This window comes from Chelativorans salis (assembly GCF_025336525.1).
GTDB lineage: Bacteria > Pseudomonadota > Alphaproteobacteria > Rhizobiales > Rhizobiaceae > Chelativorans > Chelativorans salis.
In genome coordinates this window covers 55,174-112,459 of the sequence record NZ_JAOCZP010000002.1, presented here as the reverse complement: position 1 = coordinate 112,459, position 57,286 = coordinate 55,174, and the positions used below count along the sequence as shown (strand labels likewise).

Here is a 57,286-nt window from a genome sequence, read left to right as displayed (position 1 = left end):
GCTTCTCGATCCGCTTCACGAACTTCGATCGCGCATTCACCTCCACCGGCAGCACACCACGATTGGCGGCCTCTGAGAGCGTGCTCCAGTCGTCCTCGATCAGGAAGGTCGCAGTCTGCTTGAAGACGCGCTTGGTATCCTTCTTGCCGATGCCGAAGCTGAAGAGGCGCCTGCGGTGCTTGTTGACGATGATCTGGATCGGCGGATCGTCATTCCTCAGTTCCCGGATTCTAGCATAAAGGTCCTTCGCCTGGCGCAGCGCCGGAATGGTCAGCTCCGTCACCAGCGAAATCGAGTTGACGGCGCGCAGGAGGTCGCTCTTCCAACTTGTCTCGTAATACGGCACGTCAAGCACGGTGTGGTTGTTCTGGAAGGAAACGACGTCGAGCATCCGAAGCACCAGTTCGCTGCCCGTCGACGACAGGATGACGCCCGGCTGCCTAAAGGAAAGCAGCGAGAAGCCGCTCTCGTGCTTCTTCTTTATGATATCGATGAATTCGAGGTCCACGCGCGACGGATTGGCGATGACTGGTTTTAGGTCGTAGTCGTTGAGCGTGTTGAGATAGTGCCCGCAGGCGCCGGTGGAGAAATCGAGGTCGAACAGCGCCACGGTCCGCTCCTGCCGGCGCTTGGCGCGCGTCAGGCCGTCGGCAAGGCTGATGGCGATCGAGGTCGCGCCCGCTCCACCGACCGCCGCGACCACCGCATGCACGCGGTTGTCGCCGGAAAACGCGAGCTGTATGTGGCTGGAGATGGATTCCAAGAAAGCTTTCCGCTCGAGCGGCTTCTTCAGCCAATCGTTGCCGTTGAGGCGGAAGAGCAGCCGCATGCGCTGGTCGGAGAGCAGTTCCGAGACCAGGATCAGCGGCGTTTCTGCAAAGCGCCGGCGCAGTTCGGTGACTGCCCCGCCTTCCAGCACTGCCCCGTCGCCCACATCGACGACCAGGAGGTCGTAGTTCTCAGGCTTGATCCCGCTACGCGCCCCGGACGCCGCCTCCAGCGGGACAAGCTCGGTGTCGTAGTGGGACAGCGCGGAGAGCGAGTTCTGCATGAACTCCGAGACCGCCCCGTCGTTCGAGACGATCAGGATACGGACCCTTCGCGTGAAATTCATGTGTGTGGTCATCGGCTGTGGGTCCTTGGGAACATCCTCATGCTCCCGAGTTGGTGTTGAGATCCTCGCTCGTCACGGTGACGGGCATGGCGGGGATGGTGATCGTATTGAGGCCGAGCAGCGCGCCGAGGATCGGCAGGTCGAAGGTGACGCCCTGGACTTCCATTCGGATGGTGACCACCGCGCCGTTCGGGCGGGCGTAGTAGCCCAGGCCGGAAAGTTCGTAAGTAGCGACGATGTTCTCTGCCTCGATGCGCGGGTTGAGCTGGCACAGGGCTGGCCTTGTCCCGCCGGCTCCGACGGGCTGGCAGGAAGTGGTGCCACTGCCTCCGTAGACGATGCGGTTGAGCGCGGCATTGTCGCAGCCCGTGCGGTTTGGCCCGCATGTCCATGGTCCGAGCACTCCGACCGGAACCGACTCGCCTACGAGGGTGGTGTCGGCCGTGCTGATAGCGGCACTCGGGTCGAAGTCCGTTGCAAGTGAATTGGAAACCGCCGCAAGCCGCACCCCGTATTGCAGCGCCTTCACTGTCTGGTTCCACTGGAACATGGCGTAGCCGAACTCGACGAACGCCGCGAAGACAAGGACGACGAGCGGGAGCACGATCATCCCTTCGGCCAGGCTGATGCCGGACTGCTCCTTCAGAAATGATCTGAACCCCGCTCTCACCATCCGATGTACCTCTGGTCGTGATAGGCCTCGATGGTGATCGCGCTGATTCCGAGCCAACCGAACAGCGGCGAGGATTCGTAATCATGGCCGGTCGCCAGACGGATGACGCCCGCAACAGGCTCGCTGATCGTGATCTCGCTTGCATCGGGTCCCCAGCCGGGGACCCGCAGTGGCGTGCCGTCGCCCGGCAAAGCGGTGCCGTAATAGGCGATGTTCAGCGCGACTGTTTGGTTGCAGTTCGCGGCAAAGGACGGGTTCGTCTGGCATCGTGCCAGATAGCGCGCCGCATCGCGCAGCCCCGTCTCGATCTGTTCCTTCTGCCAGAACATGTTGCCGAATTCGAGGATGCCTGCGGTAAATATCGTCACGAACGGTATGACGATGATCGCCTCGGCAAGCACCGCACCTCGCTCCTCCCGGCGAAACTGTGCGAATATCTGCATGAGCCGCGGCATGATCATCACCTCACGAGAAACGATTCTTCGCGCAGGGACAGATCCAGCGTGTTGTTGCCGTCGTAGCCGGAGAAGTCGACCACCTCCATCGAGAGCTTCTTGACCGAGCCTCCGGTGACCGGCTTCGTCAGGAACATCGTCAGGAAGCCCTCGATATGGGCCGGCGCGATGGTTGACTGGCCGGACAGGTCGGCGGCACCGCAGTTCACGACGGCGGCGAAGATCACGCGGCGGTCGAGCTCGCCGTTGTCGGGCGTACCTGTGTAGCATTGCGGACTGCCGCGCTCGCCGTTGGGCGCCCGATGCCCTGTCGGATTGGCATAGTTCGGGTGGCCAAGCAGGTTCTCCCCGCTCACCTCGTCCAACGTCTGCTCGATCTCATAGTTGTAGATGTCGTATCGCGAAGGCGTGGAAGGTGTTCCCTCACCCGGATAGCTTGTTTTCGGGATATCCGGGACCTGAACGGTGCCGCTAGGCACATGCGCCGGATGATTGATGCGCCAATAGTCTTGGAGTTCGGGAAACCAGTCGGCCGAGTACAGCGTGCCATTGCCTTGGAATTCAAGTTCGGGATTGCCGTCGGGAAGGGCCCGGGCCTTTTCCAGATCCGTCTCCGCCGTGTAGCCGTTGCAGGCTTGGTTACTGTCAGGGTTGCGCGCGCCCTTTCGGATGTTCTTTGCAGGCCGATAGTTGTAGTCGTTCTTCTTGGTGCCGAAGTTGCCTTGGTAGACGTCGAACCGAGTGTTGAGGCCGTCGACCTGGCCCCAGTTGCCGCCCGGCTCCGTCTGAATGTTGTCCGTCGAGTAGCAGGCGTTGGGCTGGTTGGTGGCAAGCGCCTCGCCAAGGACACTTGCACCCTGGCCGCCAACGCGCAGGAAGCCGAAGTTGCCCGGGCCAGCGGAGGTGCTCCCATCGCCGGTCATCGTGATCTGGCGCGCGTAAAGGTCACCCTCGACGAAACGCTCACGCAAAGTCGGAACCTCGTCTTCCCACGGATTGCAGATGAAGAGCGGTGTGACTTCGCAAGCTGCGGCGTCGTAGGTCGCCACCGCCTCGGCTTGCATCGTGATCGTGTCGTTGGTCAGCCCCACCGGTAGCGGGAAGAGCGAGGTCATCTGCCGCGGATTGGATCGGACGAGGACATATTCGGCCTCCGTTCCGTCGGTCGTCTGATTGGCCGCGATCCAGTCCGCGTCGATCGGATCATCGTCGCTTGCGGGGATGGCCCTCAGGTAGACGACTGTTACTTCAGTCTCGTCGATGATGACTCCACCTCCGTCAGAGAAGCGCGCCTGATTGTTGAGAAGGTCCGCAATCGCCGTGTCGGCTCGAGAGATCGATTCTTCTCCGCCATCCAGCTCCCGCGCCCCGGCAAGCGCCAGCGCGTCCACGGCGTTCTGCAGGTCCGTGTGCAGGTTGTTCCCCCTCCCCATGTCGATGACAAGCAGGGAAAAACCGAGCAGCAGCGGCATAGCGATCAGCGAGAGTGCTGCAACGTAGCCGCGTGCCTCCGCGGCGAATGATAGGGCAATGCGTTTCATCCCAGCCCCCGGCGCGCCTTGCGCCGTACCCAAAACACTGGCCTTGAGGGCCGCCGCAGCCCTTGTGCCCCTATTTCCCCCGTTCAGTTGCCTTCCGTCTGCGCTCCCTGCGCGGTTTGCGCCGGTACCTGACTGCGCCGGTAGATGCGCTGTGCGCGCGCCACGGCCGGCCCATCGCCGGGGATGTAGACCCGGTCCGCATGCGGCGGGAACGGGTCGATCGTGTGGATGCCGACATTGGCCTCCATCGCGTTGCCGGCGCCGAGCGTCACGGTATCGCGATTGTTGAGATAGTCGGCGCAGCCTGCGAGCGGCAGCGCGCTCACCAGCGCCAGCGCGGCCTTACTTCTTGCCGACCGCATGGGCGCCTCCGAATTCCAGATCGATGATGTGCCCGTAGGGCCCGATCACGCCTTCGCCGTTGCGGAAGCGGCGGATCATGTCCTTGTCCACCTCCAGCATGCCGAGCAGGAACATCTCCACGTCGTTGCCCGGCCGCGTCTGGTCGAGTGGCGAATAGAGCTTTTTGTCAGGCGAGGCCGGCTGCACGAGGCGCGGGGTCACCACGATCACGAGGTCGGATTCGCGCTTCTGGAAGCTCGTCGAGCGGAACAGGGCGCCGAGCACCGGCACCTGCCCCAGCCACGGGAGTTGCTGCACGTCGCTGGCGTTGACCGATTCCAGCAGGCCTGCCATGGCGAAGCTCTGCCCGTCGCGCAATTCGATCGTCGCCTCAGCCCGGCGCGAGCGGAAGCCCGGATTGCCGTTGACGGAGATCGAGCGGTCGATATCGGAAACCTCCGGCACGATGTGCAGGTTGATCAGCCCGTTGTCGAGCACGATGGGCGTAAACTCCAGCCGTACGCCGAAGGGCCGGTAGTCGGTCTCCGTCGCCGTGGCTCCGGTCGTGCCCTGCACCACGCGCGAGATCGGCACCTCGCCGCCGGCGTGGAAGCTCGCCGTCTCGCCGCTCATGGACATCAGGTTCGGCTGCGCCAGCCGCCGCACCAGCCCCTTGGCCTCCAGCGCGTTGATGACGATGTCGATGCGCCAGCCGGAGATCTCCAGAACCTTGGCGATGAGCTGGCCGAAGGGTGTGCCGTTGGCGGTCGATACGCCGCTGATCTCGCGCTGAAGCACGCCATCGTCATCGACGCCGAGGCCAAGCCGTGGGTGAAGGGTGAACAGCCCGTTGGCGGCATGCGCACCGGTGAAGCCGATGCCGAGGTCGCGCCCGGCCTGCCGCGAGGCCTCGATGACGCGCACCTCCAGCATCACCTGCTGAGCGTCGAGGACGCGAAGCTGGTTGATGACGGGCTCGGGCGAATATTGCTGGGCGATCTCGAGCACCCGCGCCAGGTCCCGCCCGTCCTTCACCGTGCCGGAAAGCCGGATGCGGTCGTTTACGTTGGAGACACTGATCTCAGCACTCGGCACCGCACTTTGGATCTGCGCAGCAAGCTCGATGTAGTCGAGCCGCACGCGCACGTCGATCACGCCGAGCAGATTCTTGCCCTCGCTGTAGAGCGAGATGTTGGTGGCGCCGGAACGCCGGCCCTGCACATAAAGCGAGCGGTCCGTCAGCGGCACCACGTCGGCGACGTCGGAGTCGCCCACCACGATATCGGCAAAGCTCTGGCTGGTCCTCAGCGTCCTGGTGGAGCCCGGCGCAACGGTGACCTGCGTTACCGTCCCGCCGCCGAGGTTGACCCGCATTTCCTGTGCGTGAAGCGGGCCCGCCGGCAGCGCCACGGCAAACGCGGCAAGACCCGTCATGAGAAGGGCGGCTGCCGCCCTTATTCTCGATTTGCGGAAAGAAGTGCTGCCTCTTCCCAGTTTATCTCGACACAAAGACACTTGAACCGCCCCTCGAAAGCTTCATGGTCGCGCAAAGAAGTTGCTGATTTATTGCGTTTCGAATCTGTATTCTTTCCGTCCATCGTTCCTTGTCACCCCCACAACCACGAAATCGGGGGCCGGCGGCAGAACGGGGACCTGTTTTTCCACAACAACTTCCTTTTCCACGACCACCTGCTCGGGTTTCCTGTTGAGCATCTCGGTCACCATGCGCTCTAGCGTGCCGAGGCGGTCCTTTTCTTCTTGCGACATCTCATTCTTCAGTGTCTGCGACATCGGGCCGCCGCCGAGATCGGCAAGCGTAATGGGCCGCGTCTGCTCGACGCCGGCGGACGCCACGTTGCGCAGCGTCAGCGACAGCGTGCCGACATTGGCGGCGAGCGTTAGCATCTGCGCCTCGCCCGTCGTCACCTCGAAGGTGACGGTCTTGGAGACGGAGGGCTGGTCCTTGCGGTCGTCGGCCACCTGGTCGATAGCGAGCACCTTCACGCCCTGCAGGAGCACGTCCACATAGGTCTGCTCGCTGTCGTTCTGGCGCATATTCCGCGTGAGAAGCACGTCGACGCGGTCGCCCGGCAGCACGAAGCCGGCCACGCCCAAGACGTCGTTGACGCGGATGGAGACGGCCTTCATGCCCTCCGAAAGCGCGGCCGAAAGCGTGGCGCGCCCGCCGGCACCGGTGATCTTGCCGGCCAGGACAGGCTCGTCCCTCTCGATCGCCGACATGACGTAGCGCGTTTCTGCGTCCTTGCCGGTGCCCAAAAGGTCTTCCTTGGTGGCAAAGCCACCCTCGGGGAGATTCTTGCTGGGCCAAGGGAGCAGCTTCAGGTCTTCATCACGGACTGGATGGCCAAAGCGCAGTTCCCTGGCCGCGACGATAATCGTGTGCTGCGGTGCGGCCTCTGCCGCGCCCTGGCCCAGGAGCGCATTGCGCTGATCCGCGAGATAGGTACGCACGCCGAAAACGGCGACCGCGGCAAAAAGTGCGGACACGACGAGACTGATTAAGGTTGAACCACGCATCGGATCACCCCCAAGGCGCCCCACGCCACGCAGAAGCGTGTCGAGATTTTTTGTTATTGGAGGCGCGCCAGAAAGCGCGCCTCCTCTATATCCACTACGATGCCAGAATCAGGTGCCAGCCGGCGCGCTGAGTTCAGTGCCGAACCAAGTGCCCCAGCTAGTCCAGGCAGACGAAAGATTACCACCGACCGCGGTCACTGCTGCAATTACGCCACCTACTAGAAGGCCGAGCAGCACCAGATATTCAGAAAGCGCGATGCCGTCTTCTTCGCGGGCGAATGCGCCGATGATGTTGGTGATTTTGGTCATGACTCTTACCCCTACATGACATGTGTTTTTTACAATCCGCCTGCGAGAGACCCCTCCGCCGACAGGCTTCATTAATACCCCTTTAACTGTAAACCGGTCAATCAAATCGACTGTTCAAAATAGTATATGGTAAATAAACAAAAAGACTTATCTTGACTAAAACTGACAGCTTTATGACAGTTCTATGACAGAATCCCCTGAATAATCAAGCGCATAGCCAGCGGCGAAAGGCGCCTTTTTCGGGGAATTCCGCTGCTCCCAGCATCTGGAGGGGTAGCTTCGGCATCTTTCACGCCGGCTCGCGCCGCATAACATGCTATACTGGCCCGCATGTAAAAATCTGTTTCATTTTCTTCGGAAGACGAATTATTGTCCGTCTGATAGTGAAATGGTGTTCGAGTTTTATTGTGATTAATTTATGAGGTGGAAGATGAGATTGAGGGCATTGCGTGAGACGAATCGGGCGGCGGTCCGTGCCGTCGTTTCAGGTTTCTCAGGTGCACTGCAGGGGGTCCGTTTATGAGCGCCGAGCTTCCCATCGCCATCATCGCCGCCGGGCTGATGATCTATGCGGCCTATGAGGATTTCACGCGCTGGAAGATCCCCAACGCCGTCGTTCTGGCGCTTGTCGCGGCCTATGCGGCGCTGGCGCTCGTGCGCTGGATGACGCCGCAGGAGGGGGATGTGCTGGCAGAGCTCGACGGCATGCGCCCCAGCCTTTACGGCGACCTCGCCGCCGGGCTGCTCCTCTTCCTGATCGGCTTTGCACTGTGGATGATCGGGATGATGGGGGCGGGCGACGCCAAGCTGCTCTTTCCCGTCGGCCTCTTCGTCGGCTGGACCCTGCTTCTGCCCTTCGCCGTGCTTTTGACCGTCTTCGGCGTGCTGGCCTACCTCCTCCTGAAGCTGCCCATCCCGCTGCGCCTCCAGTTCGTCCCCGGCGTCCTGCGCCTCGACGAGATCCGTAAGACGGGAAAGGTGCCCTACGGTGTGGTCATCGTGGGGGCCGCGCTGGTGGTGATGTACGGGACGTATGTCGGGGGGTGAGCTCGACGCGGGCACCTGAAATCGCAGGCCAGCAGCCTATCCCTTCACCTGCCGCAGCGCCTCCGCCACCCGTGCCCGCGTATCGCGTGCGACGGCACGGGCGCGCGCCATGTCGTGCAACATGGCCGCGTGCCACGCGAGGCACAGCGCTGCCGTCAGTCCGAACAGCACCACACCGTAGGCGGGGAACCTGGAAAGGTCGAGCGACCAGTCGAGAAGCGAGGCCTCGCCATAAGCCACAGCCTCCGAACCCGCCTGGAAGACCCTGGCCTGCCCCATGGCGTAGAGAAGCGCCAGAAAAGCTCCGTGGGAATAGAAGAAGCGAAGATGCGTCAGCCTCGCCGCGGACATCAGGAGCAGGCATCCGGCGAGTGCCACCGCGGCAAAGAGCAGGAGCGCGCCGCCATGGCTCGCGCCGGCAAGCCCGGTGATGAGATAGACCGGTTCGCGCATGACGGGCAGCAGCGTCATGAAGGCTTGCCAGGCGGCAGGCTCCGCCGGCCGGAGGGCGAGCGCCATGCTGCTCGCCACAAACGCCGCCGCCAGCGCAAACACAGCCACCGGCGCCACCTCAAGAAACTTCACCACCCGCCCGATCATGATTCGATCCCCGTTCGCAGAAGGATCATCCGCCGTGAGGGGTAAAGAATGGGTAAGAGTGCGCGGGAGCTGGCCCCTGCCCCTCTCATGCGATTTCCAAAGGAGAGTTTGCAAGAAAGTGGTCGGCGCCGAGCCAGGAGGTTCCCTACAGCCCTACCGCACCCTCGAATACGTAACCTTGCCGTCAGGTGTTTCGATGCGCTCGAAGCGCCAAGAGCCGCCCGGTCGGGAGGAGGCGGCTGAGCGGTCCTCGGCGCGTGGAGGCGGCGGGGCGGAGATAGTCGTACTGCGCGAGGGCTCGTCCTCTGCCTCGGGCAGCACGACAGACGAGAAGGCCGCACCGTTTTCGAGCTCCTCGGTCAGGGCCTGCAGCTTGCGCCGCACCTCCTGTACCTCCACCTGCAGCCGGCCGACCTCCCCCGAAAGCCCCGACACATTGGAAGCAAGGCGGTCGATCTGTGCCTGCACGCCTTCATTGACCTTGTCGATCTTCCCCGACAGCCGTCTCTCGAACTGGTTGAGCTCGGAGAGCCGGGATTCAAGCGCCGAAAGCTCGCGCACCGACTGCAGGATGTAGTAGAGGGTCACCGCCATGAGCACGGCCAGCGCCAGCGATATCAGGCTGAAGACGATGCCGCCGCGCGCGGCGGCACGCTGCGCTTCCCCGCCGGCGTGCGGCCGGCCCGCCTCGTCCGGGGGGGAGAGCCTGCTATCAAGGAAGGCACGCACCGATGGCTCCTTGCGCATGTCTCCGGCGCGGTGCCGGAGACGTCAAATTAGCACACGGCGCCTTCGGCCGGAAGCATGCGGCGCCATCAGCCCCGCTGGGCGAGGGACGCGCTATTCGACAGAAGCTCGAGATTGTTCGCCGTCGTGATGTTTGTGGGGTCCAGCTCGTAGGCCTTCAGGAAATTACGCCGCGCCTGCAAAAGATTGCCGCGCAGAAGATAGGAGTAGCCGACATTGTTGTAGTATTCCGGCCGGTTCCCGATCATCGGGGCAAGCTTGCGGTAGGCCGTGTCCGCCGTGTCGAACCGGCCGAGCTGGTCTGCCGAGGCAGCAAAACCCAACCACGCCGCCGGGTCGTTCGGGAAGACTTCCACCGCGCGCTTGTACAGTGCGTAGGCCTTGCCGTAGTTCTTCTCCTTGAACTGCACATTGCCCTGGGCAAGCAGTTCATCATTCTTATAGTAGGAGACGTCCGGAAGGTCCTTTATGGATGCGGCACTGTCGCCGAACGAGGACATATCCGCTAGATCGGTGGACTGGCACGCAGCCAAAAACGCGCTACCTAGAAGAAGGACAGCTAGACTCCGGCAAAGATGGCGCAACTGGCACTCACTTTTTTAGTTCCCCCAATTCAGGCACAATACAGGCGTATCATTATCGAAGCCAAGGGGTTTTCTGATAATCCCCGAAAATCCTGAAACGAGTGTTACCGATAAGCAATAATGTGAAGCCTCCGCGCGCAAGAGGAAATCATGAAGAACATCTTCCTCGGCCTGCAGATTCCGGTTCTCATCGTGCTTGCGATGCAAGCCTCTCTCCTGGCAAGGGAAATCGGCGCACTGCAGCAGAGGATCGAGGCCGCTCCGGTGATCCGCGCCGAGACCGAGCAGAGGCGCGCATGCGAGGAAGCCATCTGGCCCGCCATCCCCGAGCCATGCCTCGAGCGTGTGTCAGCGGTGCGCACGGATTGACGCCGGCGCGGACAGACGGCCGGATATGTCCGGAACACTTCTGCTGCGGGAGATGCCCTTCACCGCAAGACGCCCTGCCCTCCCAGCCTCGATTGCTATCACAGGAAAGGATCCTCAGAAGCTTTCGGGCGCGGGATCCTGCAGTATCGGCTTGCCGCCGGAGAGGCGGTAGATCGAAAAAAGTCTCTCCACGGATCCATCCGCATTGAAGCGGAAGGTGCCGGTTGCACCTCGGAACCCGGGATCGGCCCGCAGAGTGGCCGCCGAAAGCGCCTCCGCGCCCTTCGCGCGCACGATGCCGGCAGCGATCGCCGTTGCGTCGTAGGCATAGGCCGCCTGCATCGACAGCGGCCGCCGATGGGCCTCCCGGAAACGGTCGGCGACGAGCTTCAGGCTCGCTTGGTCCGGAAGGGCAAGCAGCGCCTCGTCCAGCACGGGTGCGGCATGGTCTTCCCTGGTCCAGGCGGAGGTGCCCAGGGTCAGGGCATCCAGCGCAAGCCCGCCCGTGGCGCGCAGGGCGGCAACGGCAGCCGCCGGCGCAGCGTCGGCGAGGATGAGCACCGCATCGGCCTTTCCGATATCGGACTTTGAAACCTCAATCCTGCCGCCGGCATACTCCACCACATCGACAAGCGCGCCGCCCCGCTGACCGATGCCCTTCCTCAGCCGCTCCAGAGACCGTGCAGGCGGACGCGGCGGCACGACCGCGAGGATGTTCTTTTCTCCCGTGGCCGCCGCATAGGCGGCCACATCCAGCGCACTGTCCACTTCGTCCGAGGCGAAGGTGAAGAGATCCGGCGCGGCCGGCACAGCATTCGTCGCCAGCGACAGCACCGGAGGCCGTTTGTCCGGAGAAATCGCGGCCACCGCCTCGGCCTCCGTAGCGGAGACCGGCCCGATGACGAGCCGTGCCCCTTGCGAGGCGGCCTCCGCCGCACGGGCAGCCGCTGCCTCTCCGGCACGGCCCGTGTCATAGATGGTCAGGCTGATCCGCTCCCCGCCAAGATCCTCCACCGCCAGCGCCGCCCCGTCGCGATAGTCGGCGGCATCCTTTGCCGAGCGCGGCAGCAACAAGGCGATCACCGCGGAGCCGTCGCCGACGGTCTCCACCGATGGGCCCCGCGCGGCCTCCCCGCTGCCGACGCCAAGCGCATCCGTGGAGGATTGGCAGCCCGCAGCGACCATGCATGTGAGCACCGCCACAAGCAATCCGCACAAGCGTCGTACAGCCGGCGTCACCCTATCGTCCTCATGAAAGCCAGCCGCACAGACATGTTCGGCTCGGCCACTCGCGAGGTATGGTAAATACCGCAATCGCCAAGAGGTCAGCGGTGCGTATGACCGCCGTACCAGGAGAACTCTCCCGGCCACATTTCCGGTTGACCTAGTCCACCAAGCTTAATGGCACGGCACAACTGCTTCCAGTATGAAGGGCCAGGTAAAAGAGCCCGCCTCTTCACGCGTGTCCAGATCCGTGAGTGCGGCGGAAGCCAAGGGTCGCGCTCCTGGAGCAGAGCAATGTCTGCATCGGTTCCATGTAACGTTTCCTTATGGCTTCGAATCGAACGTTCTCTAGGGATTATATGGGGGCGGCAGTTATCAATGGATAGTCTATGCTGAAGGTCTACAGCTGCATCGCGACGCAGCACGATCTGCGTCTGGTTCTGCTGGCCGCGTTTGTTTGCCTTCTGGCATCGTTCACGGCCATCAATCTCCTGCACCACGCCGGCAACAGCTCGTCGACGATGCGTCGAATCTGGCTAGCGGTCGCGGCAATTGCCACTGGCTTCGGCATTTGGGCGACGCACTTCATCGCGATGCTGGCTTTCCAGCCCGCCGTGCCAAGCGGCTACAATGTCATTCTCACCGTTCTCTCCCTCATTGCGGCAGTCGTGCTGACGGGGGTTGGACTATCCTTGGCCATTTCACCTCGCCTGCGGCATGGACGCTGGATCGGGGGCGCGGTCGTCGGCGGCGGCATCGCCGTCATGCATTATTCCGGTATGGCCGCCTTCGAGATTGCGGGACGAATCATCTGGGATGCGCCGCTGGTTGCCGCCTCTATCGCGCTGGGAGGCGGCTTCGGCGCCCTCGCCCTCGCACTGGCCCTTCGCGCCAGCACGATCAAATGGAAGGTGATCGGCGCGGCTTTGCTGACGGTCGCCATCTGCAGCCATCATTTCACCGCCATGGCCGCGGCCGCTATCGTCCCCGACCCGAGCGTCGCTGTCTCGAAACTGGCGCTGCCGGCAGGCTGGATGGCGGTCGGGATCGCAATCGTGTCGATCGGCATCATCGTCATGACGGCCGCCGGCCTTGCGCTGGACCTGCGGGACCGCCGCAGCTCCGGCGAAGCGGCGCGCATGCGCGAGCTTGCTAACGCCGCCGTCGAGGGGCTCGTCGTCTGCGACAACATGCAAATCGTGGAGGCCAACCACAGCTTCACGTCGCTCGCCTGCCCCGATGGCTCGGAGACGGTCGGAAAGTCGCTCGAGGCCTTCTTTCCCACCTTCACCCTCGATAAACTGTCCAGCACGATACACGCACCTCTGGAGGCGCCGCTTCGTGTCACGGACGGCAATTCGATCCCGGTGGAACTCATTCGGCACGACATCATCTATTCCGGGAAGCCGCATCAGGTCCTCGCGGTTCGAGACATTCGCGAGCGGAAAAGGGCCGAGGAGGAAATTTATTTCCTTGCTCACCATGATCCTCTAACGGCCTTGCCGAACCGCACCAGTTTCAACAAGAAGCTGGAGGACGAACTTGCGTCCAATCGCGGCACCGGCAAATGCGTAGCGGTGCTGCTTCTCGATCTCGACCGCTTCAAGGAAATCAACGATCTCTTCGGTCACCTGACCGGCGATGCCGTGCTCCAATTCGTGGCCGGAAAAATCAAAGGTGTCCTCCGGCCCGGCCAGATGGTTGCGCGTCTGGGCGGCGACGAGTTCGCCTTGATTGCTCCCGGGCTCCCAAGCCCCGAGTACGCGGCGCTTACCGCCGAAGCTATTCTGGACGCGTTCGATGGTGATGGCGAGGGCCTGCCGTCAGGCGCCACGGTCGCGACCAGTATCGGCATTGCGGTTTTTCCGAACGACGCCGCGGACGGCAAAACGCTCCTCAACTATGCGGATGCCGCCCTTTACGAAGCCAAGTCGGACGGCCGAGGTGTGTTTCGCTTCTTCGAACCGTCCATGGGCGCCTGCCTGCGCAACCGTCGTCAGCTCGAGCATGACATTCGCCATGCGATCATGCGCGATGAACTCAGCGTGGCCTATCAGCCACAGGCGGATCTGCAGTCAAGTCAGGTATTCGGATTCGAGGCGCTGCTTCGCTGGAATCACGCCACCAGGGGTCATATTCCCCCAGCGGAATTCATTCCGATGGCGGAGGAATGCGGTGCGATTCTACAGATCGGCGAATGGGTATTGCGTACCGCCTGCGCCGAAGCTGTGCGCTGGGAAAGGCCGCTGGCGATCGCCGTCAACGTCTCTGTCATGCAGCTTCACAGCGGCAATCTGCCGGAACTGGTCGATGAGATATTGCGAGAAACCGGCCTTGAGCCATCTCGACTTGAGTTGGAGATCACAGAGTCGACACTCATCAAGGATGTCGGGCGTGCGCTAGAGGCATTGGGCAAGCTGAAAGCTCTCGGCGTGCGTATAGCGATGGATGACTTCGGGACCGGCTATTCGTCGCTCACCAACCTGCGCGCCTTCCCCTTCGATAAGATCAAGGTGGACCGATCCTTCATTCGGTCCGTGCATACCAACGAGGAAGCAGCAGCCATAATGCGTGCGGTTTTCGGGCTTGCGCGTGGCCTGCGGCTGCCGGTGCTGGCGGAAGGTGTAGAAACGGAAGGTGAACTGAGCTTCTTACGGCAGGAGGGCTGCGACGCCATGCAAGGTTATTTTCTCGCTCATCCAGCTCCGATCGCCGAATTTGAGCAGTACACGAGCCAGACTGGCATCGCAGCCACTCATCAAAAGCATGAGTTGCATCTCTTGAGGCAAGGCGCCGCCTAACTCCCCCAGCACCGCACCTCGAGGTTCACAAGGCGGGCGGTCGATCCTTGCGGCGGTGAAATAGCGATGCGATGGTTCCGCGGTCAGCACCGCGTTTCCGAAGAGTGGAGCGAAGAGAAGAGGGCGCAGTATGCCGCTGATCTTCACAGCAGCACATAGCCGATCACGACCGTCTGCTCCATGTTCGGCGCCAATACGAGATTGAGCCGGCCGCGGATGCGCCGGTCGTCGACGGCAAGCAAGAAACCTGTAGCAACCGGCCGATTCTTGTTCTCTGTGAGAGCCTTGTCAGCTCGCCGATCTGCACGTCGAGTGAAAGACGAAGATTGCGCGCCGTGGTCCCTTCCGTGCCAATGGGAAGGCGTGCGCACATGAAGTTCAGGAAGGGCTGGTTGTAGACGATGATCCGCTTGTCCTCGCCCAGGGCGAAGGCGGGCACGGGCGAAGCCTGCACGAGACTGTCGACCATAGCCGGACCGGCGAACGTCCGCGCCCGCTCGAGCCGCCCCTGAAGCCAGCCGACGAACATCACCCGCAAAAGAGAGGTGATGTTGGGCGCTTGCGGAAAGCGTTCTTCAGTGCGAAAGCGGCAATGCCAGAAAGCTCGACGCATCTATGAGGCGGGGCCTGCCGTCCGGGACGCTATCGGTGGTCGTCGGATCATGTCAGCGGCCTTCTCGGCGATCATCACCACGGGCGAAGCCGTATTGCCGGAGACGATCACGGGCATGATCGACGCGTCGATCACACGCAGGCGGTCGACGCCGTGGACGCGAAGGTCGGCGCCGACGACGGCGGAGCTGTCCTGCCCCATCTTGCAGGTGCCCACCGGATGGAAAATCGTCGTCGCGATGTCGCCAACCCTAGCAAGCAGGTCCTCGTCCGACTCGTTCGCTGGCCCCGGCAGGATTTCCTGCGGCCTGTAGGACGCAAGTGCTCGTGCAGTCATGATCCGCCTTGCCTGCCGGACCGACTGCACGGCCACACGCTTGTCGCTTTCGGCTGAAAGGTAGTTCAGCCGGATATCCGGCTGCTTGTCTGGGTCGGTGTCGCGCACATGCACACTGCCAACGCTCTCTGGTCGCAGATTGCAGACCGAAACGGTGATCGCCGGGAAGGGATGCAGCGGATCGCCCAGCCTGTCGGTGGACAGCGGCTGAACGTGATATTCCAGATCGGGCGTCGCCATGGCCGGGTCCGACTTGGTGAACATGCCGAACTGGCTGGGCGCCATCGACATCGGCCCCGTTCTGCTCAGCGCATATTGCAGGGCGACGCGCGCCTTGCCCAACGGGCTGCCCAGCATGGTGTTGAGGGTTTTTGCGCCCGAGACGCGAAACACCGTGCGGATCTGCAGATGGTCCTGCAGATTTTCTCCCACGCCCGGGCTCTCATGGACCATTTCGATCCCCAGGTTGCGCAGCAGGTCCGGCCGGCCGATCCCCGAATGCTCTAGGATCTTGGGCGAGTTGATGCTGCCCGCCGCAAGCAACACCTCCGCGTCGGCCTTCGCCTCGTGGAGCCTGCCTTTCCAGCGGAAGCGCACGCCGGTCACCGTCCTGCCCTCGATGATGAAGCCGTCGGTCTGGGCATGGGTGACGACACGCAGATTGGGCCGCTTCATTGCCGGGCGCAGGAAGCCCTTGGCGGTGTTCCAGCGCACGCCCGCCTTCTGGTTGACCTCGAAGAAGCCGGAGCCTTCATTGTCGCCGTCGTTGAAATCGGCACGCGGCAGGATGCCGAACTCCCTGGCGCCTTCCTGGACGGCATGCAGGATGTCCCACGACAGCCGTTGTTTCGAGACTTTCCATTCACCGCGGGCGCCGTGCATCGGGCCCGCCCCGGCATGATGGTCTTCCGATTTCAGGAAGTAAGGCAAGACGTCGTCCCAACCCCAGCCGGCGTTCCCCATCTGCCGCCAACGGTCGTAGTCGGATGCCTGGCCACGCATGTAGATCATGCCGTTGATCGAGCTGCATCCGCCCAGCACCTTGCCGCGCGGATAGACGAGCGAACGGCTGTTCAGTCCCGGCTCGGCCGCAGTCTTCATCATCCAGTCGGTTCTGGGGTTGCCGATGCAGTAGAGATAGCCGACCGGGATGTGAACCCAGCGATAGTTGTCGCTGCCGCCGGCCTCGAGCAGAAGGACGTTCGTACCCGGATCCTCGGTCAGGCGATTGGCAAGGACGCAGCCCGCCGTGCCCGCTCCGATGATGATGTAGTCGTATCGTCCATCGAGACGACGAGGCTGTAGTAACATGACATTCAGACTCCGGAGCCGATTGAGGATTTGTGACTCATGTGTTCACTGCTCCTCCATCGTGTCGTTTGGGAGTGTGGCCCAGAACTCCTTTAGGGTCTCCGCGAGACCACTGTAGATGCGGTAGCGGCGGTCGTAGTGGTGCCTCATGGCGAGGTCGGGCGCAAATTCTGCACCGGGCCTCGCCATCGCCGCTATGCCGGTTTCATAGTCTGCGAAGAGCCCCGCACCGACGCCTGCCCCGATCGCCGCGCCCAATGCGCCCGTCTCGCGCGCCTCGGCAACCGTGATCGGCACGCCCAGACCGTCGGCGAAGATTTGCGGCCAGTACGGACTGCGCGAACCGCCGCCCGACATCACCGCCCTGTCGAACGCCACGCCGGCGCTGGCGAGAACCTCGATGTGGCGGCGATGCTCGAACATGACGCCTTCGAAGAGCGCGCGCAGCAGATGCCCCTCGCCGTGCCAGCCGGCAACGCCGTAGAAGCCGGCCCGGAAATCCGCGCCTTGGCCTGACCCGTAGAGAAAGGGATGAAAGAGCGGATCGTCGGCCGCCGAAGTGACCGAGCCGACCAGCGCGTTGCATTGGCCGAAGGGGTCGTCGTGATGCCCGCCGCGCTCGACGAATTCGCGCACATACCATTCGAGATTGGCGGCGGACGTGGCGCTCGACTCGACGTTGACGAAGCGGCCGGGGCTGAAGCCTGCAACCATGAAGACGTTCGGGTCGACCACCGGCTTGTCCGAGAACACCTGGTTGATCGACCAGGTTCCGGCGATGATGGAGGCTTCGCCGCTGGAGACGGCCCCCGCGCCCATTGCGCTCGCCACCACGTCGAAATAGCCACCGATGACCGGCGTGCCCTCGGCCAGACCTGTTTCGGCGGCAGCTTTGGCCGAGACCGTGCCGGCAACTTCCGCCGGATCGATCAGGCGCGGCAGGAGAGACTTGGCGTCCTCCAGCCCGTAGAGCGACAGGAGATCGTCGTCGTAGACGCACTCCGGCATGCGCAGGAGGCCGCAACCCGACATGTCCGATATCTCGCTGACGCGCTCGCCGGTGAGGCGGAAGGTGATGAAATCCTTGCACAGCATGAGGCTGCCGGCACGGGCATAGATGTCGTGTGCGTTCGCCTTCACCCAGGCGAGCAGCGTTGGCGTCTGCGAGGGCCACGGTTTCTGCAGGCAGATCGCATGAAGGGCGTCACCGTTCGCGGCGGCAAGAGAGGCTGCCAGCGGTGCAGCGCGGGTGTCGAGTGACTGGATGCCAGCCAACGGCCGATCCGCTTTGTCCAGCAGATAGAGACCGTTGCCATGTCCGGCGCAGCCGATCCCCGCAATGTGGCGCGGATCGATCCCGGCCCTTTCGATGCAAGCGCCGATCGCTTCCCGGGCATTGGCCCAGAGTTCATCGAGGTCGCGCTCGACGTGGCCCGGATGCGGCGTACTGGACTGGCCGTCGAGCGCGTACATGGCCAGTTGGCGGCCTTCGAGGTCGAATAGAACCGCCTTGATGACCGTGTTGCCGGCGTCGAGGCCCAGGAGATATCGCTTGTCTTCAACCACGGTTATAGATCTCCCACGCTTCTTCGCCGTCCGCGCCCTGATGGATCATTGCCATCAGCGCGTTCACGACCGCCTTGGGGTTTTCGTGCTGGTAGATGTTGCGGCCGTAGACCATGCCGTTCGCCCCCTGCTTCATGAGCGCGGCCGATTTAATCAGGACCGTCTTCAGGTCTTCCTTGCCGCCGCCACGCACCAGCACCGGCACACGGGCGGCTTCCACCACGCGGTGGAAATCCTCGGCATTCTCCGTCGGGTCGGCCTTGATGATGTCGGCGCCCATCTCGGAGGCGAGCCGCACCAGAGTGACGATCCTCTCGGCGTTGCCGTCCACCTGATAGCCGCCGCGCATTTCGTTGGGCAGCATCACCAGCGGTTCGATCATCAGGGGCATTCCGTATTTGTGGCAGGCGGCGCGCACGCGGGCAATGTTCTCCACGCACTGGCGGAACAGCTCCGGCTCGTCCGGAAGCATGAACAGATTGACGACGACGCAGGCCGCATCCATTTCCAGCGCGCCGATGATGGGCTCCTCATGGTTCTGCAGCATAGACCACATCACGCGATGTCGCTGCGCATTGTAGGGATTGCCCATGTCGATGCGCATCACGAGCGCCGGCTTGTCCTTCTCGGGGCGGCTTTGCAGGAGGTCGGCCTGTCCGTAGGCCATCTGGATGGCGTCCGGCTTGGCGCCAATGAGCGTGTCGACCACGCCGGTCATGTCTTCGAGGCCGACCATGAAGCTCGGCTCGTTGCAGACGCCATGATCGATCGCCACGTCGAGGCAGCCGCCATTGGTGAACATCCTGTTCATGCGGGCTTTCGTGCTTATGCGCATGCAAGTCTCCTGTTCCTGGTGCGTTGTTCGAGCATTTCCTTCGAGACGCCGTGATATTGGCCGAGTTCGTCGATGAAGGCTTCGGCTTCGCGCCTGGCGCGGGCTTCGCTCCAGCCGAGCTCAGCCGCGGCGATTTCGGCGACGCGCCGGATCAGGGACGTCGAGACCTCGCCCCGGATCGCCAGGGACGTGCGCCGCAGCAATATGTCACCCAGTCCGGCGACGAATTCATGCCTGATGAGAAACACGATCTCTGCTGCCGTGACCAGACAGGCTTGGTCGAGCGGCTTGTCGTCGTCCCGGCCCAGACAGAAGTTCAGAACCTCCTTGGCGCGCGTGCCGTAGGCATCTACGAGGTGGGCGGCGCGTTCGCGGCTGATCCCGTGGCCTGCGGACAGGTCACGCTCAAGGTCGCGAGCATCGTCCGGAAAGCCGACCCCACCGCCAATAGCAAGCTCCAGCGTGTCCCGCACCCGTTGGCGGCCCAGTTCGGCAAGCACCGCATCGGCCGTCTGCTCCGCGAAGGCGCGGAAGGTCGTCCATTTGCCGCCGACCATGCAGAATTGAGGGACCGGGCCGTCGAGCCGGTGAGCAAAGTGCCCCCGCGAGATGCGGCCGGTGAACTCGTGGTCGCTCTTGGGCAGCGGGCGGATGCCGCTGTAGCTGAACACGATCTGCTCGGCTGAAATGGCGATATCCGGAAAGACCAGCCGCAGGGCGTCGAGGATGTAGTCCCGCTCCTCCGGCTCGCAGTGCACCCGACCAGCCGCCTCAACCCGGATGTCAGTGGATCCGGCCAGGACCTTGCCGAGATAGGGAAACACGATGCACACACGCCCGTCCGCGTTCTCGAAGAACAGCATGTGGCCGCCCAACGCCTCATGGAGCGCCGCGCAGTCGAGGATGAGATGCGAGCCCTTGGTTCCCGAAACGAAGGGCTCCGTCTTCAACTCCGGCGCGGCGAGTTGCGTCACGGCCTCGTCGAGCCACGCGCCGGTTGCGTTCACGACGGCGCTGGCACTCACGGGAAGACACTCGCCCGTTGCGCCGTCCCTGACGGTGTATCCCGCACCGTCCGCCGAGATTTCCGCGTAGTTCAGGGCAATGCTGCTTGAGGCAAGATGCGCGGTGTCGAGCAGCAGCTCCACGCCGAGCCGCTCGGGATAGCTGATCCATGCATCATAGTAGGTGGCGGAGTAGCGCAGACGGCGCGTCAGCCGGGGCCAGCGCCTCATGGTCTCGCGCGCTCCGCGGAAGCGATGCCGCGGCAGCAGGCGGCGTCTGCGCGTGGTCCAATCATAGAGGGAGAGCCCGACCTTGATCGGCAATGCGCCGCGGCTTGCCGGCCTGCTGGTGAAACCCAGAAACCCCGCCGCACTGTTCAGCAGCCCGGAAAAGACGGAGGCAATCGGGATCGTCGTCGCCAGCGGCCGCACCATGTGCGGCGCGTTGACGAGCAGCGCATCGCGTTCGCGCAGTGACTCACGGACGAGGTCGAACTCACCGTTTTCAAGATAGCGCAGCCCGCCATGGATCATGCGCGAGGGGGCGGCACTGCAGCCCGAACAGAAATCGCGCCGCTCGACGAGGAGAACCCTGAGCCCCTGCAGCGTCAGCTCGCGAAAGACCCCGATGCCATTGATACCGCCGCCGACGACGACGACGTCGAACGCGCCGTTACGGCGAATTTGGTCAAGATTGTCGTCACGTTGTTCAGGCATAGGTCCACCGTTCACCGCCCACGGAGGACGGTGTCGCGAAATTGGTTCCGGGTCGGAAAGTCAGGCGTCGAGGGCGGTCAGATGTTTCGTGGCTGCCTTGCTGATGGTCTTAATCTCTTCCGGCGAGAGACGAATGCGCCCGGCCTTGGCGTTCTCCCTCGCCTGGTCCGGACTGCGGGCGCCGCAAAGTGCGAAGGTGATGCCGGGTTGCTGGATCGTCCAGGCGATGACGATCTGCGCATTGCTGGCGCCATGGACATCGGCGATGGGCGCGATCTCGCGCATCAGGCGTGCGACCTTTTCGCGGTTGGCGATCGAGAACCGGGGACTGTCCTTGCGCTGGTCGTCGCCCTCGAAGACGCGGTCGGCCCCTATCTTGCCTGACAGCAGGCCCAGCGCCAGGGACGAGTAGCTGAGCGTCGACACATCGTGCCGGGCGCAGATGGGCAACAGCGTCGTCTCGATGTCACGCTTGACCATGCTGTACTCTTCCTGCACGGCATCGAGCCCGCCGGGGACGACATAGGCTTTGAGGTCCTGCGGCGAGACGTTGCTGGCCCCGATCGACCTGATCTTCCCCTGTGCCTTCAGCTTCTCGAGCGCCTCCTTCGTCTCTTCGATGGGCGTGGTCGGGTCCTGCCAATGGGTGATGTAGTGGTCGATATAGTCGGTGCCGAGGCGCTTCAGGCTCTGCTCGACCTCGTAGACGATCGAATCCCGGCCGAGATAGCGGTGGACGGGTCTTCCCTCGTAGTCGAAGAAGTGATTGCCCTTGGCGGTGTGCCAGACGAGGCCGCACTTCGTGGCCAGGACCACGCGGTCGCGACGGCCCTTGATCGCCTTGCCGACGATCTCCTCCGACAGGCCCTGACCATAGGCGGGCGCGGTGTCGATCAGGCTGATGCCCTCGTCGATGGATGCCTGGATGGCCGCGACCGACTGGTTCTCGTCGGTGCCGCCCCACATCCAGCCGCCGATGGCCCACGTGCCGAGGCCGACGGCGGAAGCCTGGATGCCGGAGGAGCCTATGTTGCGTGTCAGAATCTCATGCGACATGCTGTGCATTTCCTTTGGTTTCCAAGACCGCTGAAGCGGTCTGTTCATCGATGACCAGTGAATCCAGGAGGCGCCCGTTGAGCACCGCCCGGATGGGCAGGACCTTTTCGGCCCCGGCCGCAACGCCGATCGTGCGCCGGCACTGCGCGAGCTCACGCGGCTCCAGCGCGACGAGGCGCGAATTGAGCGGGTAGTCTGCAATCGCACCGTCTTCCCGGATCAGATGTGCCAGGAATTCGCCGACCACGCCGCTCCTGACGAGCAGGTCGCGATCCGGGTTGGTACCCGGATGGAGATCGTAATAGCTGGAGCCCGGCGTCAGGATGGAGCCGACGCCAACCAGCGCAACGGCCGCCTTGCGGGCGAGATCGAAGACCTCCTTGATCGATCCCATCTCCATCAGCATGTCACGCTGTTCCCGACTTTCGGCAAAGAGCGGCGCGTGAACGAGCATCGTGGATCCGCCGAGCTGTTCGGCAAGGCGCGTGGCGAGATGATTGACGTCCGTGTAGTACTTGCCCTGCACGCCGCCGGTCAGCGGCACCACCGTCACGTCGAATGAGCGCTCTGGCTCCAGGTTCTCCACCACGGCGCTGACCGCCTTGCCGCCGGTGATCGCGATCACATCCCCGTCCCGCAGGGTCTCCAGCAACTGGTTGGCCGCCGCGCGGCCCACCTGCTGCAGCGTCGTGTCGGGGCTGCCGGTGACGCTCGGCGTCACGACCGCGCTGCCCAGCCCCGTCGCCTCCACCAGATCCCTCTCGAGATCGACCAGATGCTGGAAGGGGCTCTCGACGGCGATCTTGACCATCCCGAGCTTGCGGCCCTGCGTGATCAGCCGGCTCACCTTCGACGGCGAGAGGTTGAGCGCGGTGCCGATGTCGGACTGCTTCATGCCGTCGATGAAGTGAAGGACGAGCACCGTGTAGATCTGCCGGATCGCTTCGAAATCTTCTTTTTCTGCCATGGCGTTCACCGATTGGATGTGGTCGAGCAGTTACCCGCGCCGCTTGTTGAGGTAGTGGTCGATCGAGACCGCCGCGAGCAGGATCGAGCCGCGAATGATGTCCTGCCAGTAGACGGAGACATCGAGAAGCGCGAGCGAACTGGAGACAACTGAAAGCAGGATCGTACCGAGGATAGCGCCGAAGATCGTGCCCGATCCGCCCGACAGGCTTGCCCCTCCGATCACAGCCGCCGCGATGACGTTCAGCTCCATGCCGATGCCGAATGTCGGCTGAGCGGAACCGAAGCGCGCCATGTAGATGATGCCCGCGACACCACAGAGCGCCGAGCAGAGGGTCGTGGTCAGGAACACGACCTTCTTGGTGCGGATGCCGGAATAGGCGGCGGCCTTCTCGTTGCTGCCGGTGTAGAAGACCTTCCGGAACATGGTGGTGCGCCGAAGCATGAAGTCGAAGGAGACGACGACGGTCAGGAAGATCAGGATGACGACCGGGATCACGCCGATCGAGCCCTGTCCTATGAACTTGAACTCGGGCGGCAGCGTGAAGAGCCCGAGCGGCCGGCCACCGGTGCCCAGCAGGCAGGCGCCGCGCGCGATCACCATGACGGCCAGCGATACGATGAAGTGATGCAGACCGACGCGGGTGACGAAGAAGCCCATCATGGCACCGATACCCGTGCAGGCGGCTATGGAAATGGCCGATGCGGTCCACGGATCGACGCCGCTCAGGAATAGCAGGCCGGCAATCACCATGGCGAGCGCCGTCACCGAGCCGACCGACAGGTCTATTCCGCCCGAAATCAGCAGGATGGTCATACCGACGACGACGATGCCTTCCACGGCGAATGCCATCGCCATCGCCCGCATGTTGACCCATGTCAGGAAGTACGGCGAAGCAAAGGACATGAGGACGAACAGGGTCAGAATGATCAGGATCAGACCCGTCTCGCGCATGCGAAGCAGCCGCTTCAGCAGATCGACCAGGCCTCCCGCAGGCTGCCGCTTCCCTTCCGCCGGCGTGATTGTCATCGCCATTTTCTCCTCCACACTCATACCGCCTGCGGCCGTTCTTCCGTGACCGAGGCCAGATACATGATCTTCTCCTCGGTCATATCCTCTCCAGCCACCTCGCCGCTGATGCGGCCCTCGCGCACCACCAGGACGCGGTCGCAGACGCCGATCAGCTCCGGCAGTTCAGACGAGATGACGATGATGCCAACCCCACTGCGCGCAAGGTCGCGCAGGATGCGATGAATCTCGGCCTTCGCGCCCACGTCCACCCCGCGCGTCGGCTCGTCGAGGAAAATCACGCGGGGATTGACCGACAGCATCTTAGCAATCGCCACTTTCTGTTGGTTGCCGCCGGACAACGCAGATGCGGGCTGGCCGACATGGCCGCACTTCAGATTCAATTTGCTGCCCAGCCGCTCCGCCAGCGCGACCTCCTTGCGGTCATCAATGATGCCCAGGAAAGACGCGACCTGCCGCACCGAAAGCGCGGAGACATTCGACGCAATGGACATGTCGAGGAAAAGGCCGTCTCCCTTCCGATCCTCGGAGAGGTAGACGATGCCCTCGGCGATACTGTCCTTGTAATGTGTGAGTTCGAGCTGTCGCCCCCTGAGCGAGACTTCGCCCGTCACCTCACCCCCTAGCCTGCAGATACCCTTGACGATTTCGCTTCGCCCAGCGCCGATAAGTCCAGCGAGACCCAGTATCTCTCCCTTGCGAAGCTGGAAGGAGATGTCCGTGAAGCGGCCACGCTCGGTGAGGCTTCGGACGTCAAGTATGATTTCCTCGGACTTCTCCTCGTCGCTCTGCTTGTCCGGGTAGAGGTTGTCGATCACCCGACCGACCATCGCATTGACGATCTCGCCCGGCGTCGTTTCCGCGACGTTCCGGGTGGTGATGTACTGGCCGTCGCGGAAGACGGAGACGCGATCACAGTGATCGAAGATCTCCGCCATGCGATGCGAGATATAGATGATCGATATACCCTGCTGCGCGAGCTTGTGCATGATATCGAAGAGAATCTGCGCTTCTCTTTCGGTCAGTGCCGCCGTCGGCTCATCCAAGATGAGAACCCGGCAATCCAGGGTCAGCGCCTTGGCGATCTCGACAAGCTGCTGCTGGGAAATCGAAAGCGTGCGCACGAGCGCGGACGGGTCGATGTCGCCCAGCCGCCGGAGAACCTCTCCGGCTTTGCGCTCCAGGCCCGCATAGTCCATCAGCATAGAGCGGCTGGTGTTCGTCGCCGCCATGAAAATGTTCTCGGCGATGGTGACATCGGGACAAAGCGCGATTTCCTGGTGGACGAAGCCGATCCCGAGGTTCTGCGCCACGGCCGGAGACGCGATTGTGACCGGGCGGCCGTCGATGAAGATCTCGCCGCTGTCGGGCTGCAGGATGCCGTCGATGACATTCATCAGCGTCGACTTACCGGCGCCGTTCTCGCCGGCGATCGCATGGATCTCGCCCTTGCGCAGTTCGAAGTCGACACCGCGAAGCGCGCGGATGGGGCCGAACGACTTGCTCAGATTGGCGATCCTGAGGATCAGGTCATCTTCCATAGCTAACTGCCGCTTGGTTGGCGTCGGGATGGAACGTGCCGGCTTCGGGCTGCCCGCGCCGCCCCGCTCGGCGCGGCGCGGGCAACAACTCTTCTAGAGCGTTGCTCCCGGGCCCTAGCTCGGGTCCCGCCCTTCCATGTACGTGTTCAGGTCGAAGGAGGCGGCGTTCTCCTTTGTGATGACCGCGAAGCCGTTGTCGACGAAAGGGATCTGCATCGGGTTGTAGCCCGAGACCTTGTAGTCGTTGAACGGATCGAACATGTCTGGATGCGCCGCCATGAAGGTGGCGACGAAACCCATGAAGCCCTGCATGCCCTGGTTGGGGTTGAGCGCCATGTGGATGTTGCCGGCCTTGATGTGCTCGAGCGTCGTCGGCGTGATATCCGCATGCATGATCAGCACATCCGCCTCAGCTTCCAGCACGGCCGCGACAGCGCCCTCCGCCGAGCCGGCTTCCGGAATCCATAGCGCGCCCAGATTGGGGTTGGCCTGGAGGATGGAAGCGGTCGCGCGGTAGGCTGCGTTGCTGTCCTGGTTGGTCGCCTGCCGTCCGACCAGCTTCATATTCGGGTAGTTCTCCTCCATGTAGGAGATCAGCGCCGTGACACGCAGATCGTGGTTGCTCTGACCGGGATTCTCCAGCACGGCATACTCGCCGCTGTCGCCGATCTGCTTCACGATCTCCTCAGCCGCGAACTTGGCCTCGGCAAGGTTGTCCGAGGTGATGTAGCCCGTGCGCTTGGAATTGGGCGAATCCGCCGCAAAGGTGACGACCTCGACGCCGCTCTCGATGGCGCGGTCGATCGGCTCGATGAACGGGTCCGACTGCATGGGATGGAGCAGGATGCCCGCCGGCTGCTTCACCAGATCCTGCTCGAACGAAGCGATCTGCTTGGTGATGTCGTAGTCGGGCGTGCCGGAGAAGACCGTCTCGCAGCCCATCGCCTCGGCGGCCTGCTTGAAGCCCTGATACACCGGAACCCAGTAGGGATGAGCCGAGACCATCACGTTCATGATATACGTCTCGCCTGGCTCGCACTGAAACTTGCTCTCGCCTGCCGATGCAGGCGCGACCGCCATTGTCGCCGCGGCCAAGGCCCCGGCAAGTCCAATCTTTCTCATTGTCTCCTCCGCTTCGAACCGTTCCTCGCGATGGAGGCTGACAGCGCTCCATCGCCTTTGCAAGAAATTTCAGTTAGTGAATTTCATTGCGTACCAGGTTCGTATGGCAGATCTGGCAGCATGTCAACGGACCTGCATACTTTTTCATGGAATGAAATTTCTTGCACGCAACGATAGAATGCTGGAGTGTCGGATTGATGCTCCAGTCCTGCCCATCCGGGCTTCACAAGTTCGGAAAAGCCAGCCCGAGCTACGCATCAGCCGGATTCTGACCGATGAGGTGCGCCGTATCCTCTAAGCGCGGGGGTAACGGGATCGATCCCCAGCAGCGAAGCGGCAGGCGAGCTTTAACCTTGATGCGCGCGTCTCAAAGGCCGATGAGGCCGGGGACCGGTGATATTCCTTCGGGTAGCGGTCCTCCACGGACCTGCAAGCCGCGGGCACCCCGGCCTGAGAGCCACCGGCCGATATCCGCCGCTCGTCCTGTCACCGTGATGTCGGTCGCATTGCCGATCACAACCTCCTGCTGCCGGTCTGACGGAGATAGAACGAGATCGACCTTGCCGGAATATGCCGTTGCATAATGCCGGATCAGCGCATCAATGAATGCCGGTGGCATATCGGTAAAGCGCCCGGTCGCATTCAGGTCCACCGCATGGAGCCAGAGCGCACGGGCACGGGTTTCCGGCGTTTCGCGCAGCGCGATCCGCCGGCCCTCTGCGTCCTCCACAACGCAAGCGTCCCAGTCGGCATCGGTCAGATCGCGCCATTCGACATTGAGGTGCACTTCCGAATGATCGAACAGATAGCGCAGGGCGCGTGTGGGCAGTGTGACGCCGAGCGCGATATCGCTTTCCGCCACCTGCACCACCCGTGGAAATGGTCCGGCCTGCCCCGTCCGCGCCCAGGCGACGATCTCGCTCAAGGTGCGCGCTTGATAGCCGATGTGAGCGATGATGTGACGCCGCGACAATCCGGGCAGCGCCGAGGGCGCATCGAGGTCGGCATCCGACAGGTCATTGAGCAGGCGCGCGAAATAGGCCGTGCCACGCCGCGCCCAGTCGAGAGAACGAGCGGGCGCAGCGGGCGCGTCATAACGAGCGCCCGGGCCCTGGCGCTGGCGCAAGGCGGCGCGTGCCGCCTCTTGCGCCGTGCTCACGGCTCCCCTCTGTCGACATGGGTGCGGGCGAAGTTCAGGCGTTCTATGATCGGTGCATCGGAGAAGCGGAAGAGATCGAACTGCGTCTCCGCCTGCAGGGACCACGGCACCCAGGACGGGATCACGAACATATCGCCGATGTCGAGCTTGTGTGTCACGCCGTCAATAACAACTCCGCCACGACCCTCGAAAACCTGGAAGACAGTCGAGCCCACCTCCCGCCGCGTCGGCGTTTCGGTACCCGCGCGCAGGCGATGGAACTCGCAGCGGATCGTCGGCATCACGTCGCCGCCCGTTGTGGGATTGACGTATCGAATGGCGGCGTGGCCCTGCTCGACCGTCGCGGGCTGCCCCTCTTCTTCCAGCAGGAGCTGTTCGGTCAGCGCCCGGTCTGTATGCTCCCACCGATAGGCGCCGATGGGGGAACTGACCGTATCCCGAAGCCCCGACAGTGGGCGCAGCCCCGGATGGCACCAGAGCCGCTCGCCGCGTGAAAAGCGAGGCGTCGCATAGTCGGTCACGCGGTCCGATCCGAACTCGAAGAAACCGACATCGTTCTGCTGTGCGAAGGGGATGTCGAGCCCGTCAATCCAGGCCATGGGCTTGTCGGTGTCGTTGTGATGGCCGTGGAAATGCCAGCCGGGAGTCAGCAGCAGATCGCCACGGCTCATACGCACCGGATCGCCGTTGACCACGGTCCAGACCCCCTCCCCCTCGACCACAAAGCGGAAGGCGTTCTGCGAATGGCGATGTTCGGGCGCAGTCTCCTTGGGGCCCAGATACTGGATCGCCGCCCACAGCGTAGGACTGACATAGGCATGCCCGCCAAGCCCTGGATTGGCAAGCCCGAGGGCTCGCCGCTCGCCGCCCCGCCCGACCGGGACGAGTTCGCCGGAGCGTTGCGCAAGCGGTAGCAATTCAGCCCATTTCCAGACATACGGCACCGCCCGCGGCTTCGGATGAACGGGCATCAGGTCACCCAGTTGAGTCCACAGCGGCAGGAGATGCTGTTCCTCGAAGCCCTTGTAGAGCGCGCGCAGCTCCGGGGTGTCTTCCGGCTGCATGGCATGGGCGGGAGCGTCTTCTTTCTCGTCGAACATAGTATGTCCTCCTGGTGACGAGGTGAATCCTCAGGCCGCGTCCGGCTGGTTAGGCGGCGCCGCATTCTTGAAAGCGGGAATTGCGTCCAGCCGCTCGAAAATGCGGCCGATCGTCGGCCATGCCGAGGTGTCGATATCGAACCGGCGGTTGTTCCAGACCTGCGCGTAAAGGCAAAGGTCCGCGAGCCCGGACTGGTCGCCGTGGCAGAATGTTCCGGTCCGCACGTCCAACGACAGCGTCGTCTCCAAGGCGTCGAAGGTGGTCTGCACCCAGTGGGTGAACCATTCCTTCTGCGCTGCCTCGTCTGCGCCAAAACGATTGGCGAGATAGCCGAGCACCCGGAGATTGTTGAGCGGATGGACTTCGCAGGCGATCATCATCGCGAGCGCCCTCACCCGCGCCCGACCATCGGGATCGGACGGCAACAGCGCAGGCTCGGGATGGGTTTCCTCCAGCCACTCGATAATCGCCAGCGACTGCGTCATGACGGTACCGTCGGCGCGCTCGAGCGCGGGCACGAGGCCGGCCGGATTCATCGCCAGGTACTCCGGCTTGCGCGTGTCCCCCCGCCGCAGGACATAGGGCATGTATGTGTAGTCCAGGCCCTTGAGGTTCAGCGCCGCGCGCAGCCGCGTAGAGGTAGAGGACCGGAAGAAATTATGCAGCGTCAGGCTCATTATTATTCTTCCCTGGGGCCGATCCGAGTGCTGATTTCGCCCAACCCTTCGATGCTGACGACGCAAGTATCGCCCGGCAGCAGCGGTCCGACGCCTGCCGGCGTGCCGGTCATGATCAGGTCGCCCGGCGCGAGCGTGATGGAATGCGAAAGGATCGATATGATCTCGGGCACCGACCAGATAAGCTCGGCGAGATCCCCGTTCTGCTTCGTCTCCCCATTCACGGTGAGCCGGATCGAGCCCTTGTCCGGGTGCCCGACCGCCGCCACGGGATGAACCGGGCCGATCACAGCGGAGCGGTCGAACGCCTTGCCGAAATCCCAAGGGCGCCCCTTGTCCCGCGCCTGAAGCTGCAGATCCCGCCGGGTGAGATCGTTGCCGATAGCGTAACCCCAGACGTGGCTCAAAGCCGCCGCTTCGGAGATATTGCGCCCGCCCGTGCCGATCGCGACGATCAGTTCCGCCTCGTAGTGAAAATTTTCCGTCTGCGGTGGGTAGGCGACGGTTTCGCCAGAATCCACGACGGCATCCGCCGGTTTGCTGAAGAAGAACGGCGCTTCGCGGTCCGGATCCTTGCCCATCTCGCGAGCATGGGCCGCATAGTTCCTCCCGACGCAGAAGATGCGCCGCACCGGAAATCTGTCCGGGCTTCCGGCGACAGCCACACTCGCGGTCGGTACGGGAGAAAAGACGTAGGACATTATTGTTTCCTTGTTCCTTGGTTCAGCTTGCATGGCCCATATCGAATGCGCCGTGCACAAGATGCTTCATATCCGGGTTGTGTTCTCCGCCCCCACAGAGAGTGATTCTGCTTCGGTCCGCTCACGCCCCAGCAGCCAGAGCACGATCAGAGCTGCCATGCCCGCCGCATTGAACCAGAGGGTTGCGGCCCCGATGATTCCGGGCGGCAGGAGCAGCGCCGCACCCGCGAGCCCCGTCAGCACGCGCCGCACCGGACCGGCCGGGCCATGAAGCCAGCCGATAAAGGCGCTGGAGATCGCGTAGACCCCCAGGATCGCCGTCACAACTGCCAGGACGATGTCGACCGGCTCGCCGATCAAAAGAAGAGAGGGCGAGAAGACGAAGAGGAAGGGAATGATATAGGCAGTCCACCCGAAGCGCATCGCCTCGAACGCGGTAGCCATCGGCGGCGCCTTGGCGATGGACGCCGCGAAGAAGGCGCCGATGCCGATGGGCGGCGTCACCATGGACATCATTCCGAGATAGAAGATGAAGAGGTGCGCGGCGATCGGCTCCACGCCGGTTTCGATCAGCGAGGGCGCGACGAGCACTGCAAGCAGCAGGTAGACGCCCACCGTCGGCATGCCCATGCCGAGCACGAGGCAAACCGCCGCCGAGATCAGCAGGAGAAGCAGCAGACTGCCCTGCCCCAGATCGACCAGGGCGAATGTCACGGCGAACCCAAGGCCCGTCACATTCAGCACGCCGATGATGAAACCGGCTGCGGCAGCGATCATGATGATGTCGATAATCGACCGGCCGCTCTCAACGGCTGCGTTCCAGAGATCGCGCAGAGACATGCGGCTCTTACCGTAGCCCATGAAAAGCCCGATCAGGAGGGCCGCACCGCCGCCCCAAAGCGCCGCGGTCTCCGCCCGCTGGTTGAACCAGAACAGCGCCGCGACGATCGCCGCGAAGGGCAAGGCGAAAACCCACCCGCGGGTCACGACGCGGCCCACCGGAGGGATATCCTCCCCCTCCACCGGCTTTATGCCATGCTTTGCCGCCTGCAGGTCAGCCTGCACATAAAGCGCGACATAATAGAGCAGCGCCGGCACGATCGCCGCCACGACAATCTCCGAGTATGGCTTCTGCAGGATATCAGCCATCAGGAAGGCCACAGCGCCCATGACCGGCGGCGCGATCTGCCCGCCGGTCGAGGCGACCGCTTCGATTGCCGCCGCCGTGGCGCGGCGGAAACCGGAATTGATCATCAGCCGGATCGTGACCACGCCGGTCGCAACGATATTCGACACCACCACGCCGGATATCGAGCCGAAAAGAGCCGAGGCGACGATAGAGATCTTCGCCGAGCCACCGCGCCTGTGGCCCATGGTGGCGAGCGCGATGTCGTTGAAGAAATCGGCACCGCCTGAGCGCAGCAGGAGTTGCCCGAACAGAACAAAGGCGACGACAACTGTGGCCGCGACGTTGAGCGTTACCCCGAAAAGGCCGTTCGGATCGAAAGCGAGATAGACGGCCAGGCGCGGAAGCTGGACCTCGCGGGTTTGCAGTACCCCCGGCACGAGATGGCCGACGAGCCCGTAGAGCACGATCGCCAGCACGACGATAACGAGCGTCATTCCAACCGTCCGGCGCAGCCCCTCGAGCACCAGGAGGAACAGAAGACCGCCGGCGACGAGCGCATTCCACGGCAACAGCATGGCATTGGCCAGCAGGCTTGGATACGCCCAGGCAACATAGAAAGAGAGGCCGAGGCCGAGCGCGGCGAGAACCAGGTCTGCGATTGGAGGCGCAACGGCCTTGTCGGTGCTCCTTGCCCGGCGGGTCAGGAACACGAGCCCAAGGCTCAATCCCAGGATCACCGCCAGGAACTGCTCTGTGTAATAGGAGTAGCCGAGCCGGGACGGCAGATCGGCGGCCTGTGCCACGGCTACCAGCGTGAGTGTGCCGGCAAGCGCATGGATCAGGTGCCGGACCCATGCCGGACCGCCCACATCTTCAACAATTGCGGAGCCGGCAGCGTTTTGCATGATCTTGTCGGTCACTCGGTGCCCTTCCCGTTTGGGTTGGCAGGGGCGGCTCCGCACCGCCCCGCATGAGGCCTCAGGCTACTCAGAGACCGATTGCTTGACGCCGCGCTCTTCGAAGAAGGCGACGGCGCCGGGGTGATACTCCAGTCCCGGATAGCTCTTGTAGGCAGTCTCGAGATTGAGCGCCTTGAGCGGCGGGTAGGCGTTGCCGATGGCTTCGGCGTTGTCGAAGATGACGGACAGAAAGGCCTCGACCTGCTCGTCCGGCACATGCGCCCCGGCGACGAGGGTGTTGTCCCAGGTGACGAACATCATTGGCTCCTTGACACCAACTCGCACCGGCGCCGGAGCGACCTCGGAAAAGTAGAAGGCAGGCCGCACTGCTTGGATCTTGGCAAGCGTCTCGTCATTGGCTTCCACAGTGAGGAAGCGGACGCCGCCGACCGAGGCGTCGACCTCGGCCACCTTGGGCCCACCGACGGCGAAGAAGGCGCTGTCGACGCGGCCGGAGGCCATGTCGTCCGAGCCGCGGATCAGCTCAGGCACGGGTACCTGCTTGACATCATCCCAGGTCAGCCCACCGGCCGCGAGGATGGCGGTGATGTGCGACCGCGCAATGGTGAAGGCGTCCCAACCGGCAGGCACGCTCTTGCCCGCGAGATCGGAGACGGATGTCATCCCGGAATTCTCCTTCACATAGAGCCCGACCGGGAACGGGTTGATCCGCGCAACTGCGCGAAGATTGGGCATCGGGGCACTATATTCGCCGCTACCCTCAAACGCGGAAATGACGTCGTTCACATCGTTCAGCGAGAACTCCGCAATGCCTTCATTCAACGCCTGCATCATCTGGGCGTTGCCGCCGTAGGGCTGCACCACCATGCGCATATTGCTGCTTTCGCGTGCCTGACCGGCCATGACCGACGCCATGGTGTTCCACACCGATCCCTGCGGCGGTGTGGAGATGGAGCTGACCTGCCCGGCTGCAGGCGCCGCGAGCCCCAGGGCCAAGCCTGCCGCCAACAAATAGCTGGTGATTTTCATTTTATTCCTCCCTTGACGAAACCTGCCGGACGCACCGCGCAATCCCGGCTCACCTATTCCAGTTCAAGTGTCAGGCGCCCCGAGCCTTAAGGCCGTTCCGCGTCACACGCTTTTCTCTTTCGCCCGCAGCAATGCCTGCCGGTCGATCTTGCCGGTGCCGGTCTTGGGCAGATCGGCGACATACTCGACGATGCGCGGATATTTGTAGGGCTGCAGGCGTGACTTGACGTAGGCGCGCAGTGCGTCGCTCCGCTCCTCACTGCCTGCCTTGCCCTCACGCAGCCGCACGACGGCCCGGAGCGTCATCCGGCGGTCGGCCATCTCGTGAGCCAGGACGACGCATTCGTGCACGTCCGGATGCTCGTTCAGGCAGCGCTCCACCTCGAGCGGCCAGACCCACTGGCCCGACACTTTGATCAGCTCGTCGGCGCGGCCTTGGAAGTAAAAGTACCCGTCCTTCTCGATGAAGCGGTCGCCGGTGTAGAGCCAGTCTCCACGCATCGTATCGCCGGTCTTGTCCGGCCGGTTCCAGTAGCAGGGCGCAGAGGAATGGCCGCGCACGAACATCACGCCCTCCTCGCCGGGCGCCGCCGGCCTGCCCTCGGGCGTCTCTAGGCGCACCTCATAGCCGGGCACGCGCGCGCCGGCCGAGCCGATCCTATGGTCGTCAAGGCTGTTCGACAGATAGATGTGCAGCATCTCCGTCGAGCCCAGCCCCTCGGTAGGGCCATGCCCGGTCAGCGCCTTCCACGCATCATAGATATCCTGCGACAAGATTTCCGCCGCCGACATGGACTGGCGCAGCGAACTCAGGTCCCGCTTCTCAGCACCCTCGGCTCGGGCCAGCGCGGTATAGAGCGTCGGCAGGCCGAAAAGTACGGTGGGGCGAAAACGCTCGATCGTATCCAGTACCGCGTTGGGGCGCGGCTGTCCCGGCATCAAAAGCGTGGTCGCGCCGATTGAGAAGGGAAAGGTGATCGCATTTCCGAAGCCGTAGGCGAAAAAGATCTTCGGCACCGAAAAGCAGATGTCGTCGGGCCGCAGCTTCAGCACATGCTCGCCGAAGGACGCTTGCGTATAGGCTATGTCGTGGTGCAGATGGACGATGCCTTTGGGCCGTCCAGTCGAGCCCGAGGAATACATCCAGAAAGCCATGTCGTCCGGCCCGGTGTCTGCGCAGGCAAGTTCGTGTGGCCGCCCGGCAAGGAAATCCGCAGCTGCGATGCGACCTGCCCCTTCGGCCTCCCCGTTCGCGATTACAACCCGCTCGAGCGCGGTGCCTTCCAGCGTCTCCGCTCCGAACCGATCCACCAGCAAAGCCTCGCAGAGGGCAATCCGTGCGCCAGTATCCCTAAGGAAGAAGTTCAGGGTGTCCGGCGTCGTTTGCGTGTTCAACAGCACGGGCACGAAGCCCGCCCGCACAGCTCCGAAGAAGGTGGCCGGATAGACCGGCGTATCATCGAGGAAGAATGGGATACGCTCGCCGCGCTTCAGCCCGGCAGCGATGAAGGCATTGCCCCAGCGCGCCGCCTCGGCCACAAGTTCCGCATAGGTCATCGTGCCGGCTGGCCCTATGAGCGCCGGCTTGTCCGGGTTGCGCTCGAGATTGTCCCACAGGATGGCGGAGCAGTTCGGGTGCGCCGCCTTGTCGAAGCCGATCTCGACCGCGCCGGGCACGTTGTCCGCAACCGGATCGGCCAGCGCGCCGCGCCCCTCTGCCGCCTTCTCGGCGTCGTAGCGGGCCATGAAGCCGGGCGCCATCTTGCGCAGACGATCCATGTCCACGCGGCCGGAGCGGGTGATGTAGTCGAAGGCGAAATCGACCGGAGCCAGCGCCATCTTCTCGGCAAAGCTCTCGTACCAGATGGCGGATGTGTTGGCGGCGTCGACGATCTTCTTCCCGATAGGCTGGCGCTCGGCCTGGTAGGCGGCCAGCGCCTCGTCCAGATCGTTATGCGCAGCAAGCGAGCGGACGAGCGCAATAGCATCCTCCATCGCCAGCCGCGTGCCCGAACCGATGGAGAAATGCGCGGTGTGGGCTGCATCACCCAGAAGCACGTACCGCCCGGCAGCCCAGTTCCGGCACCACAGCCGTGGAAACTGCCGCCACATCGACTTGTTGGTGATCAGCGGCGCACCTTCCAGGACATCGGAAAAAATTGTTTCGCACAGCCGCGCGCTCTGCGCCTCATCCATGTCCGCGAAGCCATACGCGCCAAAGGTCGCCGCATCACATTCGACGATGAAGGTGCTGCGGTTCGGGGCGAAGCGATAGTGATGCGCGTTGAGCGCGCCCTTGTCGGTAGTCACGAAGCTCTGGGTCAGCGTCTCGAAGGGTCGCTCCGTACCGAACCAGGCGAAGTGATTGCTGAAATGGTCGAGCATCGGCGCGAATTCCGCCTCGAGCGAACGGCGCACCAAGGAATTCAGCCCGTCCGCCCCGACGATCAGATCGGCCTGCAGCTCATCAAGCGCCGTCACCTGGCAGGAGAAGCGCATCTCCACGCCAAGCGCCTCAGCACGCTTGCGCAGAATTTCGATCAGCTCCAGCCGGCCGATAGCGGAAAATCCGACACCGTCGAGGATAACCTGCCCGGCGGGCAGGTTGAGCGTCATGTTCCGCCAGCGCTCCATACAGGGCGTTACGAGATCATGCGTCTCAGGATCGTCGGCCCTGAGGAAGTCCAGTGCCTGATCCGAGAAGACGACGCCAAAGCCGAAGGTAGCGCCTCGCGGATTCTGTTCCGTCACCCGCACCCGCACTTCCGGCATCGTCCGCCGCAGCAGGATCGCCGCATAAAGGCCCGCCGGACCGCCTCCCAAAATCTCTATGCTGGACAGGTTCGCCATGCCTCCTCCCAAAGGTCGATCGACACTTCTTGACCTAAAGGATAGAGTGGTTTTCACATTATGCAATATATTTCATGGAGCGGAAAAATGGAGATCACGCATAGCCTTGATTATTCAGTCAGTTTTGGCGATTGCGACCCTGCGGGCATCGTCTTCTATCCGAACGTCTACGCCTGGTTCGACCGCACTTTCCATGAGTGGCTCTGGCAATTCGGGGGCCATGAGGCCCTCTGCCAAAGGCTTGAGGCTCTCGGTCTGGGGCTGATGGAAGCGAGTGCTCAGTTCCGCCGGCCGATGCGGAATGGCGATCTGCTGTCCCTCACTCTTTCCGTCGAAGAATGGGGCCGCAAAACCTTGCAACTCGCCTATGAGGGCCGCGTCGGCGGCCAGCTCGCTGTTGTGGGGACAGAAGTGCGAGGGCTGTTCAAGCTTGGCGATACGGGTATGGTCGCCGCGGAAATCGAGGCGCTGCGCGGGATAGTGGAAGCCAATGGCCAAAGATGATAATGGCAACGAGCATACGGGCGGCATTCAATCGCTCGACGCGGCACTGCGACTGCTGAACGCCATGATCGAGCGCCGCGCTCCGGCGTCCCTGTCGGAGTTGGCGCGCGAGTGCGGAATGCCGCCAAGTAAGGTGCACCGCTACCTGGCGTCGTTCCATCATGCGGGCCTTGTGGAACAGGCCGGCCGCTCTGGCAAATATGACTTGGGTCCGGGGGCGGTGACACTCGGCCTCTCAGCACTTGCCCGCCACGATTTCGTCAACCGCGCGTCCGACGCCCTGCCTGATTTACGCGACGAATCCGGCCTGACTGCCCTCCTCTCCGTCTGGGGAACTCAAGGTGCGACCGTCATCCGTTGGGAGCGGGCGGCTTCCCCCATGGTCACCTCGATGGGTCTCGGCACTACATTACCGCTGCTCAACTCCGCCACTGGCCGCGCCTTCCTCGCCTGGGCTCCGCCTGCACCCCTTCAAGCGTTTCGGGAGGCCGAATTGCGCCATGCGCGCCAGAACCCGGCGGTTGCCCCCGATCTGCTACCGACGGAGGAGGACATCGACAAGATGGTCCAGACCATCCGCACCCAGGGCTATGCATCGGTGGAAGGCAAGTTCATTCCGGGCCTTGTCGCCATCGCCGCTCCGATCCTCGACTGGCAGAGGGAAGCACAGGCCGTAATAACCCTGATTGGAACAGATCCGGCGGTGGTGCAGCCAAGATCAGAAGCTGTCGAGCGGCTCACTGCTTTTTGCAAGGAGCTTTCATTCGCCCCTATGATCACTGGCGGTGCACGATAGCACTACCTCGTTATTAGCTCCGCGCTTGAGGCTCTACGCTGTAGAGTACCGGCGGCGCGCTCCCAGGAGCGTCGCCCTTTCAGGCGGGTTTCGTCAGCCGCCTGCCTGGCTGGTGACGCGCATGATAGCGCTGGAGCTGTTGTTGTCGGCTTCGGTGATAGCGTAGACCGCACCATCCGGCCCGACCTTGACGTCCTGGACGCGCGCTCCGAGCGGGATACGCTCCTCGCTCGTCACCCGCCCCTCCTCCAAATGAAGGACGACAAGGCTTTCGCTGACCAGGCCGCCAATGAGGACGGCGCCGTCCCAGGCGGGAAATTCTTCGCCTTGGTAGAAGGCCATCCCGGACGGGGCGATGACCGGATCCCAGTAATAGACCGGCTGCTCCATGCCTTCCATCGCGGTGAGGCCGAGGCCGATGGGCGCGCCGCCATAATCAAGGCCGTATGTGATGGCCGGCCAGCCGTAGTTCAGGCCCGCTTCCGGCCGGTTGAGTTCGTCGCCGCCCATCGGCCCGTGCTCGACCGTCCAGAGGCGACCTTCCGGATCCAATGTGGCCGCCTGGATATTGCGGTGGCCGTAGGACCAGATTTCAGGCTGGATCGCGGCGTGCCGCGCGAACGGGTTGCCTTCGGGCGCAGATCCGTCCGGATTGATCCGGAAGATCTTGCCGAGCCCGGATGTCAGATCCTGGGCCTGGTCCCGGATGGGTGTATCGGAGCGCTCGCCGACCGTGACAAAGAGATGGTCATCCGGCCCGAAAACGAGGCGCGAGCCAAAATGCATGTCCCCGTCATAGGCCGGGGTCTGCCGAAAGATGATTTCCAAATCCTGCAGCGTTCCGGTGCCTGACCCGTCCGTTTCCAAACGGGCGCGGGCGACGCTCGTCCCGTTGCCGCCGTCCTCGCGTGGCTCGGAGAAGGAGAAATAGATCATACCGGTTTCGTCGAAATCGGGAGCGAGCGCGACGTCCAGAAGCCCGCCCTGGCCCTGGGACATCACCTCGGGAACGCCCTCGATCGGCGCCCCCACCTCGCCCTCGGAGGAAACGATCATCATGTCGCCTTCCTTGGCGGTCACGAGCATAGCCCCATCGGACAGGAACTCCATCGACCACAGATTCGACAGATCTTCAGCAATCGTTTCGGTTTCGACGGCGGTCTTCTCGGCAGGAAGTGGCGTTCGCGTCTGGTTTTCGAACACCGGCTCCTGGTCAGGCGCCTTGGGTAGAGAAGTCTCAGCCGTCTCACCCCTGGCAGTTCCCTCACCGCTTGTCTGGGCAAGGGCAGGACCGCATAGGACCGCTGTTATCGCGAACAGAGACACAAAGCGTGTCATGAAAGCCTCCTCTGTGGAACAAGCCGCCTCCGGGAACGTCATCTCGTGGGGCGAGATAGAGCAGGTTTCGGGCAATTCAATCTGGCCTTCTCATGTCTCGGCGGGCGACGCATGTCCCAAACGGGACAAACGCTGAGCGGTATATTATCAGCGATTCGCAAGGGCTCGCGGGCCGCCTATGGGCGCATGGAAAGCCTCAAACTGAACGCATGAGTAGCAAGACCGCCCTGATCCAGATCGCCGGGCCGCCGGCGGCAGCCTCTGTACCGAGGCGGCGAAGATCGGCTGTCGGTCGATCTCATGTTCATGGTTCCTACATCTCACCCTCGCTCACCTCATCCCGTCGTATCAACAGGCCCTGAACGCCGCGCACCTCAGGATGCGCGCGGCTCAGATGGCGAGATATTCATGGCGCAGGCTTTCCTTTTCGAGGACTTCCTTGGCCGAGCCGTCAAAAACCAGTTCGCCGGTGTCGAGGATGATCGCCCGATCGGCGATCCTGAGCGCAGCGACCGCGTTCTGTTCCACGATGATCGTGGTAATGCCCGCGTTGCGCACTTCGATCAGAGCCTTCTCGATGTCGTGGCGGACCACCGGCGCGAGGCCCTCGTAAGGTTCGTCCAGGAGAAGCAGCTTGAGGTCGCGGGCGAGCGCGCGGCCGATGGCAAGCATCTGCTGCTCGCCGCCCGAAAGCGTGTTGCCTTCCTGCCTGCGCCGCTCCTTGAGACGCGGGAAAAGCGTGTAGATGCGCTCATAGGACCAGCCGGTCTCGCCGGAAATGCAGGCGAGATCGAGGTTTTCCTCTACGGTCATGCCCGGAATGATGCGCCGGTCTTCAGGAACGAGTTGGATGCCGTGACGCGCCGCTTCAAAGGATTGCATCTTGTGGACCGGCTCTCCCCTCAGCCAGATCTCGCCCTCACGCAGCATCGGCGAATCGGTGCGGGCGATCGTGCGCAGCGTCGATGTCTTGCCGGCGCCGTTGCGGCCGAGCAGCGCAAGGATCTCCCCTTCATTGATGTCGAAGGAAATGTCCTGAACGATGTAGCTGTCACCATAGTAGGCCTGCAAGCCGCGCACTGCGAAATAGTGCGACCTGGGATCGACGTTGAGGCTGGCGGCCTGTTTCGGCTCCTGCATGGCCATGTTCATACCTGTTCCTCTCCGAGATAGGCTTCCTTGACCTTCGGGTTGTTCTTGATTTCCTCAGGCGAGCCCTGCGCAATAATGCGTCCGCCGGCCAGCACGGATATGCGGTCGGCAAGCGAAAACACCACGTGCATGTCATGTTCGATGATGACCTTCGTCATCCCGCGTTCCTTGATCTTCCGGAGCAGATCGATGGTCGCATTGGTGTCATGGCGCGCCATGCCGGCGGTGGGTTCGTCGAGCAGCAGCAGCTTGGGGTGCTGGATCAGCCCCATGGCGAGTTCCAGCCTGCGCTTGTCGCCGCGCGAGAGGCTGGAGGCGGTCATATGAATGCGGTTCTTCAGGCCGACATCGGCGATGACCGCCTCCGCCTCGTCGCGGATTTCGGTTTCGCCGGAGAATGCGGTAAAAGGATTGAGCTTGAAATGGCCGTCGCGCCGCGACAGCGCCGGCACCATGACGTTTTCCAGAACCGAAAGATCGAGGAACACCTCCGGTGTCTGAAAGACCCGCGCCACGCCGAGCTGGTTGATCTCGTGCGGCGATTTTCCCGTCAGCGCGTCGCCGTCGAAGACAACGGCGCCGCGGTCCGGCTCGATCCGGCCGACGCAGACATTGAGAAGCGTCGACTTGCCGGCGCCGTTCGGGCCGATGATCGCATGGGTCTCGCCCTGGCGCACGTCGAGATCGACGTTGGAGAGCGCGTGGAGACCGGCAAAACTTTTGTGCACGTCATCGATATGCAGCACCCTGTCGGGAATGTCGCTCTGGAAGCCCCGCTCACCGGCGACGTCGTCCCTTATCGTTTCAGCCACTGACATCGTTCTAGTCCCGTTCTGCTATGGGTGTCGTGGTTGCCACCGGCCGGGGTGGCGGCGATGCGCCGTTCGCGAAGGCCCGGCGCAGTCGCCGGAAGCCCTCCATGACGCCGCCGGGCAGAAAGATCACGATGATCATGAACATCAGACCGAGCGTCAGGTGCCACCCTTCGCCGACGAAGAAGGAGAAGAATTCGACGACAAAATCCTGCACCGGCTCCGGAAGGAAGGAGAATGCACCGTGCAGGATGCCCTCGTTCCAGGACGAGACCTTCTGCTCGGCATATTTGATGAGGCCGGCGCCGAGCACCGGCCCGACGAGCGTGCCCGCACCGCCGAGGATCGTCATCAGGACCACCTCGCCGGAGGCCGTCCACTGCATGCGCTCTGCACCCGCGATAGGATCGGTGATGGACAGGAGCGAGCCGGCCAGCCCGGCATACATGCCCGAGATTACGAAAGCGGCGATCAGATAGGGGCGGGTATGGATGCCTGTGTAGTTCAACCGGTTCTGGTTGGATTTGATCGCCTTCAGCATCATGCCGAAATTGGATCGCGAGATGCACATGGCGATGAAGAAGCAGACGATCAGCAGGACGGCACAGAAGTAGAAGCCGGGATAGCCGCTCATCTTCATGCCGAACAGGTTGGTGATGGGGACGCCGACTTCCGGAATGCCCAGGGCCTGGTCGATGATGCGCACGTCGCCGTCGCGCAGCGAGACTTCCGCGCTTTTACGGATGGCACGCACCTGAAGGCCGGTTTCGCCGTTCGTGATCGGCGTGAGTACCGAGTAGGCCAAATTGTAACTCATCTGCGCGAAGGCGAGCGTCAGGATCGAAAAGTAGATGCCCGCGCGGCGTAGCGAGATATAGCCGATGAGGAGGGCGAACACGCCGGCAATCGCGATCGACAGGGCCAGGGCCGGCAGTACGTTCATCGTCAGCAGCTTGAAGGACCATACGGCCGCATAGGAGCCGACGCCGAGGAAGGCGGCATGGCCGAACGACAGATATCCCGTCAGCCCGAACAGAATGTTGAAGCCGACCGCGAAGATCCCGTAGATCGCAAATTTCTGCAGCAGGTCGGGATAGGCCGCGCCGATCGGCTCCAAGGTCCATGGAAGGGTCAGCACGACCGCACTGAATATGACCAGCAGCAACCAGTCGGAGCGCGAAAAGGTTCCCAGCATCACTTACTCCTCTGCCACGCCCCGGCGGCCCATCAGGCCGCGCGGCCGGGTCAGCAATACGATCACTGCCACGAGATAGACGATGATCTGGTCGATGCCGGGCAGGATCGACTTGATCTCGTTCATCGATGCGAAACTCTGCAGAATCCCGAGCACGAAGCCCGCCAGCACCGCTCCGCCAAGCGAGCCCATGCCACCGACGACAACCACGACGAAAGACAAGACCAGGAAGTCCATGCCCATGTGGTAGTCGGGTGGCAGGATGGGCGTGTACATGGCTCCCGCGACCCCGGCGACAACCGCCGCCAGCCCGAACACGACGGTGAAGCGGCGCTGGATGTTGATGCCGAGAAGGCCGACGGTTTCCCGGTCCTGCATGCCGGCACGCACCACCATGCCGAAGGTGGTGAACTGCAAGAAGGCGAAGACGGCGAATATGACGAGGGCCGAGAACAGGAAATAGACGAGTCGCCACCACGGATAGATGACATTGTCCCCGAGCCCGAGCCAGCTTCCGACATTGGCCGCACCGGCGACGATATCCGGTGCCGGTTGCGGGATGGGGTTGGCGCCGAAATAGTGGCGCACGATCTCCTGGAGAACGATGGCTAGGCCGAACGTCACGAGAATCTGGTCGGCATGCGGGCGCTTGTAGAAATGCTTGATCAGGCCCCGCTCCATCGCCACACCGATGACCGCCATCACGACGATTGTGAGCAGGATCGAAATCGGCACGGACCAGTCGAGCAGGAATCCGGCTAAGTCCGGCCCGAACCATTGCTCGATATAGGGCACCTTCTCGACGCGCGGATTGCCGAGAAAGTCCTTCTCCGTCTCGCTCACCCTCTCGAAAGAGATGTTGAGGAGGCGGTTCAGCGTCACCGCGCAAAACGCGCCAAGCATGAACAGCGCGCCGTGCGCGAAGTTGACCACGCCCAGCGTGCCAAAGACCAGCGTGAGACCGAGGGCGATAAGCGCGTAGGCGCCGCCCTTGTCCAGTCCGTTGAGTATCTGGAGAAAAATCGCATCCATGTTCGACAACCGAGGAATTCCGCGGGTTCCGCCACCCGCTGCAAGGCGATGTCCCGCTCCCGGCCGCCGGGCGGTGGCCGGGAGCGGGACGCCAGTGGGACGGGCTAGACGCCGTCGTTGTACGGGCCGAGCTCGCCGCCGAGCAGCTCAGGATCGTATTCGACCTGGGCACGCGGCGTGACCTCGACGACCTCGAGGAGGTCGAATTCGGAGGACGGGTTCTCCTTGCCCTTCACCACCAGCACGTCCTTGAAGCACTGGTGATCGGCGGCGCGGTAGAGGACGGGGCCGTTGCCGAGGCCGTCGAACTCGAAGCCTTCGAGTGCCTTGCCGACTTCCGAAGGCTGGAAGGTGCCGGCGCGCTGACAGGCATCCGCATAAAGCAGCGCCTGTGAGTAGCAGGTGTGGGCGGCCTGGGACGGCGGGAAGCCATATTTCTCGCCGAAGGACTTCACGAAGGCTTTCGAGCCCTCATCCTGCAGCGACCAGTGCCAGTTGGTGGAACCGAAGATGCCCTTGACGTTTTCGCCGGCGCCCTGAGCCATGAGACGCGAATACAGCGGGACGACGATGACGAAGTCCTTGCCGTTGACCTGCTTGTCGCGCAGGCCGAACTGCACGGCCTGGGTCAGGGAGTTCACCATGTCCTTGCCATAGTGGTTGAGGACGAGCACGTCGGCGCCCGAATTGAGAACCGGCGTCAGATATTGCGAGAAGTCGCCGGCGCCGAGCGGCGTGCGCACGGCGGAAACGGTCTCCCAGCCGAGGCCCTCGGTATATTTCTTGATCGACTCTTCCTGCGACCAGCCCCAGGTATAGTCGGCCGTCAGGTGGTAGGCTTTGCGGTCGGTGCCGTAGGCGTTCTTCAGCACCGGTGCCAGGGCCGCGCCCGTCATTTCGGTGTTGAAGAAGTGGCGGAAGCCGTTGGCGCGCTTGTCCTTGCCGGTCGTGTCGTTGGAGTGGGTCAGACCGGCCATGAAAATGACGCCGGCCTCCTGGCACAGGCCCTGAACGGCGATGGCCACGCCCGAGGATGAACCGCCGGTGATCATGACGGCGTCGTCATTCTCGATCATGCGCTTGGCCGATGCGCGGGCGGCATCCGACTTGGTCTGGGTGTCACCGGTGACGAATGCCACTTTCTTGCCGTTGATGCCGTTGCCCTCGAGCGCCTTGGACGAGAAGGTGTTGAGCATCCCGCCGTCGCCTTCGCCGTTCAGATGTTCGACCGCGAGCTGGTAGGCGCGCAGTTCGTCCGCCCCCTCGTCGGCATAGGCGCCCGTCTGGGGCACGTTGAAGCCGAGCGTCACCGTGTCGCCTGTCGGCGCATTGCGGTAATCCATGCTCTGCGCGAATGCGCCCCTGGAAAAGAAATGAGGCGTCGCCAACGTCGCCGCGCCGGCGGCGGCGCCGAGCTGCAGTATCTTTCGGCGGTTCGGGTATAGAATTTTCATCACGTTCCTCCCATGGAATGCTTGCCGGCGAGATGCCGGACTGACCGCACGCGGCCTCCCCGCAGATAGCCGGCTTTGCGTAAATTTTACAATAAGCCTTTGGTTTAACATATCTTTTTTGTAAATTATTTTATGGTACATGCTGTATTTTTGTAATAAATTATCAAAAAAAGGGATTGAGGGCGGTATGACGCAGAAGCTGACAGGGCTAAAGATCCGCGCCTATCGCAAGGAACGGGGCCTGACCCAGGCCGATCTGGCGCAGCGCGTTGGCATTTCCGCGCCCTATCTCAACCTCATCGAAGGGAATCGCCGGCCGGTGGGCGATGCGCTGCTGAAGAGGATCTGCGCCGAGCTCGATGTGGGCATCGCGCAGCTCGACGGCGGAGCGGAGCGACGTCTCGTGCAGGCGCTCGAGGAACTGGCGGCGGATCCGCGAATCGGTGACGCCCGCGGGAGGCCCGCCAATGCCGAGGAGCTGGTCGGCCGACATCCGGACTGGAGCGATTTCATCCTGCGACTGTTCCGGGCTTATGAAGATCAGCGACAGGCGGTGCTGGCGCTCGCCGACCGTCTGAACCGCGACCCGTTTCTGGGGGAGAACGTCCACCAGATGCTGACCAGCGCGGCCTCGCTGAGTTCGGCGGCTGAAATCCTGGCTGGCGGCAATCTGTCCGAGGAGGAGCGGCGGCGGTTCGATGCGATCGTCCAGGCGGACGGTGCCAGGCTTTCGAAGACCGCGCGGGCGCTTCTCGGCTTTTTCGACAATACGGAAATGCGCATCCGCTCGGCGACACCGAGTGAGCACGTCGACTCCTTCATTCTTCAGGAGAACAATCATTTCCCCGCACTCGAGGCGCTTGCCGAGAGCTTTCCGGGATCGTTTCCGCATGGCGGGTTCGAAGATGCAGCGCCCCTTAGGGAGGGTTTCAGTGAAAGCGGCCATGCAGTTGCAGCGCCAGAAACCAGGCGCTTCGCGCTGATGAAACAGACGGCCCACCGGATCGGGCGCGAAGCGGTGGCGGAGATCGTGAGCGGCCATTTAGCATTGCCGTCGGAGGAGTCGCGCGACCTCGCCAGGGCGGCGCTCCACAGCTATCTGGCGGGGGCGATGCTGATGCCCTATGAGCGCTTTCTCGAAGCAGCCGAGCGGCACCGTTACGACATTAATGCGCTGTGCCGGCAATTCGGCGTTTCCTATGAACAGGCTGCGCACCGGCTGGTGACGCTGCGCAGGCCCGGCGCGGAAGGCGTGCCATTTGCCTTCATGCGCTCGGACGTTTCGGGCCACGTCACCAAACGGCTGCCGCTGCCCGGGCTGGCGCTGCCGCGATACACCACGGCCTGTCCGCTGTGGGTCATCTACGGCGCCTTCCAGACGCCGGAGATCACGGTGCGCCTATATGGCGAACTGCCCTCGGGAGACCAATTCCTGTTTTTCGCCCGTGCCGTAGACAAGACTCCGCCGCGCGTCGGCTATCCGCGCAAGCTTCTGTCGGTGATGATGGCCTGTCCGGCAAGCGAGGCCGGCCGCGTCGTCTATGGCGATGGGCTGGACCGGGGGAGCGCCGTCGTACCGATCGGCACCGTGTGTCGCCTTTGCCCGCGAGAGGAGTGCGTATATCGTCAGGAGGAGCCGCTAATTGCCGGTTCGGACATCTCGGACAAAAGGCGTATGGCCACCGACATTTGACCCGTGTAGGAAGGTTCAAAGGTGGGGAGTGAGGGTTGTCCGATCGTATTCTGATTGTGGAAGACGAGCCGAACATCGTCGAATCGCTCCGCTTCATTCTGGAGCGGGCCGACTACGACGTGCATTCGATCTCGGACGGTCGCGCGGCGCTTGAACGGCTGCGCGAGCAACCTTACTCCGTGGTCGTTCTGGACATCATGCTTCCCGGCATGAACGGGCTCGATGTGCTGCGCGCCGTGCGCCAGGACGACAAGCTCGCACATCTGCCAGTGATTGTACTGACCGCGAAGGGGCAAGCGCAGGATCGGCGGGCTGCGGCGAAGGTCGGCGCCAACTCCTTCATCACCAAGCCCTATTCCAATGCCGAAGTCGTCAAGCGGGTCGGGGAATTTGCAGGACGGTGAAATGGAACGCTTCGAGGCCGGGTCCCGTGGCATCAGGGACGCAGCATCGATGCTGCCCTTTTTCGCGATCGTGCTGTTCGTTCCGCCTGTCGTCCTGATCTTCGCAAAGCCAGCGACGCTGCTCGGCATCCCGGTGATCGTTGTCTACCTTTTTGCCGTCTGGGCGTGCGTGATCGCGGCCGCCTTCCTGTTCTCCCTGCGGCTCGGCAAGCCCGGCCAAAGGCCGCCACGGGATGGCGGAGTCGGCTGATGCTGCCCACCGATCTCGTCATCCTCGTCTGCGTGAGCTATGTGGCGATCCTTTTCGCCGTCGCCTTCGCGGGCGACCGCCGCGCAAGGCGCGATCCCTCCGGCTGGCTGTCCTCACCGCTGGTGTACACCCTGTCGATCTCGATCTACTGCACGTCGTGGACCTTCTTCGGCGCCGTTGGCTCGGCGGCGCGCAACGGCTTCGAATTCCTGACGATCTATCTGGGGCCGACGATCGTCTTTGTCGGCTGGTGGGTGTTTTTGCGCAAGCTGGTGACGGTCGGTCGCATCTACCACACGACCTCCATCGCCGACCTGATATCGGCGCGTTTCGGCAAGGATCCGATGCTAGGGGCGCTGGTCACCATCATGGCGATGGTGGTGACGGCCCCATATATCGCGCTGCAGCTACAAGCGCTCACATCGAGCTTTCAGGTCATCACCTTCCCCGCCGGCGCCGTGACCGCCGCCAACACCAATCTCGAGCCGAACTTCACCACCGCGTTTTGGCTGGCGGCCGGGCTTTGCGCCTTTTCCATAATCTTCGGGGTGCGCAACATAGACGTCAACGAGCGCCATCACGGCGTGATCGCGGCAATCGCCGTGGAGGCGGTCGTCAAGCTCATCGCGCTGCTGGTAGTCGGCGTCTGGATCATCTTCGCGATCCAGGGCTCGCCAGCCGCAGTGTTCAACGACGCGCCGGTCAGTCTGACCAATCCACAGGATGCCTTCGGCATTCGTTGGATCACACTGTGCTTCCTGGCAGGGGCGGCTGCGATCTGCCTGCCGCGCCAGTTCCAGGTCACGGTGGTGGAGAATTCCAGTGAGAGCCAGATCAGGACCGCGTCCTGGCTGTTTCCCCTCTACCTTTTCCTGATCTGTCTTTTCATTATCCCGATCGCGGTGACGGGCCTCAACCGGCTTCCCACCGGGTCGAACCCGGACCTGTTTGTGCTCACCCTACCGCTCAGCGCCAACCAGGATGCAATGGCGATGCTCGCCTTCCTGGGCGGTTTTTCCTCGGCAACGTCCATGGTGATCGTCTCCTCCATCGCGCTGTCGACGATGATCTCCAATCACCTGATCATGCCGCTCGCCCTGCGCCTTTCGATAGCACCGGCGGCAAGCCCGCGGGCAATGCAAAGCTTCATCCTCGGCGCTCGGCGGGCCAGCATTGTCTTCATCGTGTTCCTGGGCTTCCTCTATTTCTTTCTCAGCGGTGCGTCCGACGCGCTGGCGGCGATTGGCCTGATCTCGTTTTGCGGCGTCGCTCAGTTCCTGCCGAGCCTGGTCGGCGGGCTGTTCTGGCGCAATGCCACGCATGGCGGCGCGCTAGCCGGGCTTGTCGCCGGATTCGCGCTGTGGGGCTACACGCTGTTCCTGCCCAGCTTCGGCGGCGCGTTCCTGATGTCAGAGAGTGTTATCCTTCACGGCCCCTGGGGTATCGATTGGCTAAAACCACAGGCGCTGTTCGGGATCGAGAACATGGACCCTCTCGTTCACGCGACCTTCTGGAGCCTTTTCACCAACGCAATGCTGTTCGTGTGTGTTTCGGTGTTTTCGGAGCCGACGCCCCTGGCGCGCTACCAGTCGCGGCTCTTTGTCGACGTGTTCCGGCGCCAGACCGATTCCGAGCTCTCCGTCATGCGGCGCACGGCGCGCGTCGCTGATCTAAAGCACATCGCCAACCGTGTGCTGGGCGCCAAGGAGGCGCTCGGCCTTTTTGCGCAAAAGGGGGCGCCGGGGCGTTCGGCGATCGCCAGCGACGTTTTGATTTCCCAGGTGGAGCAGCGGCTGGCCGGAAGCGTCGGCGCGGCCACAGCCCGCACGCTCGTTTCCAGCGTCGTCACCAGCGAGACAATCAGCGTGGAAGAGCTCAAGCGGCTCGCCGACGAGACCGAGCAGATCCGCGCCTATTCGGCCGAGCTGGAACGCAAATCGTGGCAGGTGGAGGCCACGGCCGTCGAGCTTGCGCAAGCCAACGAGCAATTGCGCGAAATCGACGTGCAGAAGGACGCATTCTTGAGTCAGGTAAGCCACGAAGTGCGCACACCGATGGCCTCGATCCGCTCGTTCAGCGACATACTGCTGTCCGATTCCTCTCTCGATCCGGAGCGCAGAGAGCGCTTCCTGCACATCATCCAGGCTGAAAGCATCCGCCTGACGACGTTGCTCGACGGAATTCTCGACCTCAGCCAGCTCGAAAACGGGGATGTGAACTGGACGGTGGAGCCTTTCGATCCAAACACCGCACTCGATCAGGCGATGGCCAGTTGCGAGACATTGGCGAGCGCGGCGGGCGTGAAGCTGGTGCGCAAGGGCCGCGTGCGACGCTGCAGCGTCAGCGGTAACCGGGACAAGCTGGCGCAAGTGTTCATCAACCTGATCTCCAACGCCATCAAGTACAACACCAATGCCAACCCGGTGGTGACGGTGTCGAGCTCGGTGCACAAAGGGGTCTACGAGGCCCGCGTATGCGACAATGGTCCCGGCATACCGGCATCGGAGCGCGAGCGAATTTTCCAGCGCTTCGCCCGCGGCCCGATGCCGCGCCAGGTGGGCGCCGGGCTGGGGCTCGCCATCAGTCGGCAGATCATGGAGCGGCTCGGCGGAAAGCTTACGCTGGCCGACAGCAAGCGCGGAGCGGAGTTCGTGATCACCCTGCCGACACTGTCCGGCGTCAGCACCAGGGGGACAAAATGAGTTGGCAAGAAGGACGGGGTTCTGGCTCATCGCGACGACCACCGGCTCCGGATCGGAGACTGGCGATCGCTGCTGGATGTGATCCGGGAATTCGCCGTGGGCTGCTGTCCACCCTGCCCTGAGCCGGGCGGGATGACCCGCGGCCGCACGCTCACCCCCCGAAGGAGACCCGGCCGTCGTTTGTCCGGTTGATGACCGCCCAGATGGCGACTGCTGGCTCGTCGCCAATGGCCCAGAGGCGATGCGGCGTCTGCGCGTTGAAGGAGACCGAGTCGCCAGCTTCGAGCTCGTGTTTCTCAAACCCGATCTGCAGCCCGAGTCGCCCTGACATCACATAGGCGTATTCCTTGCCGCCGTGGCGGAATAGGGAATCGGGCGGACAGGATTCGGCTCCGGGTTCGTAGACCACGTAGAGGAACTCGACCTCGTCGTCCGCGTGCGCCGTAAGCCGCTCCCAGACCACGCCACCCGAAAGGCGGATGCGCTTGCGGCTGTGGCTGCGCTGCACCGGGCCTCCTTGTTCCTCCGGGCCGGCCTTCCGTTTCGAACGTTCAGATACGCTGAACAGTTCGTCGATGGTCAGGTCGAGTTCCGAGGCAACCGACCACAGGGTGCTCACCGACGGCATCACCAGTCCGCGCTCGACCTGCGAGATCAGGCTCGGCGAGACGTTGATCCTGCGCGCCAGCTCCCGCACGCTGACATTCCTGCGTTCGCGCTCCACCCGCAACCGGTTGCCGATGGCTAGAAGGTCAAGCTGGTTCGCTTCACCGCCCGCGCGTTCCTCGTCCGGCGAAGCGGTGCGGCGGCTCTGTCCTGTTGTAGCGTCGTTCGTCATTTTCTTGTGATATGCCTCTTCGGGAGCGCGGCTCTTGACACCTAGCCCGTTAATGTTCATGAAACAAGTTCATTGATACTGAACAGTGCCCCGGCAAGGTGCTCTATGGTTCATTACGTCGCCCGCGCGTCCGATATCAAGCTCACTCCCGCCCTTCGCGAGCACGCCCGGAATTTCAGGCGCTGTTCCGTGATCGACCGCAGCGTCGGCGCAACCCATACCGGCCTCGGTCTGTGCGAGCTAGACGCTGACGGACACATTGAGCGGCACGTCCAGTCCTTCGAGGAACAGTTCTACATCACCGAGGGCAATCCGACACTCGTTTTGGAGGATCGCGGCTATCCGCTGGTGCCGGGCGCCTGCGGCGTGATCCCGGTGGGAACGCCGCACGCCTGGATCGGGCCGGAGACAGGCACTGCAAAATGGATCGACTTCATGACGCCGATCCCACGCGAGGAGGGGCCGGCCGACGTCTTCTTTCTCGGCGCGATAAAGGACGTACCGGTTGAGCCCCTCGATATCCGCGACCCGCGCACGCGGCACTTCTTCCGCATGCGGGACGACGACATCACGCTCGACAAGCTCAAGGTCGGCGCGCGGGTGGATGCCCCCACCGTCTCGGCCAGCATGGCGACCGCACTGCTTGCCTATAGCGGCATCGCGGTAAAGATGCTCGTCGACCAGCGGCTTTCTGCGGCACTCGGAACAATGTTCATGGTGGAGTACCAGCCCGGCGGCGTCGCGCACCAGCACGACCACCCGCTGGAGGAGGCGTACGTGTTCCTCGACGGCGAAGTGGAGGCGACGGCCGACGGCGAGAAATATCTTCTGAAGCAGGGCGACGTGCTGTGGACGGGGGTTGGCTGCATCCACTCCTTCGCCAACAGGAGCGAGGGGACAGTGCGCTGGCTGGAGACACAGTCGCCGCAGCCGCCGGCGCAGCACTCCTACCGCTTCAACCGGGACTGGGAGTATCTCGAAAACAAGATCAGGGAGGGTTGAGCCATGGCCGAGCGGGCGATCATCGTCGGCGGGACCCAGGGAATCGGGCTGGAGATCGCACGCAAGCTGCTTGCGCGCGGGGATGAGGTCATCATCACCGGCCGTGACCGGGCGCGCGCGGAGGCTGTGGCGGCTGAACTCGGATCGGGTGCAAGCGGGCTTGGCCTCGACCTCTCGGAGCCGCACACCATTGCGGCCGCACTCGCCGGGATTCCCGGCGTGCGGCACGTGGTGATCACGGCGATCCTGCGCGATGCTAACTCGGTCCGCGAATATGACGTGGCAAGGGCGATCAGCCTCGTCACGCTAAAGCTCGTCGGCTACACGGAGGCGATCCACGCCCTTCTGCCCAGCCTCGAGGCCGATGCCTCCATCGTGCTCTTTGGCGGGCTAGCCAAGGAACGCCCCTACCCTGGCTCGACCACCGTCACGACAGTGAACGGCGGCGTGTCGACCTTGGTGCACACGCTGGCCGTCGAGCTTGCGCCCGTGAGGGTGAACGCGATCCACCCCGGCATCATCGGCGACAGCCCCGCCTGGAAGGACAAGAACCTCGACAACGTGATCGCACGAACGCCGACGAAACGCCTTGCCACCATGCAGGACGTGGCGGGCACCGCGCTGTTCCTGCTCGATAACCAATCGATCAACGGAGTGAACCTGAACATCGACAATGGTTGGCTGCTGACCTGAGCAGCAACGAAACGGGAGGAGAGGATGAGGATTTCGAGGAGACAGTTCACAAAGCTGAGTGCTGCTGCCTCGGTCGGCCTGGCGGCACCCGCGATCTGGACCAAGGGCCGTGCCCAGAACCGGCCGGTCCGCGTCGGCTGCAGCGCTTCGCTCACCGGGCCCCTGTCGGGCACAAAGAATATGGTGATCGGCTACGAGCTATGGCGCGATGACGTCAACGCCGCCGGCGGGCTTCTGGGGCGCGAGGTGGAGCTCATCGTCTATGACGACCAGAGCGCTCCGTCCAACGTCCCCGCCATCTACTCCAAGCTGGTGGACGTCGACCAGGTGGACTTCCTGTTCACGCCCTATGGCGCGAACCTGACAGCCACCATCATGCCCTTCGCCAAGCAGCGGGACCGCTTCATCGTCGGTATCCTGACGCTGGCGAGCAACGATCAGCTCAAGCACGACAAGTTCTTTCAAGCTGCCCCGTGGGGGCCGGACGGCGCGACCAACTGGGCACGCGGCTTCTTCGACATCGCCAACAGTACAGGCGTGAAGAAGATGGCGATCTTGGCCGCCGACACCGAGTTCTCCAAGACGGCCGCCGAAGGCGGCAGGCGGGTGTCGGAAGAGTTCGGCATGGATGTGGTCGACTTCCAGATGTACCCGCCGACCAACCGCGATTTCTCCGCAATCATCCGCAACATCCGCGCGACTGAGCCCGAAGCCGTCTTCGTATGCTCCTATCCTGCGGATTCGACGGCCATCGTGCACGGAATTCAGGAGATCGGCCTTGGCGATTCCGCGCGCCTGTTCGGCGGCGGCATGGTTGGCCCGCAATATGCCTCGCTCATGGAGAGCCTCGGGCCCTCGCTCAACGGCATCGTCAACTTCCACCTTTACGTGCCCGAGCCGACCATGAAATTCGAGGGCATCGAGAGCTTCCTCGACCGCTACCGGCCGATCGCCGAAGACCGGCAGGTCGATCCGCTCGGCTTCTACATCCCACCCTTCTGCTATGCGGCGGGGCAGTTCATCTCCACCGCCGTCAACGCCACCGGATCGCTCGACCAGACGGAGGTGTCGAACTGGCTGCACGAGAACCCGGTGGACACGGTCGTGGGGCAGATCAACTTCGACGAGATCGGCAACTGGACGGAGCGCCGCGTTCTGATGATCCAGTTCCAGAACGTCGACGGCAGCGGGATCGACCAGTTCCGGCAGGCCGGCAAGGAGGTCATCATCGATCCTCCCGACTACAAGAGCGGCGAGCTCGTTCCCTTGATGGACGCCCGCAAGACCTGACACGCACGGGACGGCCTGCCCGCAAGCCGCGGGCCGTCCTCCCCGTCCCCCACAGCGCGAAAGCCCGATGATCGTTCTCGACCTAGCTCTGAACGCCGTTGCCACAGGCATCGTGCTCGGCAGCATTTATGCGCTTCTGGCGCTCGGGCTGGCGATCACCTTCGGCATACTGCACATCCCCAACGTCGCGCATCCGGCCATTGTGATCGCCGGCGCCTACGCGGTCGTGGTGTTGAACCGCTTCGGCCTCGACCCCATCCTGGCGGGCCTACTGTGGAGCATTCCCTTCTATTTCATCGGGCTTGCCTTCTACGAATTCTACGCTCGGTCCTTCGAATCGCGGGGCGGCGGCAATACGCTGCAAAGCCTCACCCTCTTCTTCGGCATTTCGCTCGTCATCGAAATCGCGCTCGTGGTTGCCTACGGCACGGACCTACGCTCGGTCCGCGTCGGCTATGTCGGCGAGAGCCTGCGGCTCGGGACCGTCGCCATTCCCTACCGCTTCCTCGTACCTGCCCTGATCACGCCGGTCGTCGTTTTCCTGCTCTGGCTCTACCTCAGCAAGACCAACACCGGCCTGGCCATCCGCGCCGTGGCCCATGACGAGCGAGCGGTCAGCGTTGCCGGCGTCAACCCGACCGCCATCAAGCGCCATGCCTTCGGGATCGCTACGGCTTTGGCCGTCATCGCGGGTGCGGCGCTCGTCATCACCGGCCCGGTGGACCCCTTCGCGGGCCGCATCCATATCGGCCGCGTCTTCGCCATCGTCGTGCTGGCTGGCATGGGCACCATCCCCGGCACGCTCGCCGCCGCGATCATCATCGGCGTCGCCGAATCCCTCGTCATGAGCTTCGCCAGCCCCTCTTGGGCCCCGGGAGTGGCCTTCGCCATCCTCTTGGCCACCCTCGCCCTTCGGCCCACGGGACTGTTCGGAGGTGTCCGATGACGCTCCCGCGCTTCGCCCTGGTCGCGGCCCTGTTGGTGGTCGCCGGCCTGTTCCTGCCGATGGTGATCCCCAATCCCTATTATTTCTACGCCGGCTATGTGGTCCTGCAATATGTCGTCATCGCCACCGGCTGGAACATACTGGGCGGGTACGCGGGCTACACGAATTTCGGCGCATCCGCCTTCTTCGGCGCAGGCGCCTACGCCGCCGCGTTCCTCTTCAAGGCATTCGGCCTGCCGCTTATTTTCCAGATCCTGGGTGCCGCCGCCGTCGGCATGTTCCTCGGCGTGGCGACCGGCTACCTCACGCTGCGCATCCAGGGGGTCTATTTCGCCATCGCCACCGTGGCGCTGGTGATCGTGCTGGAAACGCTCGTTCACAACACCGAATATCTCGGCGGCGCCTCCGGCATGACCCATATCGCTCCTCCCCCGCCCGCCTGGTTCGGCGGGCAGACCCAGTTCGTGTTCTGGGTCATGCTGGTAATCGCCGCCTGCGCAGTGGTGCTCGCCCGCTGGCTGGAGCTTTCCTGGATCGGGCGCGGCCTGCGCGCCATCCGTGCCAGCGAGCCCGCGGCCGAAAGCTGCGGGGTGCCGACGCTCAGGCTGAAGCTGCTGGCCTGCGCGCTGAGCGGCGGCGTGATGGCCGCGGCCGGCGCGCCCTACCCCACCTACACCTCCTATCTCGACCCGGTGAGCGCCTTCAGCCTGCTGATCGGCCTCAATGCGCTGGCCATGCCGCTCATCGGCGGCACGCGCAACTGGAAGGGACCGGTGATCGGCGCGCTGCTTTTGGCCAGTGTCCAGCAGATCGCCACCGTCACCATCTCCTCGGAGTTCAACATCCTCGCCGTCGGCGTCGTCTTGATCGCCTTCGTCGTGCTCGCCCCCGAGGGATTGCTGGGGCTGAAATCCGCATGGGCCAGGCCGAAGCTCAGACTTTCAGGGGCAAAGCCATGAGCGAGCCACTACTGTCGGTGCGCGACGTCAGCAAGAGCTTCGGCGCGATCAAGGCGCTGGGCCCGGTCGGCCTCGACGTTGCCGAGGGCGAGCGGCTGGGCATCATCGGGCCCAACGGCTCGGGCAAGACGACGCTGATCAACTGCATCACCGGCTTCTTCCGGCCGGATACCGGCACGATCAGCTACAAAGGCCAGGACATCACCCGGTTGCCCGCCTACCGCAGGGCGCGTCTGGGCCTCTCGCGCAGCTTTCAGATTCCGCATCCCTTCACCGGCATGACGGTGATCGAGAACCTGCTAGTGCCGATGGATTACGGCGCCACGTCGGCGCGGAAAGAGCTGGAGAACGCGGAGGAAATCCTGCGCTCGGTCGGCCTCGCCGAGCGGCGGGACCATCCCGCCGAGCAGCTCTCGCAACTCGAACTGCGCAAGCTAGAGCTGGCGCGCGCGCTTGCCGCGCGTCCCGCCATCTTGATCGCCGACGAGGCCATGGCTGGCCTCTCAGAGGCCGAGATCGACGATATCCTCTCGGTGCTCTTCGAACTCAACCGCGCGGGCGTGACGGTCATCATGATCGAGCACATCATGCATGCGGTGATGCGCTATTCCGAGCGCGTCATATGTCTGGAAACCGGGCAGGTGATCGCCGAGGGCAGCCCCGAGAAGATTACCAGCAGCCCCGTCGTGCAGAAGGTGTATTTCGGTGAACAGACTGCACGTTGAAGGCCTTTTCGCCGGCTACGGCGCCGTAACGGTTCTGCGCGACGTGGCAATCGAGGTGCGCCAAGGGGAGCTGGTAGCGCTTCTCGGCATGAACGGCAACGGCAAGAGCACGCTCTTAAACAGCATTCTCGGTTTCGTGCGGCCGGGCGCAGGCCGCGTCATCCTAGAATGGGACGGTGAGACGATCGAGCTGGCCGGCCGTGCTCCGCACGAGATCGTGGGTCTCGGCATCGGCTATGTGCCGGAAGGACGGCGGCTCGCCCCCAATCTCACGGTGGAGGAGAACCTTCTTCTGGCCGGCAGCTCGAACCGAGCCAAAGCCGGCAGGAAAGCCAATCTGGAACTTTGCTACGAGACCTTTTCAATCCTGAAGGAACGGCGCAGGCAGCCCGCCTCCACCTTGAGCGGCGGCCAGCAGCAGATGCTGGCGATCGCCCGTGCGCTCATGACCGCGCCGAAGCTGATCGTCGTGGATGAGCCTTCCGTGGGCCTGGCGCCGATCATGGTGGAGCAGGTCATCGCCACCATCCGCCGGCTGCAGGAGCAGACGGGACTCACCATACTGATGGCCGAGCAGAGCTTCTTCCAGGCGATCGAGGTGGCCTCTCGCGCCTACATCCTCTCGCACGGCCGCATCATCCGCGTCTTCGACCAGAAGCTCGACCCTGCCGGGCAGGAAGAGATCCGCAGTGCGATGATGGGCGCGGTGTGACCGGCTGATCGCACCTTGGGTTCAGCCCTGGCGGCGGATGAAGCCGGTGATCGCAACCCTCTCCCAGATGCCCGCCTCGTGGAACGGGTCAGCCTGGTTGAAGCGCTCCACGGCGGCGCGGTCCTCCGCCTCGACCAGGAAAAGGCTGCCGATCATGGTCTCCCCTTCATCGGCGGTGAGCGGCCCCGACATCACGATGTTCACGCCGAACGCGCTGGTATCGCTCAAAAACGCCTTGTGCGCGTCATAATGCTTGAGCCGCGTGGGTAGCGCGCCGTCCTTGTCCAGGGCGTGAATGGCGAAAAGCATGGGGCCTCCTCTTCGTGAACTGCCGCAATCTCAGCCCTTGGCGGCGGGCTTCGATTCGAGCTGGAAATCGTAGTGCAGGTGGGAATAGGGCTGATCCATCCGCCGGCCGTCGGGCGCTGTGCCCGCCAGGTGCTCCGGAAACTCGCGGATCAGCGAATCCTTCACGCCGAACACGGCATCGGAGTCGAGATAGGGATCGCCCGCGACGAAGACGTGGGTCACCAGCCGCTCGTGTTCGGGCGCGTCGATCATGAAGTGGACATGGGCGGGACGCCATGGGTGACGGCCCTGCGCCTTCAGCATGTCACCCACCGGCCCGTCATGCGGGATGGGATAGGCGGCGGGCTTGATTGTCCAGAAGTGGAAGCGGCCAGCCTCGTCGGCGCGGAAGCGGGCGCGCATGGCAAGCCCGCCGATGGCGTCGAGCTGCTGAACGTCGTAGTGGCCGTCATCGTCAGAATGCCAGACATCGA

The 57,286-nt window shown here is 63.3% G+C and carries 54 protein-coding genes and 2 pseudogenes (2 of these 56 running past the window's edge); 17 read left to right on the top strand and 39 right to left on the bottom strand.

Features of this window, described 5'->3' with window-relative positions; translation table 11 throughout:
• The 8 genes from N5A92_RS06365 to N5A92_RS06330 form a co-directional block, all read right to left on the bottom strand.
• Positions 1-1,126, bottom strand: the 5' portion of a protein-coding gene (locus N5A92_RS06365) for a response regulator (protein ID WP_260901144.1). Its footprint begins 20 nt before the window's first position; the window shows 1,126 of its 1,146 coding nt (coding positions 1-1,126); the start codon lies at positions 1,124-1,126; its stop codon lies beyond the left edge, outside the window.
• A 25-nt stretch (positions 1,127-1,151) separates the two neighbouring features.
• Complete coding sequence (locus N5A92_RS06360) at positions 1,152-1,787, bottom strand: TadE/TadG family type IV pilus assembly protein (protein ID WP_260901143.1); 636 nt, start codon at positions 1,785-1,787, stop codon at positions 1,152-1,154.
• Complete coding sequence (locus N5A92_RS06355) at positions 1,781-2,242, bottom strand: TadE/TadG family type IV pilus assembly protein (RefSeq protein ID WP_260901142.1); 462 nt, start codon at positions 2,240-2,242, stop codon at positions 1,781-1,783. Before N5A92_RS06355 ends, N5A92_RS06360 begins: the two co-directional genes overlap by 7 nt.
• Positions 2,243-2,247: 5 nt before the next feature.
• Entirely contained in the window at positions 2,248-3,783 is a 1,536-nt protein-coding gene (locus tag N5A92_RS06350; RefSeq protein WP_260901141.1) for a pilus assembly protein TadG-related protein, read from the bottom strand.
• 83 nt (positions 3,784-3,866) lie between these two features.
• A complete protein-coding gene (locus N5A92_RS06345; protein WP_260901140.1) occupies positions 3,867-4,145 on the bottom strand; it encodes a hypothetical protein in 279 nt (92 codons plus the stop codon).
• Positions 4,126-5,559, bottom strand: coding sequence for a type II and III secretion system protein family protein (locus N5A92_RS06340; RefSeq protein WP_260901138.1), 1,434 nt, complete (start codon positions 5,557-5,559; stop codon positions 4,126-4,128). Before N5A92_RS06340 ends, N5A92_RS06345 begins: the two co-directional genes overlap by 20 nt.
• A gap of 129 nt (positions 5,560-5,688) precedes the next feature.
• Complete coding sequence (gene cpaB / locus N5A92_RS06335; protein ID WP_260901136.1) at positions 5,689-6,663, bottom strand: Flp pilus assembly protein CpaB; 975 nt, start codon at positions 6,661-6,663, stop codon at positions 5,689-5,691.
• Between the two features lie 108 nt (positions 6,664-6,771).
• Entirely contained in the window at positions 6,772-6,972 is a 201-nt protein-coding gene (locus N5A92_RS06330) for a hypothetical protein (protein ID WP_260901135.1), read from the bottom strand.
• Between the two features lie 519 nt (positions 6,973-7,491).
• Between N5A92_RS06330 and N5A92_RS06325 the strand changes: the two genes are divergently transcribed.
• On the top strand, positions 7,492-8,019 hold the full coding sequence (locus N5A92_RS06325) for an A24 family peptidase (protein WP_260901134.1): 528 nt from the start codon (positions 7,492-7,494) through the stop codon (positions 8,017-8,019).
• 36 nt (positions 8,020-8,055) lie between these two features.
• On the opposite strand, the gene N5A92_RS06320 is transcribed toward N5A92_RS06325, so the two are convergent.
• The 3 genes from N5A92_RS06320 to N5A92_RS06310 form a co-directional block, all read right to left on the bottom strand.
• Positions 8,056-8,619 carry a hypothetical protein gene (locus N5A92_RS06320; RefSeq protein WP_260901133.1) on the bottom strand — a complete coding sequence of 188 codons (564 nt, stop codon included), beginning with the start codon at positions 8,617-8,619 and terminating at the stop codon, positions 8,056-8,058.
• A 153-nt stretch (positions 8,620-8,772) separates the two neighbouring features.
• Positions 8,773-9,348, bottom strand: coding sequence for a hypothetical protein (locus tag N5A92_RS06315; RefSeq protein WP_260901132.1), 576 nt, complete (start codon positions 9,346-9,348; stop codon positions 8,773-8,775).
• A gap of 86 nt (positions 9,349-9,434) precedes the next feature.
• Positions 9,435-9,899, bottom strand: coding sequence for a tetratricopeptide repeat protein (locus N5A92_RS06310; RefSeq protein WP_260901131.1), 465 nt, complete (start codon positions 9,897-9,899; stop codon positions 9,435-9,437).
• 201 nt (positions 9,900-10,100) lie between these two features.
• Here N5A92_RS06310 and N5A92_RS06305 point away from each other — a divergent pair, with 201 nt between their 5' ends.
• Positions 10,101-10,319 carry a hypothetical protein gene (locus N5A92_RS06305; protein WP_260901130.1) on the top strand — a complete coding sequence of 73 codons (219 nt, stop codon included), beginning with the start codon at positions 10,101-10,103 and terminating at the stop codon, positions 10,317-10,319.
• 114 nt (positions 10,320-10,433) lie between these two features.
• Here the strand turns inward: N5A92_RS06305 and N5A92_RS06300 are convergent, their stop codons facing one another.
• Entirely contained in the window at positions 10,434-11,522 is a 1,089-nt protein-coding gene (locus N5A92_RS06300; RefSeq protein WP_260901128.1) for a type 1 periplasmic-binding domain-containing protein, read from the bottom strand.
• Between the two features lie 410 nt (positions 11,523-11,932).
• Between N5A92_RS06300 and N5A92_RS27255 the strand changes: the two are divergent.
• Positions 11,933-12,385, top strand: a pseudogene (locus N5A92_RS27255) (MHYT domain-containing protein); the annotation flags it as partial.
• A gap of 110 nt (positions 12,386-12,495) precedes the next feature.
• Here the strand turns inward: N5A92_RS27255 and N5A92_RS06290 are convergent.
• Entirely contained in the window at positions 12,496-12,621 is a 126-nt protein-coding gene (locus N5A92_RS06290; protein WP_260902359.1) for a hypothetical protein, read from the bottom strand.
• On the opposite strand from N5A92_RS06290, the gene N5A92_RS06285 reads away from it, so the two are divergent.
• Complete coding sequence (locus N5A92_RS06285) at positions 12,599-14,344, top strand: sensor domain-containing protein (protein ID WP_260902285.1); 1,746 nt, start codon at positions 12,599-12,601, stop codon at positions 14,342-14,344. The genes N5A92_RS06290 and N5A92_RS06285 overlap by 23 nt on opposite strands.
• Positions 14,345-14,957: 613 nt before the next feature.
• On the opposite strand, the gene N5A92_RS06280 is transcribed toward N5A92_RS06285, so the two are convergent.
• From N5A92_RS06280 to N5A92_RS27435, 17 genes and pseudogenes are all read right to left on the bottom strand, one after another.
• On the bottom strand, positions 14,958-16,604 hold the full coding sequence (locus N5A92_RS06280) for a GMC family oxidoreductase (RefSeq protein WP_260901127.1): 1,647 nt from the start codon (positions 16,602-16,604) through the stop codon (positions 14,958-14,960).
• A gap of 45 nt (positions 16,605-16,649) precedes the next feature.
• On the bottom strand, positions 16,650-18,170 hold the full coding sequence (locus N5A92_RS06275; RefSeq protein ID WP_260901126.1) for an FGGY-family carbohydrate kinase: 1,521 nt from the start codon (positions 18,168-18,170) through the stop codon (positions 16,650-16,652).
• Positions 18,163-19,005: a class I fructose-bisphosphate aldolase gene (locus N5A92_RS06270; protein WP_260901125.1), complete on the bottom strand. Its 843-nt coding sequence runs from the start codon at positions 19,003-19,005 to the stop codon at positions 18,163-18,165. The genes N5A92_RS06275 and N5A92_RS06270 overlap by 8 nt, the downstream gene beginning before the upstream one ends.
• Positions 18,996-20,726 carry a glycerol-3-phosphate dehydrogenase/oxidase gene (locus N5A92_RS06265; RefSeq protein ID WP_260901124.1) on the bottom strand — a complete coding sequence of 577 codons (1,731 nt, stop codon included), beginning with the start codon at positions 20,724-20,726 and terminating at the stop codon, positions 18,996-18,998. Before N5A92_RS06265 ends, N5A92_RS06270 begins: the two co-directional genes overlap by 10 nt.
• A 60-nt stretch (positions 20,727-20,786) precedes the next feature.
• The gene (locus tag N5A92_RS06260; RefSeq protein WP_260901123.1) at positions 20,787-21,782 is read right to left on the bottom strand and encodes an aldo/keto reductase; all 996 of its coding nucleotides are present in this window, start codon (positions 21,780-21,782) and stop codon (positions 20,787-20,789) included.
• Positions 21,772-22,749 carry a sugar-binding transcriptional regulator gene (locus N5A92_RS06255; protein ID WP_260901122.1) on the bottom strand — a complete coding sequence of 326 codons (978 nt, stop codon included), beginning with the start codon at positions 22,747-22,749 and terminating at the stop codon, positions 21,772-21,774. The genes N5A92_RS06260 and N5A92_RS06255 overlap by 11 nt, the downstream gene beginning before the upstream one ends.
• Before the next feature lie 30 nt (positions 22,750-22,779).
• A complete protein-coding gene (locus N5A92_RS06250) occupies positions 22,780-23,784 on the bottom strand; it encodes an ABC transporter permease (RefSeq protein WP_260901121.1) in 1,005 nt (334 codons plus the stop codon).
• A 14-nt stretch (positions 23,785-23,798) separates the two neighbouring features.
• Entirely contained in the window at positions 23,799-25,319 is a 1,521-nt protein-coding gene (locus N5A92_RS06245) for a sugar ABC transporter ATP-binding protein (protein ID WP_260901120.1), read from the bottom strand.
• A gap of 114 nt (positions 25,320-25,433) precedes the next feature.
• Complete coding sequence (locus N5A92_RS06240) at positions 25,434-26,441, bottom strand: substrate-binding domain-containing protein (protein WP_425248542.1); 1,008 nt, start codon at positions 26,439-26,441, stop codon at positions 25,434-25,436.
• A 367-nt stretch (positions 26,442-26,808) separates the two neighbouring features.
• On the bottom strand, positions 26,809-27,600 hold the full coding sequence (locus N5A92_RS06235) for a maleylpyruvate isomerase N-terminal domain-containing protein (RefSeq protein ID WP_260901119.1): 792 nt from the start codon (positions 27,598-27,600) through the stop codon (positions 26,809-26,811).
• Positions 27,597-28,700 carry a cupin domain-containing protein gene (locus N5A92_RS06230; protein WP_260901118.1) on the bottom strand — a complete coding sequence of 368 codons (1,104 nt, stop codon included), beginning with the start codon at positions 28,698-28,700 and terminating at the stop codon, positions 27,597-27,599. The genes N5A92_RS06235 and N5A92_RS06230 overlap by 4 nt, the downstream gene beginning before the upstream one ends.
• A gap of 30 nt (positions 28,701-28,730) precedes the next feature.
• Positions 28,731-29,378 carry a maleylacetoacetate isomerase gene (gene maiA, locus N5A92_RS06225; RefSeq protein ID WP_260901117.1) on the bottom strand — a complete coding sequence of 216 codons (648 nt, stop codon included), beginning with the start codon at positions 29,376-29,378 and terminating at the stop codon, positions 28,731-28,733.
• A 2-nt stretch (positions 29,379-29,380) separates the two neighbouring features.
• Entirely contained in the window at positions 29,381-30,079 is a 699-nt protein-coding gene (locus N5A92_RS06220; RefSeq protein ID WP_260901116.1) for a fumarylacetoacetate hydrolase family protein, read from the bottom strand.
• Positions 30,080-30,145: 66 nt separating this feature from the next.
• Positions 30,146-32,128, bottom strand: coding sequence for a TRAP transporter permease (locus N5A92_RS06215; protein ID WP_260901114.1), 1,983 nt, complete (start codon positions 32,126-32,128; stop codon positions 30,146-30,148).
• 63 nt (positions 32,129-32,191) lie between these two features.
• Positions 32,192-33,199: a TAXI family TRAP transporter solute-binding subunit gene (locus N5A92_RS06210; protein WP_260901112.1), complete on the bottom strand. Its 1,008-nt coding sequence runs from the start codon at positions 33,197-33,199 to the stop codon at positions 32,192-32,194.
• A gap of 60 nt (positions 33,200-33,259) precedes the next feature.
• Positions 33,260-34,903, bottom strand: coding sequence for a benzoate-CoA ligase family protein (locus N5A92_RS06205; protein WP_260902283.1), 1,644 nt, complete (start codon positions 34,901-34,903; stop codon positions 33,260-33,262).
• Positions 34,904-35,050: 147 nt separating this feature from the next.
• A pseudogene (locus tag N5A92_RS27435) lies at positions 35,051-35,656 on the bottom strand (FAD-dependent monooxygenase); the annotation flags it as partial.
• 438 nt (positions 35,657-36,094) lie between these two features.
• Here N5A92_RS27435 and N5A92_RS06195 point away from each other — a divergent pair.
• Together N5A92_RS06195 and N5A92_RS06190 are read left to right on the top strand one after the other, a co-directional pair.
• Positions 36,095-36,511, top strand: a complete 417-nt coding sequence (locus N5A92_RS06195; RefSeq protein ID WP_260901110.1) for an acyl-CoA thioesterase — start codon at positions 36,095-36,097, stop codon at positions 36,509-36,511.
• Positions 36,498-37,307: an IclR family transcriptional regulator gene (locus tag N5A92_RS06190; RefSeq protein WP_260901109.1), complete on the top strand. Its 810-nt coding sequence runs from the start codon at positions 36,498-36,500 to the stop codon at positions 37,305-37,307. Before N5A92_RS06195 ends, N5A92_RS06190 begins: the two co-directional genes overlap by 14 nt.
• 93 nt (positions 37,308-37,400) lie before the next feature.
• On the opposite strand, the gene N5A92_RS06185 is transcribed toward N5A92_RS06190, so the two are convergent.
• From N5A92_RS06185 to N5A92_RS06160, 6 genes are all read right to left on the bottom strand, one after another.
• Positions 37,401-38,645: a PQQ-dependent sugar dehydrogenase gene (locus N5A92_RS06185; protein ID WP_260901108.1), complete on the bottom strand. Its 1,245-nt coding sequence runs from the start codon at positions 38,643-38,645 to the stop codon at positions 37,401-37,403.
• Positions 38,646-39,035: 390 nt separating this feature from the next.
• Positions 39,036-39,791: an ABC transporter ATP-binding protein gene (locus N5A92_RS06180; protein WP_260902282.1), complete on the bottom strand. Its 756-nt coding sequence runs from the start codon at positions 39,789-39,791 to the stop codon at positions 39,036-39,038.
• A 2-nt stretch (positions 39,792-39,793) separates the two neighbouring features.
• Positions 39,794-40,615, bottom strand: a complete 822-nt coding sequence (locus N5A92_RS06175) for an ABC transporter ATP-binding protein (protein ID WP_260901107.1) — start codon at positions 40,613-40,615, stop codon at positions 39,794-39,796.
• A gap of 4 nt (positions 40,616-40,619) precedes the next feature.
• Positions 40,620-41,804, bottom strand: coding sequence for a branched-chain amino acid ABC transporter permease (locus tag N5A92_RS06170; RefSeq protein ID WP_260901106.1), 1,185 nt, complete (start codon positions 41,802-41,804; stop codon positions 40,620-40,622).
• A 3-nt stretch (positions 41,805-41,807) separates the two neighbouring features.
• Positions 41,808-42,836, bottom strand: coding sequence for a branched-chain amino acid ABC transporter permease (locus N5A92_RS06165; RefSeq protein ID WP_260901105.1), 1,029 nt, complete (start codon positions 42,834-42,836; stop codon positions 41,808-41,810).
• A 104-nt stretch (positions 42,837-42,940) separates the two neighbouring features.
• Positions 42,941-44,290, bottom strand: coding sequence for a substrate-binding protein (locus N5A92_RS06160; RefSeq protein ID WP_260901104.1), 1,350 nt, complete (start codon positions 44,288-44,290; stop codon positions 42,941-42,943).
• A gap of 187 nt (positions 44,291-44,477) precedes the next feature.
• Between N5A92_RS06160 and N5A92_RS06155 the strand changes: the two genes are divergently transcribed.
• From N5A92_RS06155 to N5A92_RS06140, 4 genes are read left to right on the top strand one after another with little or no spacing between them, the layout of a single operon-like run.
• Positions 44,478-45,983, top strand: a complete 1,506-nt coding sequence (locus N5A92_RS06155; RefSeq protein WP_260901103.1) for a helix-turn-helix domain-containing protein — start codon at positions 44,478-44,480, stop codon at positions 45,981-45,983.
• A gap of 35 nt (positions 45,984-46,018) precedes the next feature.
• Positions 46,019-46,387, top strand: a complete 369-nt coding sequence (locus N5A92_RS06150) for a response regulator transcription factor (protein ID WP_260901101.1) — start codon at positions 46,019-46,021, stop codon at positions 46,385-46,387.
• A gap of 1 nt (position 46,388) precedes the next feature.
• Complete coding sequence (locus N5A92_RS06145) at positions 46,389-46,637, top strand: hypothetical protein (RefSeq protein WP_260901099.1); 249 nt, start codon at positions 46,389-46,391, stop codon at positions 46,635-46,637.
• Positions 46,637-49,339: an ATP-binding protein gene (locus N5A92_RS06140; RefSeq protein WP_260901098.1), complete on the top strand. Its 2,703-nt coding sequence runs from the start codon at positions 46,637-46,639 to the stop codon at positions 49,337-49,339. The genes N5A92_RS06145 and N5A92_RS06140 overlap by 1 nt, the downstream gene beginning before the upstream one ends.
• A 151-nt stretch (positions 49,340-49,490) precedes the next feature.
• Here N5A92_RS06140 and N5A92_RS06135 read toward each other — a convergent pair whose 3' ends face one another.
• Positions 49,491-50,177: a helix-turn-helix domain-containing protein gene (locus tag N5A92_RS06135; RefSeq protein ID WP_260901097.1), complete on the bottom strand. Its 687-nt coding sequence runs from the start codon at positions 50,175-50,177 to the stop codon at positions 49,491-49,493.
• A gap of 189 nt (positions 50,178-50,366) precedes the next feature.
• On the opposite strand from N5A92_RS06135, the gene N5A92_RS06130 reads away from it, so the two are divergent.
• From N5A92_RS06130 to N5A92_RS06100, 7 genes are all read left to right on the top strand, one after another.
• Positions 50,367-51,179, top strand: a complete 813-nt coding sequence (locus N5A92_RS06130; RefSeq protein WP_260901096.1) for a cupin domain-containing protein — start codon at positions 50,367-50,369, stop codon at positions 51,177-51,179.
• Between the two features lie 3 nt (positions 51,180-51,182).
• A complete protein-coding gene (locus tag N5A92_RS06125; protein WP_260901095.1) occupies positions 51,183-51,872 on the top strand; it encodes an SDR family oxidoreductase in 690 nt (229 codons plus the stop codon).
• Between the two features lie 24 nt (positions 51,873-51,896).
• Positions 51,897-53,162, top strand: coding sequence for an amino acid ABC transporter substrate-binding protein (locus N5A92_RS06120; RefSeq protein WP_260901094.1), 1,266 nt, complete (start codon positions 51,897-51,899; stop codon positions 53,160-53,162).
• A 67-nt stretch (positions 53,163-53,229) separates the two neighbouring features.
• Entirely contained in the window at positions 53,230-54,108 is an 879-nt protein-coding gene (locus N5A92_RS06115) for a branched-chain amino acid ABC transporter permease (RefSeq protein ID WP_260901093.1), read from the top strand.
• Positions 54,105-55,067: a branched-chain amino acid ABC transporter permease gene (locus tag N5A92_RS06110; RefSeq protein ID WP_260901092.1), complete on the top strand. Its 963-nt coding sequence runs from the start codon at positions 54,105-54,107 to the stop codon at positions 55,065-55,067. Before N5A92_RS06115 ends, N5A92_RS06110 begins: the two co-directional genes overlap by 4 nt.
• Positions 55,064-55,792, top strand: a complete 729-nt coding sequence (locus N5A92_RS06105; RefSeq protein ID WP_260901091.1) for an ABC transporter ATP-binding protein — start codon at positions 55,064-55,066, stop codon at positions 55,790-55,792. Before N5A92_RS06110 ends, N5A92_RS06105 begins: the two co-directional genes overlap by 4 nt.
• Positions 55,773-56,504, top strand: a complete 732-nt coding sequence (locus N5A92_RS06100; RefSeq protein WP_260901090.1) for an ABC transporter ATP-binding protein — start codon at positions 55,773-55,775, stop codon at positions 56,502-56,504. Before N5A92_RS06105 ends, N5A92_RS06100 begins: the two co-directional genes overlap by 20 nt.
• 21 nt (positions 56,505-56,525) lie before the next feature.
• Here N5A92_RS06100 and N5A92_RS06095 read toward each other — a convergent pair whose 3' ends face one another.
• Complete coding sequence (locus tag N5A92_RS06095) at positions 56,526-56,813, bottom strand: YciI family protein (RefSeq protein ID WP_260901089.1); 288 nt, start codon at positions 56,811-56,813, stop codon at positions 56,526-56,528.
• 30 nt (positions 56,814-56,843) lie between these two features.
• Positions 56,844-57,286: the 3' portion of an intradiol ring-cleavage dioxygenase gene (locus N5A92_RS06090; protein ID WP_260902281.1), read on the bottom strand. Its footprint extends 436 nt past the window's final position; the window shows 443 of its 879 coding nt (coding positions 437-879); the start codon falls outside the window, past its right edge; its stop codon occupies positions 56,844-56,846.

Coding starts and splice junctions, on each gene's coding strand:
- N5A92_RS06360 (WP_260901143.1), bottom strand. CDS start 1,787: ATGGTGAGAGCGGGGTTCAGATCATTTCTGAAGGAGCAGTCCGGCATC.
- N5A92_RS06355 (WP_260901142.1), bottom strand. CDS start 2,242: ATGCCGCGGCTCATGCAGATATTCGCACAGTTTCGCCGGGAGGAGCGA.
- N5A92_RS06350 (WP_260901141.1), bottom strand. CDS start 3,783: ATGAAACGCATTGCCCTATCATTCGCCGCGGAGGCACGCGGCTACGTT.
- N5A92_RS06345 (WP_260901140.1), bottom strand. CDS start 4,145: ATGCGGTCGGCAAGAAGTAAGGCCGCGCTGGCGCTGGTGAGCGCGCTG.
- N5A92_RS06340 (WP_260901138.1), bottom strand. CDS start 5,559: ATGACGGGTCTTGCCGCGTTTGCCGTGGCGCTGCCGGCGGGCCCGCTT.
- cpaB (WP_260901136.1), bottom strand. CDS start 6,663: ATGCGTGGTTCAACCTTAATCAGTCTCGTCGTGTCCGCACTTTTTGCC.
- N5A92_RS06330 (WP_260901135.1), bottom strand. CDS start 6,972: ATGACCAAAATCACCAACATCATCGGCGCATTCGCCCGCGAAGAAGAC.
- N5A92_RS06325 (WP_260901134.1), top strand. CDS start 7,492: ATGAGCGCCGAGCTTCCCATCGCCATCATCGCCGCCGGGCTGATGATC.
- N5A92_RS06320 (WP_260901133.1), bottom strand. CDS start 8,619: ATGATCGGGCGGGTGGTGAAGTTTCTTGAGGTGGCGCCGGTGGCTGTG.
- N5A92_RS06305 (WP_260901130.1), top strand. CDS start 10,101: ATGAAGAACATCTTCCTCGGCCTGCAGATTCCGGTTCTCATCGTGCTT.
- N5A92_RS06290 (WP_260902359.1), bottom strand. CDS start 12,621: ATGACGATGATGCCGATCGACACGATTGCGATCCCGACCGCCATCCAG.
- N5A92_RS06280 (WP_260901127.1), bottom strand. CDS start 16,604: ATGTTACTACAGCCTCGTCGTCTCGATGGACGATACGACTACATCATC.
- N5A92_RS06270 (WP_260901125.1), bottom strand. CDS start 19,005: ATGCGCATAAGCACGAAAGCCCGCATGAACAGGATGTTCACCAATGGC.
- N5A92_RS06265 (WP_260901124.1), bottom strand. CDS start 20,726: ATGCCTGAACAACGTGACGACAATCTTGACCAAATTCGCCGTAACGGC.
- N5A92_RS06260 (WP_260901123.1), bottom strand. CDS start 21,782: ATGTCGCATGAGATTCTGACACGCAACATAGGCTCCTCCGGCATCCAG.
- N5A92_RS06255 (WP_260901122.1), bottom strand. CDS start 22,749: ATGGCAGAAAAAGAAGATTTCGAAGCGATCCGGCAGATCTACACGGTG.
- N5A92_RS06250 (WP_260901121.1), bottom strand. CDS start 23,784: ATGGCGATGACAATCACGCCGGCGGAAGGGAAGCGGCAGCCTGCGGGA.
- N5A92_RS06245 (WP_260901120.1), bottom strand. CDS start 25,319: ATGGAAGATGACCTGATCCTCAGGATCGCCAATCTGAGCAAGTCGTTC.
- N5A92_RS06240 (WP_425248542.1), bottom strand. CDS start 26,441: ATGAGAAAGATTGGACTTGCCGGGGCCTTGGCCGCGGCGACAATGGCG.
- N5A92_RS06230 (WP_260901118.1), bottom strand. CDS start 28,700: ATGTTCGACGAGAAAGAAGACGCTCCCGCCCATGCCATGCAGCCGGAA.
- maiA (WP_260901117.1), bottom strand. CDS start 29,378: ATGAGCCTGACGCTGCATAATTTCTTCCGGTCCTCTACCTCTACGCGG.
- N5A92_RS06220 (WP_260901116.1), bottom strand. CDS start 30,079: ATGTCCTACGTCTTTTCTCCCGTACCGACCGCGAGTGTGGCTGTCGCC.
- N5A92_RS06205 (WP_260902283.1), bottom strand. CDS start 34,903: ATGGCCCGCTACGACGCCGAGAAGGCGGCAGAGGGGCGCGGCGCGCTG.
- N5A92_RS06195 (WP_260901110.1), top strand. CDS start 36,095: ATGGAGATCACGCATAGCCTTGATTATTCAGTCAGTTTTGGCGATTGC.
- N5A92_RS06190 (WP_260901109.1), top strand. CDS start 36,498: ATGGCCAAAGATGATAATGGCAACGAGCATACGGGCGGCATTCAATCG.
- N5A92_RS06185 (WP_260901108.1), bottom strand. CDS start 38,645: ATGACACGCTTTGTGTCTCTGTTCGCGATAACAGCGGTCCTATGCGGT.
- N5A92_RS06180 (WP_260902282.1), bottom strand. CDS start 39,791: ATGGCCATGCAGGAGCCGAAACAGGCCGCCAGCCTCAACGTCGATCCC.
- N5A92_RS06175 (WP_260901107.1), bottom strand. CDS start 40,615: ATGTCAGTGGCTGAAACGATAAGGGACGACGTCGCCGGTGAGCGGGGC.
- N5A92_RS06170 (WP_260901106.1), bottom strand. CDS start 41,804: ATGCTGGGAACCTTTTCGCGCTCCGACTGGTTGCTGCTGGTCATATTC.
- N5A92_RS06165 (WP_260901105.1), bottom strand. CDS start 42,836: ATGGATGCGATTTTTCTCCAGATACTCAACGGACTGGACAAGGGCGGC.
- N5A92_RS06160 (WP_260901104.1), bottom strand. CDS start 44,290: ATGAAAATTCTATACCCGAACCGCCGAAAGATACTGCAGCTCGGCGCC.
- N5A92_RS06155 (WP_260901103.1), top strand. CDS start 44,478: ATGACGCAGAAGCTGACAGGGCTAAAGATCCGCGCCTATCGCAAGGAA.
- N5A92_RS06145 (WP_260901099.1), top strand. CDS start 46,389: ATGGAACGCTTCGAGGCCGGGTCCCGTGGCATCAGGGACGCAGCATCG.
- N5A92_RS06140 (WP_260901098.1), top strand. CDS start 46,637: ATGCTGCCCACCGATCTCGTCATCCTCGTCTGCGTGAGCTATGTGGCG.
- N5A92_RS06135 (WP_260901097.1), bottom strand. CDS start 50,177: ATGACGAACGACGCTACAACAGGACAGAGCCGCCGCACCGCTTCGCCG.
- N5A92_RS06125 (WP_260901095.1), top strand. CDS start 51,183: ATGGCCGAGCGGGCGATCATCGTCGGCGGGACCCAGGGAATCGGGCTG.
- N5A92_RS06120 (WP_260901094.1), top strand. CDS start 51,897: ATGAGGATTTCGAGGAGACAGTTCACAAAGCTGAGTGCTGCTGCCTCG.
- N5A92_RS06115 (WP_260901093.1), top strand. CDS start 53,230: ATGATCGTTCTCGACCTAGCTCTGAACGCCGTTGCCACAGGCATCGTG.
- N5A92_RS06110 (WP_260901092.1), top strand. CDS start 54,105: ATGACGCTCCCGCGCTTCGCCCTGGTCGCGGCCCTGTTGGTGGTCGCC.
- N5A92_RS06105 (WP_260901091.1), top strand. CDS start 55,064: ATGAGCGAGCCACTACTGTCGGTGCGCGACGTCAGCAAGAGCTTCGGC.
- N5A92_RS06095 (WP_260901089.1), bottom strand. CDS start 56,813: ATGCTTTTCGCCATTCACGCCCTGGACAAGGACGGCGCGCTACCCACG.